Here is a 56,122-nt window from a genome sequence, read left to right as displayed (position 1 = left end):
TCTCGCCGAAGGTGTCGGGCGCGGCCGACTTCATGTTCTCGAGCACGGAGCGCGAGACGTCGAGGTTCTCGTGTTCCTGGGCGTAGTAGCCCAGGCGCAGCCCGTGACCCGGCTCCACCTGCCCTGTGTCGGGGGCGTCGACGCCCGCGAGCATGCGGAGCAGGGTCGTCTTGCCGGCGCCGTTGAGCCCGAGGACGACCACGCGGGAGCCGCGGTCGATGGCGAGGTCGACGTCGGTGAAGACCTCCTGCGAACCGTAGGACCGCGACAGCCCGCTGGCCCGCAGCGGCGTCCTCCCGCAGGGGGCGGGGTCGGGGAAGCGGAGCTTGGCCACCTTGTCCTGGGTGCGCTCCCCCTCGACCCCGGCCAGCATCCGCTCGGCGCGGCGCATCATGTTCTGTGCCGCGACGGCCTTGGTGGCCTTGGCCCGCATCTTCTCGGCCTGCTCCATGAGGGCCGAGGCCTTCTTCTGCGCGTTGGCGAGCTCGCGCTTCCGGCGCCGCTCGTCGGTCTCGCGCTGCTGGAGGTAGGGCTTCCAGCCCACGTTGTAGATGTCGACCTCGGCACGGTTGGCGTCGAGGTGGAAGACGCGGTTGACCACGGCGTCGAGCAGCTCGACGTCGTGGCTGATGACCACGAGGCCACCCTTGTAGCCCTTGAGGTAGTCGCGCAGCCATGCGATCGAGTCGGCGTCGAGGTGGTTGGTCGGCTCGTCGAGGAGCAGCGTCTCGGCTCCGGAGAACAGGATCCGCGAGAGCTCGACGCGGCGGCGCTGGCCTCCGGAGAGGGTCGACAGCGGCTGTCCGAGCACCCGCTCGTCGAGCCCGAGGGCGGAGGCGATCGACGCGGCCTCGGACTCCGCGGCATACCCACCCCGCGCGGTGAACTCGCCCTCGAGGCGGGAGTAGCGGCGCATCGCCTTCTCACGGGTCTCGTCGTCGGCATCGGCCATCGCCTTCTCGGCGGCGCGCATGTCGGTGATGATGCGGTCGAGCCCGCGCGCGGAGAGCACCCGGTCGCGCGCCAGCACGTGCAGGTCGCCCGTACGCGGGTCCTGCGGCAGGTACCCCACCTGCCCGGAGGTGGTGACGCTCCCTGCGGCCGGCTGGCCCTGGCCGGCCAGGACCTTGGTGAGAGTGGTCTTCCCGGCTCCGTTGCGGCCGACGAGGCCGACACGGTCCCCGGCGGCGATGCGGAAGGTGGCATTGTCGAGCAGCAGGCGCGAACCCGCGCGCAGCTCGATCCCGCTGGCGGCGATCACTACGTAACTCCAGACATCGGTTCGGGTGCCACACTGCCCGCGCAAGGGCGGCAGGCGCTCGCATCAGTTGCGGTTGCGCCGCTGAGGGGCTGAGATCACTAGTCTACGAGAGTGATCAGGGCGAGCCCGTCACGCCCAGTCCCCGCGGAGGTCCGATGAGCTTCAACGACAACGCCCAGCTCGACACCTCGCAGGTGTCGTCCGGCGGGGGCGGCGGTCGAGGCGGCATGGTGGTCGGTGGGGGTCTCGGCGGCCTCATCCTGGTGATCATCCTCATGATCTTCGGCATCAACCCCGGCGACCTGCCCGGCACCGGCACCGACCCGGGTGGCAGCGGACAGGTCGAGGCCGGCGGCGAGCAGAGCGGCGACGCCTTCGCCGAGTGCAAGACCGGCGCCGACGCCAACCGCAACGTGGAGTGCCGCATCATCGGCACGGTGAACTCGGTGCAGGCCTACTGGGCCGCGGAGCTCCCCCGCTACGGCAAGGACTACCCGCCGGCGAAGACCGTGCTCTACAAGGGCGCCACCCAGTCGGGCTGCGGCACCGCCTCCAACCAGGTCGGGCCCTTCTACTGCCCGCTCGACCAGCAGATCTACATCGACGCCGACTTCTTCTCCATCCTCGAGTCCCAGTTCGGCGCCGACGACGGCTCCCTCGCCCAGATGTACGTCGTCGCCCACGAGTACGGCCACCACCTGCAGAACGTCCTCGGCCTGCTGGACCGGGCGCAGCAGGACCCCCAGGGCGCCGAGAGCGGCGCCGTGCGCGTCGAGCTGATGGCCGACTGCCTCGCCGGGGTCTGGGCCAACCACGCCGCCACCACGAAGGACAAGAACGGCGTGACCTACCTCAAGCCGCTCACCGACGCGGACATCAAGTCGGCCCTCTCGGCAGCCGCAGCCGTCGGCGACGACCGGATCCAGGAGAAGACCCAGGGCCGGGTGAACCCCGAGTCCTGGACGCACGGCTCGGCCGAGGCCCGCCAGAAGTGGTTCCTCACCGGCTACCGGAAGGGCAACCTGAACTCCTGCGACACCTTCGCCGTCGACTCGGTCTACTGAGCCTGAGCGGCGTCCGGCTCGTCGAGGTCGACCCACACGGCGCGACCCCGCCGCAGCGCGTCCTGCAGCACCGCGAGCTTCGGGTCCGGCAGGTCGTACAGCTCCCGGCGGGGCAGCTCGTCCAGGTGCGCGAGGCGGGGGTCCGCCAGCACGTAACGCACCAGAGCCCGGTCTCCCCCGACGACCATCCCCTCGAGCCCGGAGCCCGAGGGCAGGAGGCGTAGCACGTGCTCGGCCACCGCTCGCACCAACTCGTCGGCCTGGTTGCCCCGACGGCGGGCGAACCGCTGCTGCGACCAGCCGCCGGCGGCCGTCCGCGACTGGACGTACCGCGTCCCGCACTTGTGCGCGGTGAGCCGGCCCTCCACGGCCAGCCCCACGGCATACCCGCCTCTGCGCACGAGCACGAGGCCGAGCGGGTCGTGCGGGAACGACGTGCAGACGGCCACCGCGCCGTCCCCGCCCTCGGCACGCACGACGGCGCCCTCCTCGCTGAGGAGGGCGCCGTCGTGACGCTCGGCAAAACCGTCCAGCCAGCGGCTGACCCGCTCGGGGCCGACCTCGAGCCGTCTGGTCACGGGCGTGGCCTCAGGGCTCAGAGGTTGAAGCCCAGGGCGCGGAGCTGCTCGCGGCCGTCGTCGGTGATCTTGTCCGGGCCCCACGGCGGCATCCAGACCCAGTTGACGCGGTAGGACGCGACGAGGCCCTCCAGGGCCTGCTGCGTCTGGTCCTCGATGACGTCGGTCAGCGGGCAGGCCGCGCTGGTGAGCGTCATGTCGATGACGGCGTGGTTCTGGGCGTCGACGGTGATGCCGTAGACGAGGCCGAGGTCGACGACGTTGATCCCGAGCTCGGGGTCGACGACATCGCGCATGGCCTCCTCGACGTCGGCGACGTTCGCGGGCAGCTGCTGCGTGTCGGTCATGCTGTCTCTCCTCTGGTCTCGGATGAGAGGTCTGTGGCTGTGGTGGTGTCGATGCCCGAGCGGTTCAACGCGTCGGTGAAGGCCATCCATCCCAGCAGGGCGCACTTCACGCGGGCCGGGTACTTCGCGACGCCGGCGAAGGCCACGCCGTCGCCGATGACCTCCTCGTCGCCGGGGTCGGTGCCCCTCGACGTGAGCATGGCGCGCATCGCCTCGTGGGTGCCCAGGGCCTGCTCGACGGTGTGGCCGATGACCTCGTCGGTGAGCACCGAGGTCGACGCCGTGGAGATGGAGCAGCCGAGGGTGTCGTAGGAGACGTCCTCGACGACGGCCTCGCGGCCCGAGCCCGACAGGTGCACGCGGAGGGTCACCTCGTCGCCGCAGGTGGGGTTCACGTGGTGCACCTCGGCGTCGTAGGGCTCGCGCAGGCCGGCGTGGTGCGGCCGCTTGCTGTGCTCGAGGATGAGCTCCTGGTAGAGGTCCATCAGCTGGCCACCCCGAAGACCTCGGGCACGCGGTCGAGCGCCGTCAGCAGCGCCTCGACCTCGTCGAGGGTGTTGTATGCCGCGAAGCTGGCGCGCGCTGTCGCCGTCGCCCTGAAGCGGCGGTGCAGCGGCCACGCGCAGTGGTGCCCGACGCGGACCGCCACGCCCTGGTCGTCGAGCACCTGCCCCACGTCGTGGGCGTGCACGCCCTCGACGACGAACGAGACGGCCCCGACCCGGTCGGTGGTGTTGGCGGGCCCGACGAGCCGCACCCAGGGACGCTGCGCGAGTCCCACGAGGAGCGCCTCGGTGAGCGCGTGGTCGTGGGCGGCCACGCGGTCCATCCCCAGGCCCTGGAGGTACTCGACGGCAGCCCCCAGGCCCACGGCCTGCATCGCGTTCGGCGACCCGGCCTCGAAGCGCTGCGGCGGGGCGGCATACGTGCTGCCCTCCATCCGCACCGTCTCGATCATCGAGCCACCGGTGATGAACGGCGGCATCTGCTCGAGCACCTCGTAACGCCCCCAGAGGACGCCGACGCCGGTGGGGCCGAACATCTTGTGCCCCGAGAACGCGGCGAGGTCGACCCCGAGCTCGCGCACGTCCATCGGCAGGTGGGGGACGCCCTGGCAGGCGTCCAGCACGCTCAGGGCACCCACGGCGCGTGCAGCGTCAGCGAGCTCACGCACCGGGTTGACGGTGCCCAGCACGTTGGAGACGTGCGCGAACGCGAACACCTTGGTGCGCTCGGTGAGCAGGCTGCCGAGGTGGGCGAGGTCCAGCCGCCCCTCGTCGGTCAGCGGGACCCAGCGCAGGGTCGCTCCGGTGCGGCGGCAGAGCTCCTGCCACGGCACGAGGTTGGCGTGGTGCTCCATCTCGGTGATGAGCACCTCGTCGCCCTCGCGCAGGTCGAGGCGCGGGTCCTTCACCTGTCCGGCAACGGAGTTGGAGAACGCGTAGGCCGCGAGGTTGAGCGACTCGGTGGCGTTCTTGGTGAACACCACCTCCTCGGCGCGGCCGCCCACGAACCCGGCAACCGTGGCGCGCGCGCCCTCGTAGCGGTCGGTCGCCTCCTCCGAGAGCTGGTGCGCCCCACGGTGCACGGCCGCGTTGGCCTCCTCGGCCCAGGCGCGCTCCGCGTCGAGGGCCCGCACCACCCGGTGCGACGTGGCGCCGGAGTCGAGGTAGACCAGCGGCTTCCCGTCGCGGACGGTGCGCGACAGGATCGGGAAGTCGGCCCGGATGCGGGCCGACTCCCCTGCACTGAAGGGCGCTGCGCTCACGTGGATGCTCTCGCTGCTCTCGGTGGTGGGCTCGCCGGCCGGGTCAGGCGTTGGCCGGCAGGAAACGGTCGTAGCCCTCGGCCTCGAGGCGGTCGGCAAGCTCCGAGCCACCCTCCTCGACGATCTTGCCGTCGACGAAGACGTGCACGAAGTCGGGCTTGATGTAGCGCAGGATCCGCGTGTAGTGGGTGATCAGCAGGACGCCGACCTCGGTGTTCTCCTTGGCGCGGTTGACGCCCTCGGAGACCACCCGCAGCGCGTCCACGTCGAGGCCGGAGTCGGTCTCGTCGAGGACGGCGATCTTCGGCTTCAGCAGCTCCATCTGCAGGATCTCGTGGCGCTTCTTCTCACCGCCGGAGAAGCCTTCGTTGACGTTGCGCTCGGCGAACGCGGGGTCCATGCGCAGGTTGCCCATGGCCTCCTTGACGTCCTTGACCCAGGTGCGCAGCTTCGGGGCCTGGCCATCGACGGCCGTCTTGGCGGTGCGCAGGAAGTTCGACACGGTCACGCCGGGCACCTCGACCGGGTACTGCATGGCGAGGAAGAGGCCCGCACGGGCACGCTCGTCGACGCTCATCGCGAGGACGTCCTCGCCGTCGAGGGTGACGGTGCCGCCGGTGATCGTGTACTTCGGGTGGCCCGCGATGGAGTAGGCCAGGGTCGACTTGCCGGAGCCGTTGGGACCCATGATCGCGTGGGTCTCGCCCGACTTCACGGTGAGGTCGACGCCGCGCAGGATCTCCTTGACGCCGTTCTCGGTGTCGACGGTGACGGTCAGGCCGCGGATTTCCAGGGTGGACATAGGTTCAGCTCTCCGTGTTCTTCGGGCTGGGAACGGCGACGTAGACGTCGTCACCGTCGATCTTGACGGGGTAGACAGCGACAGGGACGGTGGCAGGCGGGCCGGAGGGCTCACCGGTGACGAGGTCGAAGCGCGAGCCGTGCAGCCAGCACTCGAGGGTGCAGCCCTCGAGCTCGCCCTCGGACAGCGAGACGTTCGCGTGGGTGCAGGTGTCGTTGACGGCGTGCACGTGACCGTCCTCGTCCCGGGCGATCGCGATGACCGTCCCGTTGACGTCGGCGGCGGCCACACCCACCTCGGGCAGCTCGTCGAGCCGGCAGACGCGCACGAAGTCGGCGTCGGTGATCTCCTGCACGGCGGTGTGCTCGGCCGTCATGCGGCGCCCTCGCTGCGCTCGGCGGACTCGATGCCGGCCAGCTCGGCGTCGATGGCGGCCATGAGGTGCTCCTGCACCTGGGGAACGCCGATGCGGCCGATGATGCTGGCGAAGAAGCCGCGCACCACGAGCCGACGGGCCGTCGCCTCGTCGATGCCACGCGACTGCAGGTAGAACAGCTGCTCGTCGTCGAAGCGGCCGGTCGCCGAGGCGTGGCCGGCGCCGACGATCTCGCCGGTCTCGATCTCGAGGTTGGGCACCGAGTCGGCGCGGGCGCCGTCGGTGAGGATGAGGTTGCGGTTCAGCTCGTAGGTGTCGGTGCCCTCGGCCGCCGCGCGGATCAGCACGTCGCCGACCCAGACGGTGTGGGCGGTCTCGCCCTGGAGGGCGCCCTTGTACTCGACGTTGGAGGTGCAGTGCGGCACCTCGTGGTCGACGAACAGCCGGTGCTCCTGGTGCTGTCCGGCGTCGGCGAAGTAGACGCCGAGGCCCTCGAACGAGCCGCCGGGACCGGAGTAGCGGGCGTTGGTCGACACGCGCACGATCTCGCCCCCGAGGGTGACCACCACGTGCTTGAGGTGGGCGTCGCGGCCGACGAGGGCGTCGTGCTGGGCGAGGTGGATCGCGTCGTCGGCCCACTCCTGGACGCTGACGACCGTCAGGTCGGCGCCGTCGCCCACCCGGATCTCCACACCGGCGTTGTGCTGCACGGAGCCGGAGTGCTGGAGCACGACGGTCGCGCGGCTGTGCCGGCCCGCCTCGATGACGGTGTGGCCGTTGCCGCGGCCTGCGCCGGTGCCGGTGAGCCGCACGAAGACCGGCGTCTCGAGCTCGGCCTCCTTGGCGATGCCCACGTAGAGCGCACGCTCGGTGCCCGCCCAGGCCGTGACCGCGGCACGGTCGGCCGGGCGGTAGGCGGTGCCGACACGCTCGTCGTCCATCGGCAGGCTGAGCAGCTCGACGCCCTCGGGCGCCTCGGACTCCACCGTGACGGCGCGCTCGGCGCTGCCCTCCTCGGCGAAGAGGCCGGAGAGCCGGTCCACGGGGGTGAAGCGCCAGTCCTCCTCACGGCCGCCCGGCACGGCGAAGTCCGCGACGGCATACGAGGTCTTGCGCTCGGCGCGGGACTGGTCCGGGACCAGCGTCTCGGCCGAGTGCGTGTGCGCTCCCTCGGTGGGGCGGGGCTTGTCTGCCAGAAGGCTCATCAGCCGACGGCTCCTTCCATCTGCAGCTCGATCAGGCGGTTCAGCTCGAGGGCGTACTCCATGGGCAGCTCGCGCGCGATGGGCTCGACGAAGCCGCGCACGATCATGGCCATGGCCTCTTCCTCGGTGAGGCCGCGGGACATCAGGTAGAACAGCTGGTCCTCGGACACCTTGGAGACGGTGGCCTCGTGGCCCATCTTCACGTCGTCCTCGCGGATGTCGACGTAGGGGTAGGTGTCGGAGCGGCTGATGTTGTCGACCAGCAGCGCGTCACAGACGACCGAGCTCTTCGAGCCGTGCGCGCCCTCCATGATCTGGACCAGGCCGCGGTAGGAGGTGCGGCCGCCGCCACGGGCCACCGACTTCGACACGATGGTCGAGGAGGTGTTGGGCGCGGCGTGGACCATCTTGGAGCCGGCGTCCTGGTGCTGGCCCTCGCCGGCGAAGGCGATCGACAGCGTCTCTCCCTTGGCGTGCTCGCCGAGCAGGAAGACGGCCGGGTACTTCATGGTGACCTTGGAGCCGATGTTGCCGTCGATCCACTCCATGGTGGCGCCCTCGGCGGCGGTGGCCCGCTTGGTGACGAGGTTGTACACGTTGTTCGACCAGTTCTGGATGGTCGTGTAGCGCACGCGGGCGTTCTTCTTCACGACGATCTCGACGACCGCGGAGTGCAGCGAGTCGGACTTGTAGATCGGCGCGGTGCAGCCCTCGACGTAGTGCACGTAGGAGCCCTCGTCGGCGATGATCAGGGTCCGCTCGAACTGGCCCATGTTCTCGGTGTTGATCCGGAAGTAGGCCTGCAGCGGGATGTCGACGTGGACGCCCGGCGGCACGTAGATGAAGGAGCCACCCGACCACACGGCGGTGTTCAGCGCGGCGAACTTGTTGTCACCGGCCGGGATGACGCTGGCGAAGTACTCGCGGAACAGGTCCTCGTGCTCGCGCAGGCCGGTGTCGGTGTCGACGAAGATGACGCCCTTCTCCTCCAGGTCCTCGCGGATCTGGTGGTAGACGACCTCCGACTCGTACTGGGCGGCGACTCCGGCGATGAGGCGCTGCTTCTCCGCCTCCGGGATGCCGAGCCTGTCGTAGGTGTTCTTGATGTCCTCGGGCAGCTCGTCCCAGGTGGTCGCCTGCTTCTCGGTCGACTTCACGAAGTACTTGATGTTCTGGAAGTCGATGCCCGACAGGTCCGAGCCCCAGTTGGGCATGGGCTTCTTGTCGAACAGGCGCAGCGACTTCAGGCGCAGCTTGAGCATCCATTCGGGCTCGTTCTTGCGCGCCGAGATGTCGCGGACGACCTCCTCGTTGAGGCCACGCCGAGCGGAGGCCCCAGCGGTGTCGCTGTCAGCCCAGCCGTACTCGTAGCGCCCGAGGTCCTTCAGACCCGGGTTCAGCTCTTCGATGGTGCTCATCGCGTGGACCCTTTCGTGGTTTCTGCGGTGGGGGTGGTCGTGCTCATGGCGCTCGGCCCCGGGGCGACATCGCCCCTGGGCGGGACAGTGGGGGTGGGAACGAAGGTGGTGCACACGTGGTCGCCGTGCGCCAGCGTCGCGAGCCGCTGCACGTGCACGCCGAGCAGCCGCGAGAACGCATCTGTTTCAGCGTCACAGAGCTGGGGAAATTCCCGCGCGACGTGCTGCACGGGGCAGTGCCCCTGGCACAGCTGTATGCCGGTGAGCGGGCCCGCGCTGCCGGCCGCCGCCCCCACGGGGCGCGCGGAGGCCGCGAAGCCGTCCCGGGTGAGGGCCTTCACCAGGGCCGCCGTACGGGCCTGCCGGTCCTCGCCCGCCTCGGCGAGCTCCGCGGCATACCGGGCCTCGAGCTCGGCGACCCGCTGCTGGGCGAAGCGCGTCACGGCGCCCTCCCCCGCGGCGTCCGCGAGGAAGCGCAGGGCGTCGGTGGCGAGGTGGTCGTAGTCGGACTCGAGGGCCTGGTGGCCGGCCTCCGCGATGACGTAGGCGCGCGCGGGGCGCCCGCGGCCACGGTGGCCGGTGATCGCTTCCCGGCTGCTGATCAGGCCGAGCTCGACGAGGTTGTCGAGGTGGCGGCGCACCGCCGCAGCGGTCAGGCCGAGCTGGTCTGCGAGGGACGCCGCGGTGATGGGTCCACGCTCGCTGATCGCCTGGAGCACGCGGTCGCGCGTGCGCGACTCGAGGACCTGCGGCTGGGCCGCACCGTCCTGGCGTTCGTGTCCGGCGATAAACACAACAGTGATGTTACGTAATTGCCGGGAGAGGGGAAAGGAAGGTCTGCCTAACCTCTGCCGAACCCCGAGGAGTCAGTCGAGCAGGCCTCGCTGGCGGGCCACGGCCACGGCCTCCCCGCGGCCGGTGGCACCGAGCTTGGCCATGATGTTGGAGACGTGCACGCTGGCCGTCTTGGCGCTGATGAACAGCTGGGTGCCGATCTGCTTGTTGCTCCGGCCGAGGGCGACCAGCGAGAGGATCTCGTGCTCACGCGGCGTCAGGTGCTCCGCCGGGCGTGCCGCCGCGTCGCGCAGCGGGGCGCGGTGGCCGGTGAGGGGTCGCAGCTCGGCGAGCAGCGGACGGGCCCCGAGCCTGCTGGCCGTCTCGGTGGCTGCCGCAGCCTCGGCCTCGCCGCGCGGGTCCCCGCCCGCGGAGAGCACCGCCGCGAGCCGGGCCCGGGACCGCGCGCTCTCGAACGCGTGGCCGTAGCCCTCGAACTGCCGCACCGCCTCCGACCAGGCCCCCTCGAGGTCAGCCTGACCGGGGTCCGCGCCGGTGAGCCACCGCAGCCGCAGCAGCTCGGCCTGCGCCCTGGCGGCCCAGGCGCGCGCCTCGGGGCCGCCGTTGCCCGAGGCGTCGGACTCCTGCCAGACCTCGCGGGCCACGGCCGCCAGCTCCTCCCCACGCACCAGCAGCTCCTGGCGGGCCGCGCCGGCGGTGGTGGCGGCATGGCTGGCCAGCTGCCCCAGCAGCAGGGCGCTGAGGCGCACCCGGGCCTGGAACCGCGGGCGCCAGAGCCGGTTCAGCAGGGTGACGACCTCGTCGTGGGCTGCGACGGCGGCCGGCAGGTCTCCGGCGTCGCCGTGCAGGTCGATCGCGGCACTGCCGCTCAGCAGCGCCACCAGTCCCTCGGTCTCCCACCAGCGGCGGGTGCCCGGCACCACGTCGAGGGCGGCCGTGTCACCGCGACCGGCGGCGACGTAGAGCAGTGCGGCGTCGAGCAGGGCCCGTGCCATCAACGGCGCGTCGCCCCCGTCGTGCGCCAGGATCTCCTCGGCCTGCGCCCAGTCGCCGAGCTCGTAGGCGGCGATGCCGCCGAGCAGCCGGCACTCGAGGGCGTACGGCGCCCACTCGCGCCCGCCGGCCCTGGCCCGGGAGGCCCCGCGGCGGTAGATCTCCAGCGCCTGAGACAGCCGTCCCGCCCGGTGGTGCAGCGACCCGAGGTGGTGCAGGGCGCGGCTCTCGGCCGGGGTCCCCTGCACCGCCGGGTCCTCGATGATCCGCTCCAGCGCGTGCTGCGACTCCTCCGGGTTGCCGGTCCGCTCGCGGACCTTGGCCAGCACGACCCGCACCTCGTCGGCCACGTCCCGCAGCTCGTACTGCTCGGCAAGGGCGATCGCGTCGTCGCCCGCCCGGGTCGCCTCGTCGTCGCGCCCGCGGTCGGCCAGGGCCTGGGCGTGGGCGCCGAGCAGGCGGGCGCGCTGCGGCCCCTGGTCCTCGGGCGGGAGCAGGCTGAGGGCCTCCTTGGTCACCGCAAGGGTGTCGACGGGGTTCTCCGTCAACCGGGCCGTGGTCGCCACCGCACCGAGGAGCTCGGCCCGACCGGCGGCGTCGGCGAGCTGCGGCCGGCGGGTCAGCCTGTCCTGGAGCAGGTCGAGCGCCTTGTAGGCGCGACCGGTGCTGGTGGCGGCCGCGGCGGCGCGCACGGTCAGGGAGTCGGCGGAGGGGTGGTCGTCGGCCAGCAGCGCCAGTGCCTGCTTGTAGTGGCGCCAGGCCTCCTCCGGCCCGCCCACGGCCATCGCCGCGTCGCCGGCGCGCGCACTGGCGTCGAGCGCCTCCTCGCGGTGTCCCGCGGCGAGGGCGTGGCGGGCCAGGTCCGCCCAGGTGCCGAGCGAGGGGTCCTGGGCGAACGCGGCGGCATACCGCTCGTGGGCCCGGACCCGCTCCCCCGGCAGCAGGTCGTCGTAGACCGTCTCCGCCAGCAGGGCGTGGCGGAAGGCGTACCCGCCGGTGTCGGTGGGGACGAGCACGTGGTGCTCGACGGCGTCGCGGATGGCGACGTCGAGCTCGGCGTCGGACAGGTCGACGACCTCGGACAGCAGTCGGTGCGAGACCTGCCGCCCCGCAGCGGCAGCCAGCCGCACCACCTGCTGGCCCGCGTCGCCGAGCTGTTCGAAGCGCACGAGCAGCAGGCGCGAGAGGTCCTCGGTCGAGCCCGGCCTGCCCAGCGCACTGGCCGCGGTGAGCTCCTCGGCGAAGAACGCGTTGCCCTCGGCCCGCTCGACCACCGCCTGCACCTCGCGCTCCCCCAGCTCGCTGCCGCCGAGCCCGCGGACGATCTCGCGCACGTGCCGGTCGGCCAGCGGGGCGAGGTCGAGCCGCTGCACCGAAGCCAGACGAGCCCAGTGGGCCAGCGTCGCGCGCAGCGGGTGGCGGCGGTGCAGGTCGTCGCTGCGGTAGGAGGCGACCAGCGACACCGGGCCGGCGAAGCCCCGCGTGAAGAGCAGGCTCAGAAGGTCGCGGGAGGACTGGTCGGCCCAGTGGACGTCCTCGACCACGACGAGCACCGGCCCCTGCTGGGCGAGGTCCTCGAGGGCGGCGTGCACCGCCTCGACGAGGTCGGCCCGGTCGAGGGCGCCGGCCTCGTCGACCCCACCTCCGCGGCGACGGCTGGGGAACAGCCGGGCGAGGTGCGGATGGGCCCCGATGACCGCGTCGACCTGGTCGGGGGCCGTGGCCTCGAGCCGGCCGAGCATCTCCGTGAACGGCAGGTAGGGCAGCGAGCTGCCCACCTCTCCGAGGCAGTGGCCGGTGAGCACCAGCCACCGCTGCTCGCGGGCGTGCGCCGTGAGCTCGGTCAGCAGCCGGGTCTTGCCGATGCCCGCGTCGCCGGAGAGGACGACCATGCCGGTCCGGCCCGCCGCCGAGTCGAGACCCAGCAGGCGCGTCAGGCGCTCGCAGTCGTCGTCGCGGCCCACGAAGAGGCCGCCAGCAGGGGCATCCAGTGGCACACCGCAGATTATGTCGGAGTGCTCTGACAATGCAGCCTGCTGGCGGCCGATTGGGACGAGCGTCGCGGTCATCGCCGGGCCGCGCAGCCGGTCAGGCGGGCCGCACCTGCGTCGCGTGACGGTGGTGCAGCCTGACGTGAAGCCGCTCGGCCCAGCGGTGGCCGTGGCGCCGGCTCGACCCGACCCGGCCCGAGCCGGCGGCGAAGAGCTGGCGACGGTAGTCGAGCTCGGCGTTGACGAACAGCGGGTCTCCATACATGGGGTGCTCCTTGTGCGGTGGCCCCGTCGTCGGGACCTGGTCGGTGGTTCGTGGTGATGCCTCGACTGTGCACGTCTGAGGTGGGTCGCCACATTGGGCTGCTGCCCTATCTCTGCGGGTCGGCCGCCTCAGATCGGCGCCTGAGGCGGTCTGAGGCCGGCTGGGGCCGCTTGAGGGCGGCCGTGGCGGTCTGGCCTCAGGCCGGGCGGAGGGTGCCGCTGGTGCGGCGGGGGCGGCTGGGGCGCCAGGTCGGCCACTGCAGCCGACGCTGCCGGCGCTGCGGCCGGAGCGAGGCACCCGAGAGGTTCTCGCGCTTCCAGCTGAGCTCGGCGGCCACGGTGAGGGGGTGGGCGATGAGGTTCATGGTTGCTCCTTCGGTGGTGCCTCAACACTGCGCGCCTGAGGTGGCCGGGCACATGGGGAAAGTGCCCACACCCTTGAACGGGGCCGGCACCTCAGGCGTGACCTGAGTCCCCTGCCCACCTCGGGCGCTCGCTCCCGGGGCGACCTCCGGCGCACGAGCCCTGCGACCTACACTCGCCGGGTGCCCGCAGCCGTCGTCGTGACCGACCTCCGCAAGCAGTTCGGGTCCGTGACCGCCCTCGACGGCGTCACCTGGCAGGCCGAGCCCGGACGGGTGACCGCCGTGCTCGGTCCCAACGGCGCGGGCAAGACGACCATGGTGGAGTGCTGCGAGGGCCTGCGCCGCCCGGACTCCGGCACCGTGCGCGTGCTGGGCGCCGACCCGTGGCACGCCTCGGCCGAGCACCGGGCCAGGGTCGGCGTGATGCTGCAGGACGGCGGCCTGCCCAACGCCGCACGCCCGCTGGCGCTGCTGCGCCACCTCGCCCACATGTATGCCGCGCCGCGACCGGTCGACGACCTCGCCGCCCAGCTGGGCATCGACCGCTTCTCCGGCACGTCGGTGCGCCGCCTCTCCGGGGGCCAGCGGCAGCGGGTCGCCCTCGCCGCCGCCCTGGTCGGCGCCCCCGACGTGGTCTTCCTCGACGAGCCCAGCGCGGGACTCGACCCGCACGCCCGCCTCGACGTCTGGGACCTCGTGCGGTCGGTCGCCGCCGAGGGCACGGCCGTCGTGCTCACGACCCACTCGTTCGAGGAGGCCGAGCGCATCGCCGACGAGATCGTGATCGTCGCCGACGGACGGGTCGTGGCCGAGGGCAGCCGTGAGGAGATCACGGCCGGGCGGTCCCTGGAGAACGTCTACTTCGAGCTGACCCGCAGGAGCCCGCGATGAGCCAGGGGACCCTAGGCCGCGCCGCGCCGGCGCCCCAGCGCATCGCCGCCCAGGCCCGCTTCGAGACCCTCACCATGCTGCGCAACGGCGAGCAGCTGCTCGTCGCCATCGTGCTGCCGGCCATGGTGCTCGCCGGACTCGTGGCCACCTCCTTCGTCCCGCTCGGAGCCGGGCGACGGGTCGACGTGGTGGTGCCGGGCGTGCTCGCGCTGTGCGTCATCTCCTCCGGGTTCACGGGCGTCGCCATCGCCACCGGCTTCGACCGCCGGTACGGCGTGCTGCGCCTGCTCGGCGCGAGTCCCCTGGGTCGGCTGGGCCTGCTCGCGGGCAAGGCGGCAGCCGTGCTGAGCGTGGTCGCCGTGCAGTTCACGGTCATCGGAGGGCTGGGCCTGGCCCTGGGCTGGGAGCCGCGCTGGTCCGGCATACCGGCTGCGCTGGTGTCGACGCTCCTGGGCACCTGGGCCTTCGTCGCGCTGGCCCTGCTCCTGGGCGGCACCGTGCGCGCCGAAGGCGTGCTGGCGCTGGCCAACCTCGTGTGGGTGCTGCTGCTGACGCTCGGCGGCGTGGTGGTCCCGACCACCCGGTTGCCCGAGGGGCTGGCACGGTTCGTCGAGGTGCTCCCGTCGGCGGCCCTGGGCGACAGCCTGCGTGCCGCCCTCCTCCACGGTCAGGTGCCCCTCGGTGACTGGCTGGTGCTGGTGGTCTGGGCGGCGGCTGCGACCGCGCTCGCCTCCCGGTTCTTCCGGTGGAGCGACTGAGCGCACCCGCTGCCGCAGACCGGTGGCACCGTGCCCGGGCGGCGGGTCCCGGGGCGAGCACAGGCGAGCCTGGGCCGCTGCGTACCCTCGTGTCGTGACCGCAGCACCCCCCGCCACAGCCCCGGCCACGCGCGGCGTCGCCAGCACGCCCTGGCTCTCGCGCATCCTCCTGGCCAACCTCGTCGTCGAGGTGCTCATCGTGGTCACCGGCGGCCTGGTGCGGCTCACGGGGAGCGGGCTCGGCTGCCCCACCTGGCCCGAGTGCGTGCCGGGGAGCTACGTGCCGGTCCGGGAGCAGGCGGAGGGCTTCCACCGCTACATCGAGTTCGGCAACCGCACCCTCACGGGGGCGGTCGGTCTCGCCGCGATCCTCGTCGTGTATGCCGTGTGGAGGTGGGCCGGTGCCCGGCGCGACCTCATGGTGCCCGCCTGGCTCGTGCTCGGCGGGGTCGTCACCCAGGCGGTGCTCGGCGGGGTCACCGTGCTCACCGGCCTGCACCCCGCCACGGTCGCAGCACACTTCCTCGTCTCGATGGTGCTGGTCGCCACCTCGGCCTTCATCGTGTTCCGGGCGCAGGAGCCGCCGGGGGCCCGCCCGCTCGCCGTGCACCCGCTCGTGGAGCGGCTCGCCTGGCTGGCCTGCGCGGTCGCCGGCGTCGTGCTCCTGCTCGGCACGGTCGTGACCGGCTCCGGACCGCACTCCGGCGACGCCGACGAGCCCGCCCGCTTCGGCTTCGACCCGCGCACGATCTCGTGGCTCCACGCCGACGCGGTGATGCTCTTCATCGGCCTCGTGGTCGCCGTCTGGGTCGCCGCCCGGCTCTCGGCCACCTCCCGCCGCGCCCCAGACGCCTGGCGCACGGTGCTGCTCGTCACGCTCGCCCAGGGCGTCGTCGGCTACGTGCAGTACCTCACCGACCTGCCCGAGGTGCTCGTCCTCACCCACATGCTCCTGGCGTCGCTGCTGGTCGTCGCCCTCACGGCGGGTGTGGTGCGACTGCGCGCCGGCCTGCCAGACTGAGCCGGTGCCGAAGGACTGGAGCCGCAGGACCCAGGTGAAGGTGGCCCTCGTGGCTGCCCTCCTCGGCGTGCTCGTGTGGGCGGACGCCCGCGTCCCGGAGTGCGCGTCCTACGGACAGACCCCGGGCGGTGTCGCCCTGCCCGGCGAGATGGCCGACCACGGCATCACCTGCACCGGCCGCTGAGCAGCCGCTGAGCAGTTGCCGCTGGGCGCTGGCGGCGCCGGTGGCCTTCGCCGAAGCGTCAGGTGATCGGCAGGTACAGCAGGGGGTCGACCGCGACGCCGAGGAAGAGGATGGCGACGTAGCTGATCGAGAAGTGGAACAGCCGCATCGGCCGCAGCACCTTGGGTCCCTCCCCCGCCTTCGCCGCCCGCAGCAGGCGGTGCGCCTCGGCGATGAACAGGCCCCCGGAGACCAGCGCCGTGACGAGGTAGATCCACCCCATCGGGGCGACCGGCACGAGCAGCAGCGACGTCGCGACCATGGCCCAGGAGTACGCGACGATCTGCTTGGCGACGACGGTGAAGCGCTCCACCACCGGCAGCATCGGCACGTGCGCCGCGGCGTAGTCGTCCTTGAACCGCATGGACAGCGGCCAGTAGTGCGGCGGCGTCCAGAAGAAGATGACCAGGAAGAGGATCACCGCCTCCCAGCCCACCGTGCCGGTGACCGCGGCCCACCCGATGAGGACGGGCATGCAGCCCGCGGCGCCGCCCCACACGATGTTCTGCGCGGTCCGGCGCTTGAGGATCATCGTGTAGCCCACGGCATACATCAGGATCGCGCCGAGCGAGAGCGCGGCCGAGATCAGGTTGACCTGCCACGCGAACCAGAGGGTCGAGACCACGGTGAGCACCGAGCCGAAGACCAGCCCGTTGCGGGGCGTGACCTCGCCGGTGACCATCGGCCGGTTGCTGGTGCGGTGCATCTCCGCGTCGATGTCGCGGTCGTAGACGCAGTTGAACGTGTTGGCCGCGCCGGCGCTCAACGAGCCGCCGACGAGGGTGGCCACGATGAGCCAGAGTGACGGGATGCCGCGCTCGGCCAGGAACATCACCGGCACCGTGGTGACCAGGAGCAGCTCGATGATGCGCGGCTTGGTCAGCGCGACGTAGGCGCCGACGGTGCGCCTCCACCCGTGCTTCACCCCTGCGGTCGGGGACGCGGAGATCCGGGCAGACGGATCGAGAGCGGTCACAGCGTCCTTTGCGGGTGGTGCGGTAGGTCAGGGAGCCCGGCCAGTCTAGCCCGCGACGCCCGGGGCCCCGCGGACGGCTCGTCCGCCGCCCACCCGGTTGACCGGTGGTTGGTCCTGCGTGCGACGCAGGTCACGCCCGCCACTAGGCTCAGGGGCTGTTGCCAGTGCCCCTCTTCGAAGGAGACCTGTACCCGTGACCACCACACGCACCGCCAAGTCTGCGGCAGTCAGGGGGCGCGACGCCTCCCTGCCCAAGCCCATCGCACGCAAGGCCGGGTGGTCCGACGTCGACGTCCGGGCCGTCGACACGGTGCGGGTCCTCGCCGCGGACGCAGTGCAGAAGGTCGGCAACGGCCACCCGGGCACGGCCATGAGCCTGGCCCCTGCGGCCTACCTGCTTTACCAGCAGGTGATGCGCCACGACCCCGCCGACCCGCACTGGCTCGGGCGCGACCGGTTCGTGCTCTCCTGCGGGCACTCGAGCCTCACCCAGTACATCCAGCTCTTCCTCGCCGGCTACGGCGTCGAGCTCGACGACCTGAAGGCGCTGCGCACCTGGGGCTCGATCACCCCGGGCCACCCCGAGGTGCACCACACCCCCGGCGTCGAGATCACCACCGGCCCACTCGGCTCCGGCCTCGCCTCGGCCGTCGGCATGGCCTTCGCCCAGCGCCGCCACCGCGGCCTGCTCGACCCCGACGCCAAGCCCGGTGAGAGCCCCTTCGACCACCACATCTGGGTGCTTGCCTCCGACGGCGACATCATGGAAGGCGTCTCCCACGAGGCCTGCTCGCTCGCCGGACACCAGGAGCTGGGCAACCTCACGGTCGTCTACGACGCCAACCAGATCTCCATCGAGGACGACACCGACATCTCGTTCTCCGAGGACGTGGGTAGGCGCTTCGAGGCCTACGGCTGGGACGTCGTCGACGTCGACTGGCGCAGGGACGGCAACGGCGAGACCTACGTCGAGGACGTCGACGCGCTCCACGCCGCGCTCGAGAGGTCCAAGCGCTCGAAGCGCCCGACGCTGGTCGTCCTGCACACGATCATCGCCTGGCCCGCGCCGACCAAGCAGGACACCGGCAAGTCGCACGGCTCCGCCCTCGGCGCCGACGAGATCGCCGCCACCAAGGAGCTGCTCGGGTTCAACCCGAAGAAGACCTTCGAGGTCGACCGCGCCGTGCTGACGCACACCCGCAAGGCAAAGGCGCGCGGCAAGGCCGAGCACAAGGCGTGGGACAAGACGTATGCCGCGTGGCGCAAGGCCAACGCCGAGCGGGCCGAGCTGCTCGACCGCCTGGTGGCTGGTGACCTGCCGGCCGGCCTCGACAAGGCCCTGCCGGTCTTCCCCGCCGACAACGAGAAGGGCCTGGCCACCCGTGCCGCCTCGGGCAAGGTGCTCGGCGCGATCGCCGACGTCATGCCCGAGCTGTGGGGCGGCTCGGCCGACCTCGCCGAGTCGAACAACACCACCATGGAGGGCGCAGAGTCCTTCATCCCGACCGGCAAGCAGACCCGCGAGTGGAGGGGCGGCCCCTACGGCCGCACGCTCCACTTCGGCGTCCGCGAGCACGGGATGGGCATGATCCTCAACGGCATCGCGCTCGAGGGCCTCACCCGTCCGTACGGCGGCACGTTCCTCGTGTTCTCCGACTACATGCGTCCCGCCGTCCGCCTCGCCGCGATCCAGCAGCTGCCCGTGACGTTCGTGTGGACCCACGACTCGATCGGCCTCGGCGAGGACGGCCCGACCCACCAGCCCATCGAGCACCTGGCTGCGCTCCGGGCGATCCCCGGCCTCGACGTCATCCGTCCCGCGGACGCCAACGAGACCGCCGCCGCCTGGTTGGCGCTGCTGGGGAAGCGCGACCGCCCCGCGGCCCTCGCGCTGACCCGCCAGGCCGTGCCGGTCTACGACCGCAAGGAGTACGCCAAGGCGCGCAACGTGGCCAAGGGCGGCTACATCATGGCCGAGGCGTCCACCGGGACCCCCGACGTGATCCTCATCGCCACCGGCTCGGAGGTGCAGCTGGCGGTCGAGGCGCGGAAGACGCTGGAGAAGCAGGGTGTTGGCACCCGTGTGGTCTCCATGCCGTGCCGCGAGTGGTTCGACGAGCAGAGCGCGGCCTACCGCGAGAAGGTCCTGCCCCGCGCCGTGCGCGCCCGCGTGAGCGTGGAGGCCGGTGTGCCGCAGGGCTGGCGCGAGCTGGTCGGTGACGCCGGTGAGGTCATCGGCATCGACCACTACGGCGCCTCGGCCGACTTCGCCACGCTGTTCAAGGAGTTCGGCTTCACCACCGCGGCGGTCGTCGCGGCCGCCAAGAGGTCCATCAAGACCGCGAAGGGAAACTGACGCATGACCGACAACCCAGCCCTGAGGGCCCTCGCCGACAACGGCGTCTCCGTCTGGCTCGACGACCTCTCCCGCCAGCGCATCCAGAGCGGCAACCTGCAGGAGCTCATCGACACCAAGGGCGTCGTCGGCGTGACGACCAACCCCTCGATCTTCCAGCTGGCGCTCGCCGAGGGTGACGCCTACGACGAGCAGGTGGCCAAGCTCGCCGCCGAGGGCAACACGGTCGACGACACCGTCTTCGTCCTGACGACCGAGGACGTCCGCAACGCCTGCGACATCATGCGTCCCGTCTACGACGCCACCGAGGGCGTCGACGGCCGGGTCTCCATCGAGGTCGACCCGCGGTTGGCCCACGACACGGCGGCGACCGTCGAGGCCGCCCGCACCCTGTGGGCGACGGTCGACCGGCCCAACGTCTTCATCAAGATCCCCGCCACCGTGGAGGGCCTGCCGGCGATCTCGCAGGTCCTCTCGGAGGGCATCAGCGTCAACGTGACGCTGATCTTCTCCCTCGACCGCTACCGCGGCGTCATGAACGCCTTCCTCACCGGCCTCGAGCAGGCCCGCGAGGCCGGTCGCGACCTGCACGAGATCGACTCGGTCGCCTCGTTCTTCGTCTCCCGCGTCGACACCGAGGTCGACAAGCGGCTCGAGGCCATCGGCAGCGAGGAGGCGCTCTCCCTGCGGGGCCGGGCCGGTGTCGCCAACGCGCAGCTGGCCTACCAGGCGTTCGAGGAGGTCTTCTCCACGCCGCGCTGGCAGAACCTCGCCGACGACGGCGCGCACGTGCAGCGTCCCCTGTGGGCCTCCACCGGCGTCAAGAACCCCGACTACTCCGACACGCTCTACGTGACCGAGCTGGTCGCGCCGAACACCGTCAACACCATGCCGGAGAAGACGCTGGACGCCGTGATCGACCACGGCGACATCCGGGGCGACACGGTCACCGGCTCCTACGCGCAGGCGGCCGAGATCCTCGACGCGCTCGAGCGGCTCGGCATCTCCTACGCCGACGTCACCGCCCAGCTCGAGAAGGAGGGCGTGGACAAGTTCGAGGCGTCGTGGGAGGAGCTGCTCAAGGGCGTGCGGTCCGAGCTCGACAGGCTGAGCGCGTGAGCGCCGTCGGCGTCGTCGCCTCCGGCCCCGCGGCCGATGCGATCGCCGCCCGGGTGCCGGAGCTCGTCGCCGAGCGCTTCGCGAGCCGTCTCTTCGCCCAGGACGCCACGCTGTGGGGACCCGAGGCCCAGGCCGAGGCGTCCGTCCGGCTCTCCTGGGTGGGCCTGCCCCGCTCGTCCCGCCCCCTCGTGGGCGAGGTGGCCGCCCTGCGCGAGCACTTCCGCGGCGAGGGCGTCGACCGCGTCGTGCTGTGCGGCATGGGCGGCTCGTCGCTCGCGCCCGAGGTCATCTGCGCCACGGCGGGGGTGCCGCTCGTGGTGCTCGACTCCTCGGACCCCGACATGGTCCGCTCGGCGCTGGTCGACCTCGAGCGCACCGTCGTCGTGGTCTCCAGCAAGTCCGGGTCCACGGTCGAGACCGACTCTCAGCGCCGTGCCTTCCAGGCGGCCTTCACCGAGGCCGGCATCGACCCCACCGCCCGCATCGTCGTGGTCACCGACCCCGGCAGCCCCCTGGACCGGGAGTCCCGCGACGCCGGCTACCGCGTGGTCAACGCCGACCCGAACGTGGGCGGGCGCTACTCCGCCCTGACCGCCTTCGGGCTGGTGCCCTCCGGTCTCGCCGGTGCCGATGTCGAGGCGATCCTCGACGACGCCGAGGCCGTCTCCGACGTGCTCGGCGCCGATGACGAGGGGAACCCGGCCCTGCGGCTCGGTGCGGCCATGGGCGGCACCAGCCCGCTGCGCGACAAGCTCGTGCTGGTCGACGACGGCTCCGGCATCGTCGGCCTGCCCGACTGGGCCGAGCAGCTCATCGCCGAGAGCACCGGCAAGCGGGGCACCGGCATCCTGCCCGTGGTGGTCGCCGAGGAGGAGGAGTACGAGGTCGAGTGGCCTCCGGACGACGTCACCGTCCTGCGCCTCAAGGGCGACGCCGAGGACGCCGACAGCCCGGACGAGCTCGTCCAGCCCGGCCGCTCCGACATCGAGGTCACGGGCTCGCTCGGCGCCCAGCTGCTGCTCTGGGAGGCCGCCACCGCCGTCGCGGGGAGGCTCCTCGGCATCAACCCCTTCGACCAGCCTGACGTCGAGAGCGCCAAGAAGGCCGCCCGCGGCCTGCTCGAGGACAGCGGCGGCCAGGTGCAGCCACCGGCGTTCACCGACGGCGCCGTGGAGGTCCGCGCCCTCGGCGGCGACTGGCTCGGTGACGCGACGACGGTCGAGCAGGCCGTGGACGCCCTGCTGCGACGTCTTCGTCCCGACGGCTACGTCGCCGTGATGGCCTACCTCGACAGGCTGGCCGACGCCTCGCTGGCGGACGTCCGCCCGCGGCTGGCAGCGCACGTCCGGCGGCCGGTCACCTTCGGGTGGGGACCCCGCTTCCTCCACTCGACAGGCCAGTTCCACAAGGGAGGTCCGGACATCGGCGTCTACCTCCAGGTCACGGCGGAGCCGCGCGAGGACCTCGAGGTCCCCGGCCGCGACTTCACCTTCGGCGAGTTCATCGCCGCCCAGGCAGCCGGTGACGCGCAGGTGCTGGCCGAGATCGGCCGCCCGGTGCTCCGCCTGCACCTGACCGACCACGACGCCGGCCTCCGACAGGTCGTCGCCGCACTCACACGCCACACGCTGACGTAAGGGCACTGCATGACTCCAGCCCGGGTGACCCAGGGCCACAACCCCCTCCGCGACCCCCGCGACAAGCGCCTCCCCCGCATCGCCGGCCCCTGCGGCCTGGTGCTGTTCGGCGTCACGGGCGACCTCGCGCGCAAGAAGCTGATGCCGGCGGTCTACGACCTGGCCAACCGCGGCCTGCTGCCGCCGGGCTTCTCGCTGGTCGGCTTCGCCCGACGCGACTGGGCCGACCAGGACTTCGGCAAGGTCGTCTACGAGGCGGTCAAGCAGCACGCACGCACGCCGTTCCGCGAGGACGTCTGGCGCAACCTCTCCGAGGGGTTCCGTTTCGTGCCGGGTGTGTTCGACGACCCGGCGGCGTTCGACCTGCTGGCCGAGACCGTCCACTCGCTCGAGGCCGAACGCGGCACCGGCGGCAACCAGGCGTTCTACCTCTCCATCCCGCCCGCGTTCTTCTCCACGGTCTGCGAGCAGCTCGAGCGCTGCGGGCTGACCAAGTCCAGCGACGGGAGCTGGCGGCGGGTCGTGATCGAGAAGCCGTTCGGCCACGACCTGAAGAGCGCCCGCGAGCTCAACGACATCGTCGAGGGCGTCTTCCCGCCGGACTCGGTGTTCCGCATCGACCACTACCTCGGCAAGGAGACGGTGCAGAACCTGCTGGCGCTGCGCTTCGCCAACCAGCTGTTCGAGCCGGTCTGGAACGCCAACTACGTCGACCACGTGCAGATCACGATGGCCGAGGACATCGGCATCGCGGGTCGGGCCGGCTACTACGACGGCATCGGCGCCGCCCGCGACGTCATCCAGAACCACCTCCTGCAGCTGCTCGCGCTCACCGCCATGGAGGAGCCGGTGTCGTTCGACGCCGAGCACCTGCGCGCCGAGAAGGAGAAGGTGCTCTCGGCGGTGCGCCTGCCCGAGGACCTGTCCAAGGCCACGGCCCGCGGCCAGTACGCGGCCGGCTGGCAGGGCGGGGAGCAGGTCATCGGCTACCTCGACGAGGACGGCATCAAGGCCGACTCCACGACCGAGACGTATGCCGCGCTGAAGCTCGAGATCGACAGCCGCCGGTGGGCGGGGGTCCCCTTCTACCTGCGCACCGGCAAGCGGCTCGGCAAGCGGGTCACCGAGATCGCCGTGGTGTTCAAGCGGGCGCCGCACCTGCCCTTCGCCCAGACCGCGACGGAGGAGCTCGGCCAGAACGCCATCGTCATCCGCGTGCAGCCCGACGAGGGCATCACCATGCGGTTTGGCGCCAAGGTGCCCGGGGCGCAGATGGAGGTGCGCGACGTCTCCATGGACTTCGGCTACGGCCGGGCCTTCACCGAGTCCAGCCCCGAGGCCTACGAGCGGCTCATCCTCGACGTGCTTCTCGGTGACCCGCCGCTGTTCCCGCGGCACGAGGAGGTCGAGCTGTCCTGGAAGATCCTCGACCCGGTCGAGCGCTTCTGGGCCAGGCAGGGACGCCCCGACCCCTACCCCGCCGGCGGCTGGGGCCCCGAGTGCGCCGACGAGATGATGCGCCGCGACGGCCGTGTCTGGAGGATGCCGTGATCGTCGACCTGCCCAGCACCACGACCAAGGAGATCAGCAAGAAACTGGTGCGGCTGCGCCAGGACGTCGGCGCGATGGCCCTGAGCCGGGTGCTGACGCTCGTGCTGGTCGTCGACGAGCGGCACGCCGAGGAGGCCATCCAGGTCGCCAACGACGCGAGCCACCAGCACCCGTGCCGCATCATCGCCGTGGTGACCGGGAACAAGCGGGGCGCCTCACGCCTCGACGCCCAGATCCGGGTCGGCGGCGACGCGGGGGCGAGCGAGGTCGTGGTCCTGCGCCTCTACGGCCCGCTGACGCGCCACGGACGCAGCGTGGTGATCCCGCTCCTGCTGCCCGACTCCCCCGTGGTCGCGTGGTGGCCCACCGCGGCCCCTCGACGGATCTCGGAGGACTCCATCGGGGCGATGGCCCAGCGCCGCATCACCGACGCCGCCGAGGCCAAGAACCCCCGGGCCGAGATGAAGCACCGGGCCGAGACCTACGCGCCGGGTGACACCGACCTGGCCTGGACCCGGATCACGCTGTGGCGCGGCCTGCTCGCCGCCGCCCTCGACCAGCCACCCTACGAGCCGGTGCTCTCCGCCACGGTGACCGGCGGCTCGGACTCCCCGTCGGCCGACCTGCTCGCGGCATGGCTCGCGCAGTACCTCAAGTGCCCGGTCCGGCGCACCCGGTCCCGAGCGGGCACCGGCATCGTCAGCGTCCGGCTCGAGCGCCGCGCCGGCAACATCGACCTCGTGCGGCCCGAGGGCGACACGGCGACGTTGATCCAGCCCGGGCAGCCGGACCGCACCATCTCGCTGCCGCACCGCAGCGACGCCGAGTGCTTGGCCGACGAGCTGCGCAGGCTCGACCCGGACGAGGTCTACCAGGAGGTCATGACCCGGGGCATGCCCCGGCTGGCCGCCCCCTCCAAGGGCAAGACCGCCAGCGAGGCGGTGGCCGACGGCGAGGCACCCTCGGTGGTCGAGGCCGAGCGCACCCTGCGCCGGCTGCGCCGCGGGGCCCGCATCGAGAGCCGCAGCGCCATGGTGGAGGCGGCGCCCGAGCCGGAGGCGAGCGCTGACACCGCCACCGTCAAGAAGGCTGCGGCCCGCAAGCTGGCCAGGGTGAAGGCGGGCAGCGACCCCGACGGCGCACACGGCGACGAGTCCGGTGCCGGCGCCGATCCCGGCAGCGGCACAGACAGCACGGCGGGGGCGGCGTCGTGAGCCGCCCGCCCCTGGTCGTCGTCCACCGCGACAAGCAGGTGCTCGCCGATGCGGCGGCTGCCCGGCTGGTGACGGCCATCGTCGACGCCCAGGCATCGCGCGGCGAGGCCGACATCGTGCTCACCGGCGGCTCGATGGGCTCGGCGATCCTCGCCTCGCTCGGGGCGAGCCCAGCGTGCGACGCGATCGACTGGTCCCGCGTGAACCTCTGGTGGGGTGACGAGCGCTACCTGCCCGCCGGCGACCCCGAGCGCAACGAGACCCAGGCGCGCGCTGCGCTGCTCGACGAGGTCGGGCTCGAGCCCGCGCGGGTCCATGCGATGCCCGCGTCCGACGGCCCCGAGGGGGCTCGCGTCGAGGACGCGGCGCGACGGTATGCCGCCGAGCTGGCCTCCGAGGCGGAGCTCGGTGAGGACGTGCCCCGCTTCGACGTGGTCATGCTGGGTGTGGGGCCGGACGCGCACGTCGCCTCGCTCTTCCCAGAACACCCGGCGCTGCACGACGAGGAGGCGACGGCTGTCGCGGTGCACGGCTCGCCGAAGCCTCCGCCCACGCGGATCTCGTTGACCTTCCGCGCCCTCTGCGCGGCGCGCGACGTGTGGTTCCTCGTCTCGGGTGACGACAAGGCGAAGGCGGTGGGCCTGGCGCTCTCCGGGGCGGGCCCGCGCCAGGCGCCGGCTGCTGGGGTGAGCGGCACCCGGTCCACCACGTGGCTCATCGACCGGGCCGCGGCCACCCATGTGCCACGGGCGCTGGTGCGGATCAGCTCCCCCTGACGTTCCCTCCGGCGCTCCCGTCCCCTCACGAAACGAAACCCACCGCGGTGGCCCCGTATCCGGGGCCGTGCGGTGGGTCTCGTCGGAGTGCGTCCCGGGTGCTACTGGATGAGCTTGCGCTCGCGCAGCGTGGCCAGGGCCTCCTCGAGGATGGCCTTGCCGTCGGCGTCGGACCGGCGCTCCTTCACGTAGGCCAGGTGGGTCTTGTAGGGCTCGACCCGCGGCGGGGCCGGCGGGTTCGCCTCGTCCTGGCCCGCGGGGAAGCCGCAGCGCGGGCAGTCCCACGTCTCAGGGATGCTCAGACCCGGCTCCTCGGCGAAGCTCGGGCGGGTCTGGTGGCCGTTGGCGCACCAGTACGAGACGAAGACGCGAGGAGCGGCGTCGCCGCGCTCGGCCTCCCCCATGGGTCCGGCGCCGACTCGGCTGCCGCGGATTGCGTTGCCACCTGCCATGGTCAGTTGTGCCTTTCAGCGTTCAGTTCAGTCAGCGTCACGTCAGGCGGAGAAGCGCTCGATGAGCCCGAGGCCCACGATGCAGGCGAACCACACGACCGCCACGGCCACCGTGAAGCGGTCGAGGTTGCGCTCGGCCACGGAGGAGGAGCCCAGCGAGGTCGACATGCCGCCACCGAACATGTCCGACAGGCCGCCGCCCTTGCCCTTGTGCAGGAGGATCAGGAGGGTCAGGAACAGGCCCCCAATGACCAGCAGCACCTGCAGGCCAATCTTTACGGCTTCCACGCGTTTCCCTTGTCCGTCGACGTCTGTGTCTCGCCGCACCACGAAGTGCAGCACGGGTCAGAATACCTGCTCACTCCCGAGCGGCCGAACGTCGGGCACCGGCGCGCCGGGCGCCCGGGCAGCGACGTCAGCGCACCGGAGCCCGCACCCGCTCGGCTCAGGAGGTCTTCATGTGGTCGCGGTAGCGGCAGATCGAGGCGAACTCCTCCGCGACGATCGACGCACCGCCGACGAGGGCGCCGTCCACGTCCTCCTCGGCCATGATCGCCGCGACGTTGGCGGCCTTGACCGAACCGCCGTACAGCACCCGCACGCCGTCGGCCAGGTCGCCGGAGTACAGCTCGGCGAGCTTGGTGCGGATGGCCGCACACACCTCTTGGGCGTCCTGCGGCGTGGCGACCTCGCCGGTGCCGATCGCCCACACCGGCTCGTAGGCGACGACCATCGTCCTGGCCTGCTCGGCGGTGACGTCCTTCAGGCCGGCCTCGACCTGCGCCAGCACGTGGGCCACGTGCTCACCGGCCTGCCGCACCTCGAGCCCCTCGCCGACGCAGAAGATCGGGGTGAGCCCGTGCCGGTACGCCGCCTTGAGCTTGGCGTTCACGACCTCGTCGGTCTCGTGGTGGTACTCGCGCCGCTCGCTGTGGCCGACGACGACGTAGGTGCAGCCGAGCTTGGCGAGGAACGCGCCAGACACCTCGCCGGTGTAGGCGCCGCTGTCGTGCATGCTCAGGTCCTGCGCCCCGTGCTTGAGCTGCAGCCGGTCACCGTCGATGAGCGTCTGCACGCTGCGCAGGTCCGTGAACGGCGGCAGCACGGCCACCTCGACGACAGCGAAGTCGTGCTTGCCGTCCCGCAGGGTCCAGTCCAGCTTCTGCACCAGGTGCGTGGCCTGCAGGTGGTCGAGGTTCATCTTCCAGTTGCCCGCCATCAGGGGCGTGCGTCCTGCCGGGGTGGCAGCCATGGGACTCCTTGTCGGTGTGGGTGCGGCAGCCGTGTGCGTGCCGCGCTCGCGCGGTCGGTGTGCCGGTGGGCCGGGCCGTGCGCGGCCCGGCCCACCGGTGCTGGTCCAGTTGCGGCGGCTCAGTCCTCGTCGAGGACTGTCAGTCCGGGCAGCTCCTTGCCCTCGAGGTACTCGAGGCTGGCGCCGCCACCGGTCGAGATGTGGCCGAACTGGTCGTCGTCGAAGCCGAGCTGGCGCACCGCGGCAGCCGAGTCGCCGCCGCCCACCACGGTGAGGGCTCCCTTCCGGGTCAGCTCGACGAGGGCCTCCGCCACGGCCGCCGTGCCCTCGGCATACGGCTCCATCTCGAACGCGCCCATCGGGCCGTTCCAGAACACCGTCCTGCAGTGCTTGAGCTTCTCGGCGAACAGGAACCCGGACTCCGGTCCGATGTCCAGGCCCATCCGGTCGGCGGGGATGGCGCCGGCGGGCACCACCTGCGGGTCGGCGTCGGCCGAGAACTCGGTGGCCGCGACGATGTCGACCGGCAGGACGATCTCGACGCCCCGCTCGTGGGCCTGGTCGAGGTAGCCCTTGACCACCTCGACCTGGTCGGCCTCGAGCAGGCTCTTGCCCACCTCGTAGCCCTGGGCCTTGAGGAAGGTGAACACCATGCCGCCACCGATCAGGAGGCGGTCAGCGGTCTGCAGCAGGTTGTCGATGACACCGAGCTTGTCGGACACCTTCGCGCCACCCAGCACCACGGCATACGGACGCTCCGGGTCCTTGGTGAGGCGCTGCAACACCCCCACCTCGGTCTCCACCAGACCACCCACGGCGTGCGGCAGGCGCCGCGCGACGTCGTAGACGGAGGCCTGCTTGCGGTGGACGACGCCGAAGCCGTCGGAGACGAAGACGTCTGCGAGAGAGGCGAGCTCGTCGGCGAAGGCGCCGCGCTCGGCCTCGTCCTTGGACGTCTCCCCCGCGTTGAAGCGCAGGTTCTCCAGCAGCACGACGTCGCCGTCACCGGCCGCCTCGACGGCCGCCTTGGCAGAGTCGCCCACGGTGTCCTCGGCGAACCGGACCTCGCGACCGAGCACCTCGCCGAGCCGCTTCGCCACCGGGGCGAGCGAGTACTTCGGCTCGGGGGCACCATTCGGGCGGCCGAGGTGCGCGCACACGATGACGCGTGCGCCCGCCTCGCAGAGGGTCTGGATGGTCGGCGCCGACGCGCGGATGCGGCCGTCGTCGGTGATGGTCTGGCCGTCGAGCGGCACGTTGAGGTCGGACCGGACGAGCACCCGCCTGCCGCGGAGGTCGCCCAGGTCAGCGATCGTCTTCACGCTCGCCGCGTCCCGCTTCAGAGGGACTGGCCGACGAGCAGCGTCAGGTCGATGAGGCGGTTGGAGTAGCCCCACTCGTTGTCGTACCAGCCGACGACCTTGACCTGGTTGCCGATGACCTTGGTGAGGCCGGCGTCGAAGATGCACGAGGCCGGGTCGGTCTCGATGTCCTTGGAGACGATCGGGTCCTCGGTGTAGACGAGGATGCCCTTCAGCGGGCCCTCGGCGGCGGCCTTCACCGCGGCGTTGACCTCCTCGACGGTGGTCTCGCGACCGGCCTCGAAGGTGAGGTCGGTGGCGGATCCGGTCGGGGTCGGCACGCGCAGGGCGTAGCCGTCGAGCTTGCCCTTGAGCTCCGGCATGACCAGGCCGATCGCCTTGGCGGCACCGGTGGAGGTCGGCACGATGTTGAGGGCTGCGGCGCGGGCGCGGCGCAGGTCCTTGTGCGGGCCGTCGTGCAGGTTCTGGTCGCCCGTGTAGGCGTGGATGGTGGTCATCAGGCCCTTGACGATGCCGAACTCGTCGTGAAGGACCTTGGCCATCGGCGCCAGGCAGTTCGTCGTGCACGACGCGTTGGAGATGATCGTGTGCTTCTCCGCGTCGTAGGCGTTGTCGTTGACGCCCATGACGACGGTGACGTCCTCGTTCTTCGCGGGCGCGGAGATGATGACCTTCTTGGCGCCGTTGTCGACGTGCACCTTGGCCTTGGTGGCGTCGGTGAAGAAGCCGGTCGACTCGATGACGACGTCGGCGCCCAGGTCGCCCCACTTGAGGTTGCTGGGGTCCCGCTCGGCGAAGGCCTTGAACGACTTGCCGTTCACGGAGATCTCGGTCTCGGTGGAGGTCACGTCGCCGTCGAGGCGGCCGAGGATCGAGTCGTACTTGAGCAGGTGCGCCAGGGTCGCGTTGTCGGTGAGGTCGTTCACCGCCACGATCTCGATGTCGGCACCCGACGCCTGCACGGCCCGGAAGAAGTTGCGGCCGATGCGGCCAAAGCCATTGATCCCTACGCGAACAGTCACTGTTCCTCAGCCTTCCGAATGGACGGTGTGCCGCGATGTCGTACGGCAGCGGGTCAGCTCCGACCCTATTGGATGCCGCAGGGCCGGGGACACCGGGTCCGCGGTACGAGCGGGTAGTCGGGACCTTCGGCACCAGAGGTCAGGACAGGCGTCCCACCCGACCCTGCCGCACCTTTGTCGGGTCACCCGATAGGGGCAGGGAAACGCGGAGGTCAGGCGTCCAGCATGTCGGCCGTGAGGTTGGCATCCGTACCCGGGATGCCGAGGTCCTGCGCCCGCTTGTCGGCCATCGCCAGGAGCCGGCGGATACGGCCCGCGACGGCGTCCTTGGTCATCGGGGGCTGGGCCAGCTGCCCGAGCTCCTCGAGGCTGGCCTGCTTGTGCTCCAGGCGCAGCGACCCGGCCTCGCGCAGGTGGTCGGGCACCTCGTCGCCGAGGATCTCGAGCGCCCGCTGCACCCGCGCGCCCGCGGCCACCGCGGCCCGGGCGGAACGGCGCAGGTTGGCGTCGTCGAAGTTGGCGAGCCGGTTCGCCGTCGCCCGCACCTCGCGGCGCATCCGGCGCTCCTCCCACGCGAGGACCGCGTCGTGCGCCCCGAGCCGCGTCAGCATCGCGCCGATGGCATCGCCGTCGCGGATGACGACCCGGTCGACACCGCGCACCTCACGGGCCTTGGCCTGGATGCCGAGCCGGCGGGCGGCACCGACGAGGGCCAGGGCCGCCTCGGGCCCGGGGCAGGTCACCTCGAGCGCCGAGGAGCGGCCGGGCTCGGTCAGCGAGCCGTGCGCCAGGAAGGCCCCCCGCCAGGCGGCCTCGGCGTCGCACGCCGCCGCGCTCACGACCTTGGGCGGCAGGCCCCGCACCGGTCGTCCGCGCACGTCGATGAGCCCGGTCTGGCGGGCCAGTGCCTCGCCGTCCTGCACCACCCGCACGACGTAGCGGCTGGTCTTGCGCAGGCCACCGGCAGCCATCACGAGCACCTCGGTGGAGTGCCCGTAGAGGTCGGTGACGTCGCGGCGCAGCCGGCGCGCGGCGTTCGCCGTGTCGAGCTCGGCCTCGACGACGATCCTGCCGCCCACGATGTGCAGGCCGCCCGCGAAACGCAGGGTGGATGCGACCTCCGCCTTGCGGCAGCACGGCTTGGTCACCTCGAGCCTGCTCAGCTCGTCCTTCACCTTCGCGGTCATCGCCATGGCGTCATCCTGTCACCCTTGTCCACTACGTCCGTTCCCCCGCATCCGCTGCCGTGCTCCCCGTGACCGACCCGCTCAGGCACCGAGGATGTCACGGTACGCCGCCGCCAGGCGGAGCGAGTCGTGGTGCCCCGGGTGGCGCCGCTTGGCCACCGGCGCCACGACGACGTCGGCCCCGAGCCGGGCGGCCGCCCTGCGCAGGGCGGCTTCGTCGTCGACCGCTCCCGGGTCCGCGAGCACCACGTCGAGGCGCAGCCTCGGGGCGTGGTCGGCCAGCGTCTCGAGGTGGTTGGCCGCGGAGAAGCCGGCTGTCTCCCCCGAGTGCTCCACGTTGAGCGTGAGCAGCCGGCGGGCACTGGTGTCGTGCAGTGCCGCGCGCAGCGCGGGCACCATCAGGTGCGGCATCACCGACGTGAACCACGAGCCGGGGCCCAGGATGACCCAGTCGGCGTCGCGCACGGCTTGCACCGTCGCGGGCGGCGCCGGCGGGTCGGCGGGCTCCAGCGCGATGCTGCGCACCCTTCCCGCGGTGCCGGCGACGGCGACCTGTCCCCGCACGGTCGTGACCTCGTCGGGGAGCGCCGCCTCGTGGCCCTGCACCACTGCGGTGATCTCGAGTGGCACCGCCGCCATCGGGAGCACCCGCCCGCGTGCGTTGAGGAGCCGGCCGACCAGGTCCAGCCCCGCCACGGGGTCGCGGTTGACCTCCCAGAGGGCGACGATCAGCAGGTTCCCGAGGGCGTGGCCCCCGACCGGGCCGTCGCCGCGGAAGCGGTGCTGCAGCACGTCGCGCCAGGTGTGGCCCCACTCCGAGTCCTCGCACAGGGCGCTCAGGGCCATCCGCAGGTCGCCCGGCGGGAGCACGTCGAACTCCTCGCGCAGCCGCCCGCTCGACCCGCCGTTGTCCGCCACCGTGACCACGGCGGTGATGTCGTCGCTCACCAGCTTCAGCGCCGACAACGACGCTGATAGCCCGTGCCCGCCGCCGAGCGCCACGACCGCCGGGCCGCTCACTCCTGCCCCAGGTCGCGGTGCACCACGAACGTCGCGACGTCCGGGGAACCCAGCGCCACGGCCAGCGCCTCGGACATCGCGACCGAGCGGTGCTTGCCGCCCGTGCAGCCGATGCCGATGGTGACGTAGCGGCGCCCCTCGCGGATGTAGCCGGCCGTCACCGGTCGCATGAGCTCCACCACGCGGTCGATGAACTCGGCGGCGCCGTCCTGGGCCATGACGAACTCCGCGACCGGGGTGTCCTTGCCGCTGAAGTTGCGCAGCTCCGGGATCCAGAAGGGGTTCGGCAGGAAGCGCATGTCGAAGACGAAGTCGGCGTCGAGCGGCAGTCCGTACTTGAAACCGAACGACATGAGGGCGATCCGCACCTTGGGCCCGCCGGGCTCCGCGAAGACCTGGGTCATCTTCTTGGCCAGCTGGTGCACGTTGAGGCCCGAGGTGTCGACGACCACCTGGGCGTCGGCCCGCAGGTCCTGCAGCAGGTCTCGCTCGCGCACGATGCCGTCGAGCAGCCGGCCCTCGCCCTGGAGCGGGTGTGGCCGTCGCACGCTCTCGAAGCGCCGGACCAGGGCCTCGTCGCTCGCGTCGAGGAAGACGAGGTTGGGCTGCCACCCGCGCTCGCGCAGCTCGGCCAGCGACTCCTGCAGGTGGGTGAAGAACCCCCGCGCGCGCACGTCCACGACCGCCGCGATGCGCGTGATGGGGGTGGTGCGCTCCGACGTCGACGCCAGCTCGGTCAGCGGCACGAGCAGGTGCGGCGGCAGGTTGTCCACGACGTACCAGCCGGAGTCCTCGAGCACGTTGGCCGCAGTGCTGCGCCCGGCCCCGCTCATCCCCGTGACGATGACGAGCTCGAGGGGTGTCGGGCTGGGCTGCGCGGGCTCGGCCTCTGCCTCAGGCACTCGGCTGCTCCTCGTCGTCGTCCATGACCTCGCCGGTCATGAGGTTCACCGCGGGCGCGGCGGGGGATGTTTGGGACAACTGTGCCGCAATGGTGCCCGCCAGCGCAGGTCCGATGCCGGAAACGGCCTGGAGATCCTCCGCGCTGGCGGCCCGGATCTTCTTCACCGAGCCGAAGTGCCGCAGCAGCGCCTTGCGCTTGGCCTCACCCAGGCCCGGTATGCCGTCGAGCGCGCTCGTGGTCATGGCCTTGGACCGGCGCTGGCGGTGGAACGCGATGGCGAAGCGGTGCGCCTCGTCGCGCACCCGCTGGAGCAGGTAGAGCCCCTCGCTCGTGCGCGGCAGGATGACCGGGAAGTCCTGGCCGGGAACCCAGACCTCCTCCAGCCGCTTGGCCAGTCCCACGACCGCGACGTCGTCGACACCGAGGGCGTCGAGGGCCGCGCGGGCCGCGTTCACCTGCGGCAGGCCACCGTCGACGACCACGAGGTTGGGTGGGTAGGCGAAGCGCCGCGGTCGCCCGGTGTCCGGGTCGACCCGCTCCCCCACCCCGCCGGAGGGCTCGCCGTTGTCGCGGTCCGGGCCGAGCTCGATGTCCGACGCCTGGTCGCGGTCCTCGAGGTAACGCTGGAACCGGCGGGTCAGCACCTCGTGCATGGCCGCGGTGTCGTCGACCGTCCCGCCTTCCGTGGCGCCGCGGACGATGAACCGGCGGTACTCGGACTTGCGGGCCAGGCCGTCCTCGAAGACGACCATGGAGGCCACCACCTGGGTGCCCTGCACGTGGCTGACGTCGAAGCACTCGATGCGCAACGGCGCCTCGGGCAGGTCGAGCGTCTCCTGGAGCTCCTGGAGGGCCTGGCTGCGAGCGGTGAGGTCACCGGCCCGTGCGAGCTTGTGGCGCGCGAGCGACTGCTCGGCGTTGCGCCTGACCGTCTCCATCAGGGTGCGCTTGTCGCCCCGCTGCGGCACCCGCAGCTGCACCTGGGAGCCCCGCAGGCCCGTCAGCCACTCCACGACGGCCTCGAGGTCGGGCGGCAGCACCGGCACGAGCACCTCGCGGGGCACGCCCTCGCCCGACTCGCCGCCGTAGACCTGCTGCAGGAGGTGCTCGACGATCTCGGGCACCGACTCTGCGTCCTTCTCGGCCACCCAGCCTCGCTGGCCGCGGACCCGGCCGCCCCGCACGTGGAACACCTGCACCGCGGCCTCGAGCTCGTCGTCGGCGAGGGCGAAGACGTCGGCGTCGGTGCCGTCGCCGAGCACGACCGCCGACTTCTCGAGGGCCTTGTTGAGAGCCCCGATGTCGTCGCGCAGCCGCGCGGCCTGCTCGAACTCCAGTGCCGCCGAGGCCTCCTGCATCCGGCGCTCGAGCCGCTTGACGAACTTGGTGGTGTTCCCCGCCATGAAGTCGCAGAAGTCCTCGGCGATGGCGCGGTGCTCCTCGGGGGTGACCCGACCGACGCACGGCGCCGAGCACTTGTCGATGTACCCCAGCAGGCAGGGCCGGCCCACCTGGCCGGCCCGCTTGAACACCCCGGACGAGCAGGTGCGCATCGGGAAGACGCGCAGCATCAGGTCGAGCGTCTCCCGGATCGCCCAGGCGTGGGCGTACGGGCCGAAGTAGCGGGTGCCCTTGCGCTTTGCCCCGCGCAGGACCTGGGCGCGCGGGAACGGCTCGCCCAGGGTGACGGCGAGGTAGGGGTAGGACTTGTCGTCGCGGTACTTGACGTTGAACCGCGGGTCGAACTCCTTGATCCAGGAGTACTCGAGCTGCAGCGCCTCGACCTCGGTCGAGACCACCGTCCACTCGACGCTCGCGGCCGTGGTGACCATCGTCGCGGTGCGCGGGTGCAGCGCGCTGAGGTCCTGGAAGTACGACGACAGGCGCGGCCGCAGGGACTTGGCCTTGCCGACGTAGATGACGCGGCCGTCGCGGTCCCGGAACCGGTAGACACCCGGGTCGACCGGGATCTCGCCCGGGGCGGGGCGGTAGGTCGACGGGTCAGCCACGCCCCCACTCTAGGAGGCCGCGCCGACGCCCCCGGCACGGCCTCCCTGCCCCCGACGGGTCAGGAGACGGTGATGCCGTCCCCGGTCACCGACACGGTCTTGCGGGGCAGGGCCTTCGCGGCCGGACCCTGCTTGACCTCTCCCGTCGCGATGTCGAACTTGCTGCCGTGGCAGCCACAGTTGATGGTGCCGTCCGAGACGTTGGCGACGGTGCAGCCCTTGTGCGTGCAGACCGCGGTGAACGCCTTGAAGTCCCCTTCGGTCGGCTGGGTGATGACGACCTTCTGGTCGGACAGCACCTTCCCGCCGCCGACCGGGATCGTGGCCTTGGAGATGGCGTCCTTGATGGCGCTGGACGCGGCCGCCCCGGCGCTCGAGGCGGCATCGCTGGCGATGTCCTCCGCGGCGCCGCAGGCGGTCAGCGCCACGGCGCTGCCCGCGACGCCCGCGGACAGCAGCACGGCCCGGCGGCTGCAGCAGGCGGCGACCCCCGCCTCGGTCTGGTTGTCGGAGCTCATGGCCTCGGTCATGGCAGCGCGGACCTTTCGTCGGGGTGCGCCCTCATCAGTGGGCGCCGGTGGCCGCGAGTATGCCGTGTGCACCCTGAACAGGACCTGTGACGGTGCCGCGGAGGGCCTGTGGGTGCCCGGAATAAGCAGGCCGGAGGTTCTCTGGCGGCGTCGTGACGACGGTTCGGGTAACGACACGGTCACCAATATTCGCCGGGTTCTTACGTCCGCCGCTCCTGAGTGTCTAGTGTTCAAGTCACCCCCCGCGGGGTGCCCAGTGTGTGCTGCGTGTGCGCACCCAAGTGACTCAGGAGGAGTCTTGCGTTCCCTGATAAAGATTGGCGCGCCCGTCGTGGCCGCCGCATTCGCGCTGAGTGCCTGTGGTGGAACCACGACCTCCAGCGACAACGCTGCTGGTGGCGACAAGGCGTGTGACCTCAAGATCGGCTTCTTCGGCGCCCTCACCGGCGACGCAGCCAACCTCGGTATCAACATCAAGAACGGCGCCGACCTCGCGGTCAAGCAGTACAACGAGAAGAACGCGGACTGCAAGGTTCAGCTCGTGACCTTCGACAGCCAGGGCGACCCCTCGGTCGCGCCCGGCCTGGCGCAGAAGGCCGTCACCGACAAGAAGCTCGTCGGCGTCGTCGGCCCGGCCTTCTCCGGTGAGTCCAAGGCTGCCAACCCGATCTTCGACAAGGCGGGCCTGAACATCATCACCGCCTCTGCGACCAACCCGGCGCTGTCCGAGAACGGCTGGAAGACCTTCCACCGCATCCTCGGCAACGACGCCACCCAGGGCCCGGCCGCCGCGAAGTACATCAAGGACATCCTGAAGGCCGAGAAGGCGTTCGTCATCGACGACTCCTCGGAGTACGGCAAGGGCTTGGCCGACATCGTCCGCAAGGACCTCGGTGGCCAGGTGGCCGGCAACGACGCCGTGCAGCAGAAGCAGACCGACTTCTCCGGCACCGTCACCAAGGTGACCGCGTCGAAGGCGCCCGCCGTCTTCTTCGGCGGCTACTACGCCGAGGCCGCGCTGCTGGTCAAGCAGCTGCGTTCCGCCGGCTACAAGGGCACCTTCGTGGCCGCTGACGGCGTCAAGGACGACGGTTTCATCAAGGCTGCCGGCAGCGCGGCCGACGGTGCCATCGTCACCTGCCCGTGCCTGCCCCCGGACGAGGCCGCCGAGTTCTCGTCGGCCTTCGAGAAGGCCTACGGCTCCCCGCCCGCGACCTACTCCGCCGAGGCCTACGACGCCGCGAACGTCTTCCTCGCCGCGATCGCCGCGGGCAAGACCTCCTCTGAGGACATGAACGCCTTCATCAAGGCGTACGACGAGAAGGGCGTGACCAAGCAGGTCAAGTTCGACGACAAGGGCGAGCCTGCCGAGGTCTCCGTCTGGGCCTACAAGGTCGAGGGCGGCAAGATCGTTCCGGACCAGGAAGTCAAGTAGTCGACGGGTAGCGGCCAGGACCCTCACGAGCAGGGTCCTGGCCGCTACCGTGTTCCCGTTCGGGTGACGCCACCCTCACGGCGTCCCCCGCTCCCCCAACGGAGGTCACATGGATCTGCTGGTCAACCAGTTCTGGGCGCTGACGATCACCGGTCTGGCCATCGGTGCGGTGTACGCCCTGGTCGCCCTCGGCTACACCCTCGTCTACGGCGTGCTGCGCCTCATCAACTTCGCCCACTCCGAGGTCTTCATGTGGGGCAGCTTTGCTGCCGTGTGGGTCCTCATGGCCGTGGGCGCCACGAACGCCTCCGGACTGGGTGTCGTGGGCCTGCTCGTGCTCGGCTTCGCCGCCGCCATGGCGGTCTCGGGCCTCATCGCGGTCGGGCTCGAGTTCTTCGCCTACCGGCCCCTGCGCAAGCGCAACTCCCCACCCCTGATCGCCCTCATCTCCGCGATCGGGGCCTCGTTCGTGCTCTCGGAGGCCATGGGCCTTCGCGACAAGCCGTTCTCGGCGCTGGGCATCGAGGGCCTGCAGGAGTACGTCGGTCGCCCTCGCGAGAACCTGCCCCTGCCGCGGGTCGTCGACACCGACCCCGTCTTCCCGGTCTTCAACTACAACGTGACGAACGTCGACATCCTCGTGATGGTCTCCGCGCTCATCATGATGGTGGTGCTCGACCAGTTCATGCGGCGCTCGCGCCTCGGCCGCGGCATCCGCGCCGTGGCGCAGGACCCCGAGTCGGCCGCCCTGATGGGTGTCAACCGTGACCGCGTCATCCGCATCACGTTCCTCATCGGCGGCATCATGGCCGGCGGCGCCGCCATGCTGTACCTCCTCAAGATCGGGGTGACCCGCTACAACGCCGGCTTCATCCTCGGTGTGAAGGCGTTCACCGCCGCCGTGCTCGGCGGCATCGGCAACCTGCGTGGCGCCCTGCTCGGCGGCTTCATCCTCGGTGTCGCCGAGAACTACGGGTCCGCGATCTTCGGCACCGAGTGGAAGGACGTCGTCGCCTTCGTCCTCCTCGTCGTCATCCTGCTGTTCCGGCCCACCGGCCTGCTCGGTGAGTCCCTCGGGAAGGCCCGCGCATGAACGCCGTCCGCAACTTCTTCCACTCGACCCGCGTCCGGCTCGGCAAGCTGCCCAAGTGGGCCCAGATCGTCCTCTGGCTGCTCCTGGTCCTGCTGGTCTACCTGCTGCCGATCATCAACCCGCCGCTCATCACCACGACCGACTCCGACTTCGCCTCGGTGCTCTTCTCGTGCGCGATGTACTCGCTCGTGGCCATCGGCCTCAACATCGTCATCGGCTACGCCGGCCTGCTCGACCTCGGCTACGTCGGCTTCTTCGCCGTCGGTGCGTTCACGGTCGGCGTGCTGACGTCGGCCCACGGCACGGTGTCGCTGCTGCTCGCCTTCCCCGTCGCGATGGCGGTCACACTGGTCTCGGGCGTCCTGCTCGGCGCCCCCACCCTCCGCGTGCGCGGTGACTACCTGGCCATCGTGACCCTCGGCTTCGGCGAGATCATCCGCCTCGTGCTGCTCAACACCGAGTGGCTCGGTGGCGCGTCCGGCATCGCCAACATCCCCTCGCCGCCGAGCTGGGCGATCTTCGAGATCCCGCACATCACGTGGGAGGGCCTGACGGCCTACGTCGATCTCGAGACCACGACCACGTTCCTCGAGTTCAGCGTCGTCGACGCCGTGCCGTTCTACTGGCTCGCGCTCACCCTCGTGCTCGTCGTGCTCTTCCTCGACTGGCTCATGCAGAACTCCCGGGTGGGCCGTGCGTGGGAGGCCACCCGCGAGGACGAGGACGCCGCCGAGCTCATGGGTGTGCCGACGTTCCGGTTCAAGCTGCTGGCGTTCGCCACCGGCGCGGCCATCGGCGGTCTGTCGGGCGCCCTCTTCGCCACCCGGCAGGGCTTCATCAATCCTGACAACTTCTCGATCATCTACTCGGTGCTCTTCGTCGCCATGGTCGTCGTCGGCGGCCAGGGCAACCGCTGGGGCGTCGTCGCGGCGGCCGTGCTGCTCATCTGGCTGCCCGAGAAGTTCCGCTTCCTCGCAGACGGCCGCTACCTGCTGTTCGGCCTCGCGCTGATGGCGCTGGCCATCTTCCGCCCGCAGGGCCTGCTGCCTCCCAAGCGCAGCGTCCGGGCGAAGCAGGCCGAGGAAGAGGAAGCCGAGATCCTGGAGGAGGGACACGCCCATGCCTGAGACCACGCCCGAGAACCCGGTCCCCCGTCACGACGGCCCCCTCGGCGCCACCCGGCCCGAGGACGTCAGCGAGACCCCCGACACCTCGGTCGACATCAGCGTCGAGGAGGTGGCGCACCTGCCCAAGGGCAAGATGCTCGAGGTCGACGACGTCACCCTCCGCTTCGGTGGCGTCACGGCCCTAGACGGCGTCTCGTTCCACATCAACACCGGTGAGATCCTCGGCCTGATCGGCCCCAACGGTGCCGGCAAGACCACCTGCTTCAACGTCATGACCGGCGTCTACCAGCCCACGTCGGGCGGGGTGCGCTTCATGGGCGAGCCGCTGGGCAGACGCAAGAAGTTCCAGATCACCAAGCTGGGCATCGCGCGCACGTTCCAGAACATCCGCCTGTTCCACAACATGACGGCCCTGGAGAACGTGCTCGTCGGTGCCGACGCGCACCACTCCACCGGCATCGGGTCAGCGCTGCTGCGGCTGCCGAAGCACCGGGCCGAGGAGGCCGAGGGCATGGACCGTGCCCACGAGCTGCTCAAGTTCATGGGCCTGGAGCGCCGCGCCGACGAGCTGGCCCGCAACCTGCCCTACGGCGACCAGCGGCGACTCGAGATCGCCCGTGCGCTCGCCACGAACCCCAAGCTGCTGTGCCTCGACGAGCCCGCGGCCGGATTCAACCCGGCGGAGAAGGCCCGGCTCATGGAGCTGATCCAGACCATCCGCGAGCAGGGCTACACCGTGCTGCTCATCGAGCACGACATGAAGCTCGTCATGGGCGTCACCGACCGGATCGTCGTGCTGGAGTTCGGCAAGAAGATCGCTGAGGGCCTGCCCGCCGAGATCCGTGACAACCCCGCCGTCATCGCGGCCTACCTGGGAGTTGATGAGAGTGCTTCTTGAGGTTGACGACCTCTGCGTCAACTACGGACGCATCGAGGCCATCCGCAACATCTCGTTCACCGTCGACGAGGGCGAGATCGTCACGCTGATCGGCGCCAACGGCGCCGGCAAGACGACCACGATGAAGACCGTGTCGGGCCTGCGCCCGGTGCGGCTGGGGTCGATCCGCTTCCAGGGCAAGGACATCACGAACATGCCCGCCCACGAGCGGCCCGTGCTCGGGATCGCCCAGTCCCCCGAGGGCCGCGGCTGCTTCGTCGGCATGACGGTCACCGAGAACCTCGACATGGGGGCCTACGCCCGCAAGGACCGCAAGACACCGAAGATCAAGGAGGACCGCGACCGCGTCTTCGGGCTCTTCCCGCGCCTGGCGGAGCGCCGCTCCCAGGTGGCCGGCACCATGTCCGGCGGCGAGCAGCAGATGCTGGCGATCGGGAGGGCCCTCATGGCCAACCCGAAGCTGCTGCTGCTCGACGAGCCGTCGATGGGCCTGGCGCCCAAGCTCATCCAGCAGATCTTCGACATCATCACGGAGATCAACGAGCAGGGCACCACCGTGCTGCTCGTCGAGCAGAACGCCGCCCAGGCGCTCAAGCGGGCCCACCGCGCCTACATCCTCGAGACGGGCGAGATCGTCCGCGAGGGCACCGGCGCCGAGCTGGCCGCCGACCCTGCCGTGAAGGCGGCCTACCTCGGCGGCGACGCCTGACGGAACCGTCCCCCGTATGCCGCGGGCACGGCATACAACGCGAAGGCCCCCGAGGTGCGTCCTCGGGGGCCTTCGCGCAGGGTCGGTCTGCCCGCTGGGTCAGGCCTTGCGCGTCGACCGCTTGGCGGTGGCCTTCTTCGCCGTGCCGGTGGACTTCGCCGTGGCCGCCTTCCTGGCCGTGGCCGCCTTCCTGGCCGTGCCCGTGGTGGCCTTCGCCTTCGCGGTGGGTGTGCTGGTGGCGCGGGCCGCCGCGGTCTTCCTGGCCGCCGACCCGGTGCCGGTGGGGCGGTCAGGGGTGCGGGCGCTCCTGGCGAGCACCGGGCCGAGGAACCGGCCCGTGTGGCTCTCGACGACGTCGGCGACCTCCTCGGGCGTGCCCTCGGCGATCACCCGGCCGCCGCCGCTGCCGCCCTCGGGACCCATGTCCACGATCCAGTCGGCGTTCTTGATCACGTCGAGGTTGTGCTCGATGACGATGACGGTGTTGCCCTTGTCGACCAGGCCCTGCAGGACGTGGAGCAGCTTGCGGATGTCCTCGAAGTGCAGGCCGGTGGTGGGCTCGTCGAGCACGTAGATGGTGCGCCCGGTGGAGCGCTTCTGAAGCTCGCTGGCGAGCTTGACGCGCTGTGCCTCACCACCGGAGAGCGTGGGGGCCGGCTGGCCGAGCCGCACGTAGCCGAGGCCGACGTCGTTGAGGGTCTTCATGTGGCGGGCGATGGCCGGCACCGCCGCGAAGAAGTCGGCAGCCTCCTCGATGGGCATGTCGAGCACGTCGGCGATCGTCTTGCCCTTGAAGTGCACCTCGAGCGTCTCGCGGTTGTAGCGCGCCCCGTGGCAGACCTCGCAGGGCACGTAGACGTCCGGCAGGAAGTTCATCTCGATCTTCAGGGTGCCGTCACCCGAGCAGGCCTCGCAGCGGCCACCCTTGACGTTGAACGAGAACCGCCCCGGCAGGTAGCCGCGGATCTTCGCCTCCGTCGTCTCGGCGAACAGCTTGCGGATGTTGTCGAACACGCCGGTGTAGGTCGCCGGGTTCGAGCGCGGGGTGCGGCCGATCGGGCTCTGGTCGACGTGCACGACCTTGTCGAGGTGCTCCAGCCCCTTCACCGTCTTGTGCCGGCCGGGCACCTGGCGGGCGCCGTTGAGCTTGTTGGCGAGCACGGTGTAGAGGATGTCGTTGACGAGCGTGGACTTGCCGGAGCCGGAGACGCCCGTCACGGCGACCAGGTTGCCGAGCGGGAAGCTGACGTCGACGCCGGTGAGGTTGTGCTCGCGGGCACCCACCACCGTGACCTCGCGGCCCTTCTCCTGCGGGCGTCGCTCCGGCGGCGTCGGGATCTCGAGCCGACCAGAGAGGTACTTGCCCGTCATCGAGTCCGGGTGCTCGAGCAGGCCCTTGACCGGACCCGAGTGCACCACCTGGCCGCCGTGCTCGCCGGCGCCCGGGCCGATGTCGACGACCCAGTCGGCGGTGGCGATGGTGTCCTCGTCGTGCTCGACGACGATCAGGGTGTTGCCGAGGTCGCGCAGGCGCGTGAGGGTCTCGATGAGCCGGTGGTTGTCGCGCTGGTGCAGCCCGATGCTGGGCTCGTCGAGCACGTAGAGGACGCCGACGAGCCCAGAGCCGATCTGGGTCGCGAGGCGGATGCGCTGGGCCTCGCCGCCGGAGAGGGTGCCGGCCGGCCGGTCGAGGGACAGGTAGTCGAGCCCGACGTCGAGCAGGAAGCCGAGGCGGGCGTGGATCTCCTTGATCACGCGCTCGGCGATCTGTCGCTCCCGCGGCGTGAAGTCGACCTCCGCCAGGAACTTGGCGCTGTCGGCGATCTGCAGCGCGCACACGTCGGCGATGCTGCGGCCACCCACGAGCACGGCGAGCGACTCGGGCTTCAGGCGGGTGCCGTTGCACTCCGGGCACGGGATCTCGCGCATGAAGCCCTCGTAGCGCTCCCGGCTCCACTCGGAGTCGGTCTCGGAGTGCCGACGCTTCACGAAGGGCACGACCCCCTCGAACCCGGTCGTGTACGACCGCTCCCGCCCGAAGCGGTTCTTGTACCGGACGTGCACCTTGTAGTTCTGCCCGTAGAGCAGGGCGTCCTTGGCGCGCTTGGGCAGCGAGTGCCACGGGGCGTCCATCGAGAACTTCAGGTCCTTGGCGAGGGCGCCGATGACCCGCTGGAAGTAGTCGGCCGAACCGCTGCCCTGCGCCCAGGGGGCGATGGCCCCCTGCGCGATGGAGAGGTCCTCGTCGGGCACGAGCAGCTCGGGGTCGACCTCGAGCTCCGTGCCCAGGCCGGTGCACTTGGGACACGCTCCGAACGGGGAGTTGAAGGAGAACGAGCGGGGCTCGACCTCGTCCATCGACAGCGAGTGGTCGTTGGGGCAGGCCATCTTCTCCGAGAAGCGCCGCTCCCGCTCGGGGTCGTCGGCGTCGCGGTCGACGAACTCGACGACCATCAGGCCGCCCGCGAGGCCCAGGGCCGTCTCGACCGAGTCGGTCAGGCGCCGCTTGGCGCCCGCGTCGCCGCCCTTGGCGACGAGGCGGTCGACGACGACGTCGATGGTGTGCTTGACCTGCTTCTCGAGCTTGGGCGGCTCGGTCAGGGACACGACCTCGCCGTCCACGCGGGCGCGCGAGAACCCCTTGCTCTGGAGCTCGGCGAACAGGTCGACGTACTCGCCCTTGCGGGCACGGACGACCGGGGCCAGCACCTGGAAGCGGGTGCGTTCCGGCAGCTCGAGCAGCCGGTCGACGATCTGCTGGGGGGTCTGCCGGGTGATCGGCTCCCCGCAGACGGGGCAGTGTGGCCGCCCGGCGCGGGCGAACAGGAGGCGGAGGTAGTCGTAGACCTCGGTGATCGTGCCCACGGTCGAGCGCGGGTTGCGGTTGGTCGACTTCTGGTCGATCGAGACCGCCGGCGACAGGCCCTCGATGAAGTCGACGTCCGGCTTGTCCATCTGCCCCAGGAACTGCCGGGCGTAGGCCGACAGCGACTCCACGTAGCGGCGCTGGCCCTCGGCGAAGATCGTGTCGAAGGCCAGCGAGGACTTCCCCGACCCGGAGAGCCCGGTGAAGACGACGAGGCTGTCACGGGGCAGCTCGACGGAGATGTCCTTGAGGTTGTGCTCACGCGCGCCCCGCACGACCAGGTGGTCGTGCTGCGGGCGCGGGGCGTCGGAGGGTCGGGAGGTGGGCACAGCAGTCACGCGGTTCATGCTATGTGCCCCCACCGACAGCCGCCGCATCACGGCCTGCGGGGCAGGACGTCGACGAGGTGAGGTGCCGCGGGCTCGGCCAGCAGATAGCGTCAGGCGCATGAGCCATGCCGACCCCCTCGAGGGGGACCTCGCCCTTGTCGACCAGGCCACCCGTGCCCTGCTGCGCACCGCCGCCCGGCTGCGTGACGCCGACCTCGCCGTGCCGTCGCTCTGCGACGGGTGGACCCGGGGCCACGTGCTGGCCCACGTGGCGCGCAACGCCGAGGCCATCGGGCGGCTCGCGGACTGGGCGGTGACCGGCGAGCGCCAGGAGATGTATCCCGGCGGCACGGGGCGACGAGACGCGGACATCGAGGCCGGCGCCGGCCGGGGCGCCGCCGAGCAGCTCCGCGACCTCGAGGACACGGCGCAGGCGTTGGCGCAGGTGCTCCCCCGGCTCGTCGACGGGATCGTCGCGCCCGAGGTCGAGATGCGCGGCGGCCACCTGGTGGCCTCACGCACGCTGCCGTTCCTGCGGCTGCGGGAGGTCGTGCTGCACCACGTCGACCTCGACGCGGGCTACACCCTCGCCGACGTCGACGGCGACGTGCTCGTGCGGCTCCTCGATGACGCGGTCGGCCGGCTGCGGCTGTCGCGCCGGGCGCCGTCCGTGACGCTTCGCACCGTCGAGGGCGAGTCCTGGGAGGTGGGCCACCCGGACGGAGAGGGCCCTGGGGCCACCGAGGTGACCGGCCCGCGGCACGGACTGCTCCTCTGGCTCGCCCGCCGCATCGGCTCGGGTGTCACCAGCAGCAGCGGAGGGCTGCCCGACCTGCCACGAGGCGCCTGAACGCCTCAGCCTGCGTTGGCGCGCTTGTGGAGCCCCGAGGTGCCCTGCACCCCGGCGCGCCGGGCGATGGCGACGGCCGCCAGCGCGGAGTGCACCTTCAGCTTGTGCAGGATGCTCTGCACGTGCGTGCGCACGGTGTTGGGCGAGACGTGCAGCAGCTCGCCGATCTCGTTGCGCGACATCCCCTCCACCAGGCACCCGAGCACGTCGAGCTCGCGCTGGGTCAGGCTGCGGATGCCCTCCGCCTCCGACACCGACGCCTGCGGCTGGCCGGAGAGCGAGACCAGGACGTTGGTCAGCAGGGCCGCCGGGATGTGGGTCTCGCCCCGGGCCACGCCCCTCAGGGCGCCGGTCAGCGACTCGATGTTCGCCGTCTTGTTGACCCAGCCGCGGATGCCCGACTGCACCGCCTCGAGAACCATCTCTCCGCCCTCGGCGCCGGTGACCACGACGATCCCGGTCTGTGGCCACCGCCGGAGGATCTCGCGCCCGAGGGCGAGGCCGTCCTCCTCGCCCAGGATGAGGTCGAGGGTCACCACGTCGCACGGGGTGGTGGACAGCACCTCGAGCGCCTGCTCGGTGTTCATCGCCTTGCCGACCACCACGACGTCGGGCTCGTCCGCGAGCCTGACGGCGAGCGCGTCCACGAACACCTGGTGGTCGTCGACGATGACGACCCGAATGGGCTTCTCCATGTTCATCACACTGCCGCCTACACGTCGTGCGCGGACCCCGCCTCGGTCCGATCTCCGTCTACGTCAATAAGATGAGCGGCACGTCAGCGCATGTGCGCCGGCCAGGTCCCCTCCGAGGCGTGCGCGGCCATGAGCGCGGCCGCTTGCAGGCGTGAGTGCACGCCCAGCTTGGTCAGCAGGTTCTGCACGTGGGTGCGGGCCGTGCTGCGCTGCACGCCCAGCGTCTCGGCCATCTGCTCGGTGGTCTGGCCCTCCATGATGCAGCGCATGACCTCCCACTCCCGGTCGGTCAGGAACTGCAGGGCCCAGAGCGGGTCGTCGCTCGGCTTCTGGGGCCGCAGCGCCTGCTGCAGGAGCGCGGGGTCGACCGCGACGTGTCCGTTGGCGGCCTGGCTGAGCTTGTCGACGATCTCGGCGATCGGCTTCTCCTTGCCGACGTAGCCCGACGCCCCCTCCGCGATGGCGCGCCCGACGACCGCGTGGTCCGACTCGGCCGAGAGCATGACCACCTTCGTCTCGGGACTGGCCTCCCGGATCCGCCGGATGGCGGTCAGCGAGGAGCCGTCCGGGAAGTTCACGTCGAGCAGCACCACGTCGGGTCGGTACTCGCCTGCAGCCTCGACGGCGTCGTCGGCGTTGGACACCAGCGCGACCACGTCATGCCCCCGCTCCCCCAGGGCCAGGCCCAGGGCTTCGAGCAGGAGTCGGTGGTCGTCGCAGACCACCAGCCTCATGACGCGACCGACTCGGTGTGGCTGTGCGGTGCGACCGAGTGCAGGCAGATGTCTGCCTCCGCGCCGCCCGTCGCGCCGGCGCGGAGGTCGAAGGTGCCGTCGCAGGCGGCGACCATGGCACGGGTGGTCGTCAGCCCCAGCGACGTCCGCGAGGCGATCTTGCCCAGACCCGGCCCGTCGTCCGTGATCGTGAGGTGGACGCACTCGGGCTCCCCCTCGACGGCGACGCGAACGTGCCCCCCGGTGCCCGCGGCCCTGATCGCGTTGTCGAGCACGCACGACACGGCACGTCCCAGGGCCACCGGTCGGGCCCAGGCCTGCACGGTGTCCTCGACGTCGAGGCTGATGGCGCACCCGGCGGTCGGCTGTGCCCGGTGCACGGCGAGCGCGGCCAGCTCGGCCACGTCCACGGGCTGCACCGTGTCGGTTGCGGCGTCCGTGAGCACGGTGTCGACGAGCTGGCTCAGCCAGCGCGCCTGGTCGGTGATGACCTCCATCTTCCGGTCGACGTCGCCGTTGCCGGAGTCGGACAGAAGGAGGATGGCGGCCAGTGGCTGGCGCAGGTCGTGACAAAGCGCGCGGATCGTGTCGATGTCCCTGGACGACGCGGCGCGAGACAAGCCTTCTACGAGAGCGGTCATGTGCGTTCCTCACCCAATTTCACGACCGGTGCGCCAGCACCCCCTGCTGGCACTCCCCTGTCGTGACCGCTCCAACGTAGGTCCGTCGAAATACAGCGGACAATAGTTATTCGGGACTAAGCCGCTGCCCGTAGCCCGGTCTGGTCACTCCGTCCATTGCAGGATGGGACCCATGACGTACACCGGAGATGTGAAGCCCGGCGGCCCTGCCGCCGTACGAGAGCTGGCACAGGCGACCATCCGCAAGCTCGCCGTCTCGGAGATGGCCAACAACGTCTACCTCCTCACCTCTCGGCGCACCGGTGCCCAGCTCCTGGTCGACGCCGCCGCCGACCCGAATGCCTGCCTGGCCCTGGTGCGCGAGGCAGGCGGCCGTCTCGACCTCGTGGTGACCACCCACTCCCACTGGGACCACCACCGCGCCCTCGCGCAGGTCGTCGCGGCGACAGGAGCACCCACCGCGGCCGGGGTGGACGACGCCGACGCGCTGCCCGTGCACCCGGACCGGCTGCTGCGCCACGGTGACCGGATCGAGGTCGGCGACCTGCTCCTCGACGTCGTCCATCTGCGCGGCCACACGCCGGGCTCGGTCGCGCTGGCCTACCGCGACCCGGAGGGACGCACCCACCTGTTCACCGGTGACTCGCTCTTCCCGGGTGGGGTGGGCAACACCGCGAACCCCGGGCAGAGCTTCGACGCCCTCATCGAGGACGTCACCGCCCGCGTGTTCGACGTCTACGACGACGACACCTGGGTCTACCCGGGCCATGGCGGCGACACGACGCTGGGCGCCGAGCGGCCGCACCTGCAGGAGTGGCGCGACCGGCGCTGGTAGCCACTCACTACGGTGGGCGGGTGCCTCCCGCCGCTGCCGTCCCCGCCCCCGTGCTGGTCCTGGCCGCCGTCGTGTCCGTCCAGTTCGGCGGGGCCCTGGCGGCGACGCTGGTCCCGCAGGTCGGGGCCCCGGGCTCGGTCACCCTGCGGCTGCTCTTCGCCGCGCTGGTGCTGGGCGCGGTGGCCCGCCCGCGCCTGCGCGGGCACACCCGCCGGGCCTGGCTGACGGTCGCGCTCTTCGGCCTGGCGATGGGCCTGATGAACCTCGCCTTCTACGCCTCGCTCGTGCGGCTGCCCATCGGAGTCGCCGTCACCATCGAGTTCCTCGGCCCGCTCACCCTGGCGACGGTGCTCTCACGCCGCACCGTCGACGTCCTGGCGGTCGTCGCCGCCGGGGCTGGGGTGACCCTGATCTCGGAGGCCCTGACCGTCCCCCTCGCCGACCTGGACTGGCTCGGGCTGGGACTCGCGGCCACGGCGGGCGCCTGCTGGGCGGCATACATCATCCTCAGCCGCCGCACGGGGGCGCAGTTCGAGAGCCTGGACGGCCTCGCCCTCGCCATGGGGGTCGCCCTGCTCGTCGTGGCGCCCTTCGGGCTCGGCACCGTGCCCCTGTGGACCGCGGAGGTGGTGGCCAAGGGACTGGGCATCGCGCTGCTGTCGTCAGTGCTGCCCTACTCCCTGGAGCTGCTCGCGCTTCGGCGGCTCAGCCCGCGCGTGTTCGGCATCCTGCTCAGCCTCGAGCCCGCGGCCGCGGCGCTGGCCGGCTGGCTCGTGCTGGGGCAGCGGCTGACCCCGACCCAGCTCACCGGCATGGCGCTGGTCGTGCTGGCCAGCGCGGTCGTGCTGGGCGCGAGCCGCCCCAAGGAGCCGGCCGCCATCGCCTCAGCCGGCTGAGGACTCCAGGCGGTTGTCGCGACGGGTCTTGAGCAGGCTCGCGACCGTGGTGACGCCGAGGATGAGCACGATGGCGCCCAGGGAGACCGAGATCGGCACCTCGGGCACCGGTACGTGCTGGCCCCCGTTGATGAACGGCAGCTCGTTCTCGTGCAGCGCGTGCAGGAGCAGCTTGACGCCGATGAAGGCGAGCAGCACGGCCAGGCCCAGGCTGAGGTAGACGAGGCGCTTGAGGAGTCCACCGATGAGGAAGTACAGCTGGCGCAGCCCCATGAGCGCGAACAGGTTGGCCGTCAGCACGAGGTACGGCTCTTTGGTGAGCCCGTAGATCGCGGGGATCGAGTCGAGGGCGAACAGCAGGTCGGTGGTGCCGAGGGCGAGGATGACGAAGAACATCGGGGTCGCCAGCCGCTTGGCGTCGACCCGGGTGAAGAGCTTGGTGCCGTGGTAGTCCTGCGTCGCCGGGAACCGGTGCTCCATGTAGCGCATGAAGCGGTTCTCCTCGTACTCGTCGTCGTCGCTCTCCCCCTCCCTGGCGAGCTTGATGGCGGTGTAGATGAGGAAGGCCCCGAAGAGGTAGAAGACCCAGGAGAAGTTGTTGATCGCCGCGGCGCCGAGGGCGATGAAGATGCCGCGCAGCACGATGGCGATGACGATGCCGATCATCAGGGCCGACTGCTGGTACTTCTCCGGCACCGCGAACTTGGCCATGATCAGCAGGAAGATGAACAGGTTGTCGACCGACAGCGAGTACTCCGTCAGCCAACCCGCGTAGTACTGGCCGGCATAGGTCGAGCCGGCGAAGTACCAGATCCCGAGACCGAAGAGGATGGCGGCGCCGACGTAGACGCCGAGGGCCGTGCCGACCTCCCGGGTGCTCGGGACGTGTGGCCTGCGCGCGATGACGAAGATGTCGACGGCGAAGACCGCCATGGCAAGCCCGATGGTGACGAGCCAGACCCAGGTGGGGACGTTCACTGATTGGTTCCTTCCGGTCACGTGCGTGACCGGAGGTCTCTCCCGCCCACTGCTGGCGGACCGGCTCCCCGGGCCCACCCCTGGTATGCCGTGGGCAGCTGGTGTGCCGTGGGCAACGGTGGGCCGTGATGACGAGGATGCCGCGTGGGGATACTCCCCCCCGATCGGTCCCCGTGAGTGTCCCAGACAGGCACAGGGCGCTCAAATCCGGTCCCCCTCGTGGTCGTCCCTGGGCGTGCGCCGGAGGGCGCCCGCGGGTAGGAAGGAGGTGCCGAACACGTTCGCTCGTCCAGCAGTAGGGAGCACGCGATGCCTGCCGAGAAGTCACACGGACCCAGCGTCAAGGACCCCGAGCTCTACGAGGAGCTCCGGAAGGACGGTGCCTCCAAGGAGAAGGCCGCTCGGATCGCGAACGCCGCCAGCCGGTCGTCCCGCTCCGAGGTGGGCCGCAAGGGCGGGAAGAGCGGCGACTACGAGGACTGGAAGGTGACCGACCTGCGCAGGCGCGCCGGGGAGATCGGCATCGAGGGCCGCTCCCGCATGAGGAAGGACGAGCTCATCAGGGCCCTGCGCAACCACTAGTCCGCTCAGCAGGGGGTGCTCAGCCTCAGCACGGGTGTGCTCAGCGCGTGGCCTGGCTCATCTGCCGCAGCTCCTTCTTGAGGTCCTGGATCTCGTCGCGCAGCCGGGCCGCCAGCTCGAAGTGGAGGTCGGCAGCGGCCTGGTGCATCTGGGTCGACAGCTCCTGGATGAGGTTCGCGAGGTCGTTGGCCGGCAGGTCCTTGAGCCGGTCGGAGGCCACCCCGGCGTCGGCCTGCACCGTGCCCCGCCCGCCGCGGCCGCCGGTCTTGCCGGACTTGCCGCGTGACTGTGACCGCCCGGAACCCATGAGGGCCTCGGTGTCGGCGTCCTCGCGCTGGAGCATGTCGGTGATGTCGGCGATCTTCTTGCGCAGCGGCTGCGGGTCGACGCCGGCGGCCTTGTTGTAGGCCATCTGCTTCTCGCGACGTCGCTGCGTCTCCTCGATCGCCTCCTGCATCGAGGGCGTGATCTTGTCGGCGTACATGTGCACCTGGCCCGACACGTTGCGGGCGGCTCGGCCGATGGTCTGGATGAGCGACCGTGCCGAGCGCAGGAACCCCTCCTTGTCGGCGTCGAGGATGCTGACCAGCGACACCTCGGGCAGGTCGAGGCCCTCGCGGAGCAGGTTGATGCCGACCAGCACGTCGAACTCCCCGAGCCGAAGCTCCCGGAGCAGCTCGACGCGGCGCAGGGTGTCGATGTCGGAGTGGAGGTAGCGGACGCGCACCCCCTTGTCGAGGAGGTAGTCGGTGAGGTCCTCGGCCATCTTCTTGGTCAGCGTGGTGACGAGCACGCGCTCGTTCTTCTGCGTCCGCTCGTTGATCTCGTGCAGCAGGTCGTCGATCTGGCCCTTGGTGGGCTTGAGCACGACCTCGGGGTCGACCAGCCCAGTGGGGCGGATGATCTGCTCGACGATGCCGTCGGCCTTGGCCAGCTCGTACGGGCCGGGGGTCGCCGAGAGGTAGACGGTCTGGCCGATGCGCTCGAGGAACTCCTCCCACTTCAGCGGCCGGTTGTCCATGGCCGACGGCAGCCGGAAGCCGTGGTCGACGAGGGTGCGCTTGCGTGACATGTCGCCCTCGTACATCGCGCCGATCTGCGGCACCGTGACATGGGACTCGTCGATGACGAGCAGGAAGTCCTCGGGGAAGTAGTCGAGCAGGCAGTTCGGCGCCGAGCCGCGGGACCGGCCGTCGATGTGCAGCGAGTAGTTCTCGATGCCCGAGCACGACCCGACCTGGCGCATCATCTCGATGTCATAGGTGGTGCGCATGCGCAGCCGCTGGGCCTCGAGCAGCTTGCCCTGCTTCTCGAACGCCGCGAGCTGGTCGGCCAGCTCGAGCTCGATGCCGCGGATGGCCCGCTCCATGCGCTCCGGGCCGGCGACGTAGTGCGTCGCCGGGAACACGTACATCTCCTGCTCCTCGTGGACGATCTCGCCGGAGACGGGGTTGAGCGTGTAGATCCGCTCGACCTCGTCTCCGAAGAACTCGATGCGCACCGCGAGCTCCTCGTAGACGGGGATGATCTCCACGGTGTCGCCGCGGACCCTGAAGGTCCCCCGGGTGAAGGCGAGGTCGTTGCGGGTGTACTGCATCTGGACGAACCGCCTGAGCAGCTCGTCGCGCTCGATCTCCGTGCCGACGCGCAGGCGCACCATCCGGTCCACGTACTCCTGCGGCGTGCCCAGGCCGTAGATGCAGGACACCGAGGCGACGACGACGACGTCGCGCCGGGTGAGCAGCGAGTTGGTGGCGCTGTGCCGCAGCCGCTCGACCTCGTCGTTGATGGACGAGTCCTTCTCGATGTAGGTGTCCGTCTGCGGGACGTACGCCTCGGGCTGGTAGTAGTCGTAGTAGGAGACGAAGTACTCGACCGCGTTGTTGGGCAGCAGCTCGCGGAACTCGTTGGCGAGCTGGGCGGCGAGCGTCTTGTTCGGGGCCATGACCAGGGTCGGGCGCTGCACCTGCTCGATGAGCCAGGCCGTGGTGGCCGACTTGCCGGTGCCGGTGGCGCCGAGCAGCACGACGTCCTGCTCCCCCGCGTTGATCCGCCGCGCGAGCTCGGCGATGGCCGCAGGCTGGTCACCGGCAGGCTGGAACTCGGACTCGACCCGGAAGGGTGCCACCGTGCGCTGCAGGTCAGTCGTCGGACGCATGGCACCACCGTAAGCCCCACCGCCGACAGCGCTCGCCACGGCAGGCAGCCCACAAGCGGCTCGGGCAGCCGAGCGCAGCTCGTTGAAGGCACCGCCCCCGGGTGGGACCGTGGAGTCGTGTTCCGGATGGTCGGACTCCTGGGTGGGCTCTCCCTCGCCACGGACCTCGGGACGGGAGCCCCGCTCGAGGAGTCCCTCCGACGCAGCGTGCTGGCGGCGCGTCTCGCCAAGGTCGCCGGCCTGCCCGACGACGACGTGCGGGCCACCCTCTACACCGCCCTGCTGCAACACCTGGGCTGCACGGCCTACGCCCACGAGGGGGCGAAGAACTTCGGCGACGACGTGGTCACGACCCGGGTCACCCTCCTGACCGAACCCGGTTCAACAACCGACCTGGTGCGGACCTGGGTGCCCCGACTGGCCGAGGCGACCGGACAGCGCCGCAGCTCACTCCTCCTGCGCACCCTGGAGCACGCGCGCTCCATGGACGCCGTGGCTCCCACCGCGACGTGCGACGTGATCCGGCAGGCGGCACGACGCCTCGGGCTGCCCGCGCAGGTCCAGCTGGGCCTCGCCCAGGTGCTCACCGCCTGGAACGGCACCGGCTTCCCGAGGCTGCGCGGCGAGGAGATCTGCCTCCCTGCTCGTCTGGTGGCCGTCGCGTCGGCCGCGGTGATGTATGCCGGCGCGGACGGGACCGGGGTGGAAGCCGCTGTGGCGGAGGTGGACCGCCGCGCCGGCCGCGTCCTCGACCCGGACCTCGCCGCCGCCTTCCACGCCCGGGCGAACGACCTCATGCACGGCTTGGACGGGGACGCGTACCACCTCGTACTGGACGGCGAACCCGACCCTGTGCTGCTCGTGGACGACCGGACCCTCGAGCAGACCGCCCGCACCTTCGGCGACCTCGCCGACCTGAAGAGCCCACGGTTCCACGGACACTCCGGTGCGGTGGCCGCCCTCGCCTGCGGGGCGGCTCGCTCGATGGGCCTCGCCGACGAGGACACGACAATGCGCCTGGCGGGTCACCTGCACGACGTTGGTCGGGTCGCCGTCTCGAGCCGGATCTGGGACAAGCAGACTGCGCTGTCCACCGCCGAGCAGGACCAGGCGGCCCTGCACGCGTACCACTCCGAGCGCGTCCTCGGCCGAATCCCGGAGCTCGCGGCCGTCGCCCTCCTGGCGGGCCAGCACCACGAGCGCAGTGACGGCAGCGGGTACCACCGCGGGCTCACCGCACCCCAGCTGTCCCTCGCCTCGCGCGTCCTCGCCGCCGCCGACGCGTACCAGTCACTGCGGGAGGACGAGCCGGGACGGCCTGCACTCCCACCGAGGGTCGCGGCCGAGGGGCTCGGCGCCGAGGCCCGGGCCGGCCGGCTGGACCCTGATGCGGTGGCGGCGGTGCTCAGGGTCGCGGGCCACCCCCAGGCGACACGACCGCCGCGCCCCGGGGCGCTCACCGGTCGCCAGGTGGAGGTCCTGCGCCTCCTCGCGGCGGGCCTGTCGAACCCGCAGATCGGCCACCGCCTCGGCATCTCGCGCCGGACGGCCGAGCACCACGTGCAGGACATCTACCAGCACATCGGGTGCTCGACCCGGGCCGGCGCCGCCCTCTTCGCGATGGAGCACGGGCTGTTCCGCCCGGATGGGTAGACCTGCCCATGTGCGGGCGGCCCGGCGAACCCAGCCTGTGGGCATGACACGGACGAACCTCACCCACACCGGCCGCACCGACACCCTGGCAACGCCGAGCAGCTCGGCCCGGCCCCGGCTGCTCACCCGGCAGTTCCTGCTGCTCGGCGCGGCCGAGCTGGCGTACTTCACCGCGGAAGGCGTCGCCGTCTACACCCTCCCCGTGTTCGCCACCGGGCCGGTGGGCTCCGGCGAAGCGGGCGCGGGCCTGGCCTTCGGTGCGTTCGCCCTGAGCGCGCTGCTCCTGCGTCCCGTGGCAGGTCGCCTCGCCGACACCCGCGGCAGGCGACCGCTCCTCGTCGGTGGGGCGCTGCTCTGCGCGCTGGGGATGGCCCTGACCGCACCCGTCGCGCACCTCACGACCCTGGTCGCGGCGCGGCTGCTCCTCGGCGTGGCCGAGGCCGCCTTCTTCGTCGCAGCCTTCGCGGCCCTCGCCGACATCGCGCCAGCGAGCCGCCTGGGCGAGGCCCTGAGCTACAACTCGCTGGGCCTCTACCTGGGCCTCGCGGTCGGTCCCCCGCTCGGTGAGGTGGTCGTCGAGCAACGCGGTTTCGCCGCTGCCTGGGGCACGGCCGCACTGCTGGCGCTGGCCTCCGCCGCGACGGCCCTTCTCCTGGGCGAGACGTCCCGGTCGACGGGGGATGAACCCCCACCCGCGGGCCTCGTCCACTGGCGGTCGGTGCCGGTGGCCCTGGGCTTCCTCGCCGCCGTCGTCGCGATGGGCGGCTACCTGGCCTTCGCTGCGCTGCGAGCCGAGGACGTCGGCGTGGCGAACCCGAGCCTCCCGCTGTTCCTCTACGGCAGCGTCGTCGTCGTGTGCCGAGTGGTGTTCGCGCGCGTTCCCGACCGGGTGCCACCGCTGCCCCTGGGCGCCGCCGCCCTCTCCACCATCGCCGTGGGCCTCGTCGTGATGGCCGGGAGCGCCTCTCCATCAGGCCTTCTCGTCGGCACCGTGCTGTTGGCCATCGGCGTGGCCTTCAGCACACCAGCGTTCTTCGCCGCCGTCTTCGCACGGACCCGGGCCAGTGAGCGCGGTGCCGCCGCGGGCATCGCCAGCATGGCGATCGACCTCGGGCTGGGCCTCGGCCCGATCATGCTCGGACTCGTCGCCGGGGCGACTGGCCTGGGCTGGGCCTTCGTGACTGCCGCTGCCGTGGCCGTGGCGGGCGCGGGGTGGACGGTGGCCCTGCACCGCTCCCGCCGCTGAAGGACGCTCACCGAGCGAGCCATCACCAGTCCCCGCGCCCCGGGCGGTCAGGCCAGGACGGCGGAGACCGCTGCCGCGACCCCAAGGACGGCTCCCATCAGGGTCACGACCAGCACCCTGAGCATGACCGGGAAGGGCGAGTAGCCCCGGCTGTCGTCGCGGAGCTGGTCGAACCGCAGCCGCACCCCCAGCACCAGCAAGGCCGCCGTCATGGTCGCCAGCGCACCGGCCACCACCAGCCACCAGCTCTCCAGTCGCACGGCCACGACCACGAGCGGCAGCACCAGCACCATCGCGGTCAGGGAGGTGCGCTGCCAGGCCAGGGCGGTCCGCTCCGGCTGCAGCGCCTGGCGATCCGGGATCCGGCTCACTGCCGGGAGGCCTCGATGACGCCGAGCACGAGGGCGAGGCTCGCGAGCACCACGACGCCGGTGGCCAGCATGGGCAGCGAGCGCGGGGCCGGCAGCGGCTGGCGCAGGCGCAGCGCCCGCTCGACCTTGGCCCAGCTGCGCAGGGCCCGGACCGCCAGCGCCGCCCCACCCAGGCACGAGCCCGCACCGACCAGGGGTGCCCAGCTCGGCATCTCGGCGAGCGAGGCCACCGAGATCAGCGCCACGCCACCGGCCACCAGCGCCAGAGCCGTGCGCATCCAGGCCAGCGCCGTGCGCTCGTTGGCCATCGAGAAGCGGGGGTCGGGCTCGTCGCCGATCCCGTACACGCTCTCGGGCCGGCGGTGGTGCGGCTCGCCCGTCGGCTCGGGGCCCCTTCGCTCGTCAGCCACGCGCGGGCTCCCATCCCGTCTCCCGCGCCCACTCCTCGGCACGCTCGTGGACGCTGTCGAACCACGGCTCCTTGGCCTCGGCGTAGGCGCTGACCCCCACACCGGTGGCCGCGAGCCGCAGCTTCTCGGCGGCATACTCGCCGCAGGCGACGCGGTCGGACCGCAGCCA

55 protein-coding genes (2 of these 55 running past the window's edge) are annotated in these 56,122 nt (G+C 71.4%); 22 read left to right on the top strand and 33 right to left on the bottom strand.

Annotation, left to right across the window (positions count from 1 at the left end):
* Positions 1-1,261, bottom strand: the 5' portion of a protein-coding gene (locus tag P0Y31_RS06200) for an ABC-F family ATP-binding cassette domain-containing protein (protein WP_275867424.1). It extends 341 nt beyond the left edge of the window; 1,261 of the gene's 1,602 nt are visible here — the first part of the coding sequence; its start codon is at positions 1,259-1,261; its stop codon lies off the left edge, out of view.
* Positions 1,262-1,416: 155 nt separating this feature from the next.
* On the opposite strand from P0Y31_RS06200, the gene P0Y31_RS06195 reads away from it, so the two are divergent.
* The gene (locus P0Y31_RS06195) at positions 1,417-2,325 is read left to right on the top strand and encodes a neutral zinc metallopeptidase (RefSeq protein WP_275867422.1); all 909 of its coding nucleotides are present in this window, start codon (positions 1,417-1,419) and stop codon (positions 2,323-2,325) included.
* On the opposite strand, the gene P0Y31_RS06190 is transcribed toward P0Y31_RS06195, so the two are convergent.
* The 12 genes from P0Y31_RS06190 to P0Y31_RS06135 all read right to left on the bottom strand — a co-directional run bounded on the left by P0Y31_RS06190 (position 2,319) and on the right by P0Y31_RS06135 (position 13,227).
* Positions 2,319-2,903, bottom strand: coding sequence for an acVLRF1 family peptidyl-tRNA hydrolase (locus tag P0Y31_RS06190; protein ID WP_275867420.1), 585 nt, complete (start codon positions 2,901-2,903; stop codon positions 2,319-2,321). The genes P0Y31_RS06195 and P0Y31_RS06190 overlap by 7 nt on opposite strands.
* A gap of 17 nt (positions 2,904-2,920) precedes the next feature.
* Positions 2,921-3,250 (bottom strand): metal-sulfur cluster assembly factor, encoded by a 330-nt coding sequence (locus P0Y31_RS06185; protein WP_275807835.1) that lies wholly within the window; start codon positions 3,248-3,250, stop codon positions 2,921-2,923.
* Positions 3,247-3,735, bottom strand: coding sequence for a Fe-S cluster assembly sulfur transfer protein SufU (sufU, locus tag P0Y31_RS06180; protein ID WP_275867418.1), 489 nt, complete (start codon positions 3,733-3,735; stop codon positions 3,247-3,249). The genes P0Y31_RS06185 and sufU overlap by 4 nt, the downstream gene beginning before the upstream one ends.
* The gene (locus tag P0Y31_RS06175) at positions 3,735-5,018 is read right to left on the bottom strand and encodes a cysteine desulfurase (protein ID WP_275867416.1); all 1,284 of its coding nucleotides are present in this window, start codon (positions 5,016-5,018) and stop codon (positions 3,735-3,737) included. Before P0Y31_RS06175 ends, sufU begins: the two co-directional genes overlap by 1 nt.
* A gap of 43 nt (positions 5,019-5,061) precedes the next feature.
* Positions 5,062-5,820, bottom strand: a complete 759-nt coding sequence (gene sufC / locus P0Y31_RS06170; RefSeq protein ID WP_275867414.1) for a Fe-S cluster assembly ATPase SufC — start codon at positions 5,818-5,820, stop codon at positions 5,062-5,064.
* Positions 5,821-5,824: 4 nt separating this feature from the next.
* On the bottom strand, positions 5,825-6,196 hold the full coding sequence (locus tag P0Y31_RS06165; protein ID WP_275867412.1) for a non-heme iron oxygenase ferredoxin subunit: 372 nt from the start codon (positions 6,194-6,196) through the stop codon (positions 5,825-5,827).
* Positions 6,193-7,401, bottom strand: coding sequence for a Fe-S cluster assembly protein SufD (gene sufD, locus P0Y31_RS06160; protein ID WP_275867410.1), 1,209 nt, complete (start codon positions 7,399-7,401; stop codon positions 6,193-6,195). Before sufD ends, P0Y31_RS06165 begins: the two co-directional genes overlap by 4 nt.
* Positions 7,401-8,819, bottom strand: a complete 1,419-nt coding sequence (sufB, locus tag P0Y31_RS06155; protein ID WP_275867407.1) for a Fe-S cluster assembly protein SufB — start codon at positions 8,817-8,819, stop codon at positions 7,401-7,403. The genes sufD and sufB overlap by 1 nt, the downstream gene beginning before the upstream one ends.
* The gene (locus P0Y31_RS06150; protein WP_275868881.1) at positions 8,816-9,607 is read right to left on the bottom strand and encodes a helix-turn-helix domain-containing protein; all 792 of its coding nucleotides are present in this window, start codon (positions 9,605-9,607) and stop codon (positions 8,816-8,818) included. Before P0Y31_RS06150 ends, sufB begins: the two co-directional genes overlap by 4 nt.
* A 78-nt stretch (positions 9,608-9,685) precedes the next feature.
* A complete protein-coding gene (locus P0Y31_RS06145; RefSeq protein WP_275867405.1) occupies positions 9,686-12,604 on the bottom strand; it encodes a LuxR family transcriptional regulator in 2,919 nt (972 codons plus the stop codon).
* 91 nt (positions 12,605-12,695) lie between these two features.
* Positions 12,696-12,863 carry a hypothetical protein gene (locus P0Y31_RS06140; RefSeq protein ID WP_275867402.1) on the bottom strand — a complete coding sequence of 56 codons (168 nt, stop codon included), beginning with the start codon at positions 12,861-12,863 and terminating at the stop codon, positions 12,696-12,698.
* A gap of 196 nt (positions 12,864-13,059) precedes the next feature.
* Positions 13,060-13,227 carry a hypothetical protein gene (locus tag P0Y31_RS06135; RefSeq protein ID WP_275807861.1) on the bottom strand — a complete coding sequence of 56 codons (168 nt, stop codon included), beginning with the start codon at positions 13,225-13,227 and terminating at the stop codon, positions 13,060-13,062.
* A 180-nt stretch (positions 13,228-13,407) separates the two neighbouring features.
* Between P0Y31_RS06135 and P0Y31_RS06130 the strand changes: the two genes are divergently transcribed.
* From P0Y31_RS06130 to P0Y31_RS06115, 4 genes are all read left to right on the top strand, one after another.
* Positions 13,408-14,118 (top strand): ABC transporter ATP-binding protein, encoded by a 711-nt coding sequence (locus P0Y31_RS06130; protein ID WP_275867400.1) that lies wholly within the window; start codon positions 13,408-13,410, stop codon positions 14,116-14,118.
* Entirely contained in the window at positions 14,115-14,876 is a 762-nt protein-coding gene (locus P0Y31_RS06125; RefSeq protein WP_275867397.1) for an ABC transporter permease, read from the top strand. Before P0Y31_RS06130 ends, P0Y31_RS06125 begins: the two co-directional genes overlap by 4 nt.
* 94 nt (positions 14,877-14,970) lie before the next feature.
* A complete protein-coding gene (locus P0Y31_RS06120; protein WP_275867395.1) occupies positions 14,971-15,897 on the top strand; it encodes a COX15/CtaA family protein in 927 nt (308 codons plus the stop codon).
* A gap of 4 nt (positions 15,898-15,901) precedes the next feature.
* Entirely contained in the window at positions 15,902-16,081 is a 180-nt protein-coding gene (locus P0Y31_RS06115) for a hypothetical protein (protein ID WP_275807873.1), read from the top strand.
* Positions 16,082-16,139: 58 nt separating this feature from the next.
* On the opposite strand, the gene P0Y31_RS06110 is transcribed toward P0Y31_RS06115, so the two are convergent.
* On the bottom strand, positions 16,140-17,069 hold the full coding sequence (locus P0Y31_RS06110) for a heme o synthase (RefSeq protein WP_275868878.1): 930 nt from the start codon (positions 17,067-17,069) through the stop codon (positions 16,140-16,142).
* A 220-nt stretch (positions 17,070-17,289) separates the two neighbouring features.
* On the opposite strand from P0Y31_RS06110, the gene tkt reads away from it, so the two are divergent.
* Genes tkt through pgl form a run of 6 tightly spaced genes read left to right on the top strand, consistent with a single transcriptional unit; the run spans position 17,290 to position 25,749 of the window.
* Complete coding sequence (tkt, locus tag P0Y31_RS06105; RefSeq protein WP_275867392.1) at positions 17,290-19,452, top strand: transketolase; 2,163 nt, start codon at positions 17,290-17,292, stop codon at positions 19,450-19,452.
* 3 nt (positions 19,453-19,455) lie between these two features.
* Complete coding sequence (gene tal, locus P0Y31_RS06100) at positions 19,456-20,571, top strand: transaldolase (protein WP_275867389.1); 1,116 nt, start codon at positions 19,456-19,458, stop codon at positions 20,569-20,571.
* Positions 20,568-22,208, top strand: coding sequence for a glucose-6-phosphate isomerase (locus P0Y31_RS06095; protein WP_275867386.1), 1,641 nt, complete (start codon positions 20,568-20,570; stop codon positions 22,206-22,208). The genes tal and P0Y31_RS06095 overlap by 4 nt, the downstream gene beginning before the upstream one ends.
* 9 nt (positions 22,209-22,217) lie before the next feature.
* Entirely contained in the window at positions 22,218-23,759 is a 1,542-nt protein-coding gene (zwf, locus tag P0Y31_RS06090; protein ID WP_275867383.1) for a glucose-6-phosphate dehydrogenase, read from the top strand.
* Positions 23,756-24,973 (top strand): glucose-6-phosphate dehydrogenase assembly protein OpcA, encoded by a 1,218-nt coding sequence (gene opcA, locus P0Y31_RS06085; RefSeq protein ID WP_275867380.1) that lies wholly within the window; start codon positions 23,756-23,758, stop codon positions 24,971-24,973. The genes zwf and opcA overlap by 4 nt, the downstream gene beginning before the upstream one ends.
* The gene (gene pgl, locus P0Y31_RS06080; protein ID WP_275867377.1) at positions 24,970-25,749 is read left to right on the top strand and encodes a 6-phosphogluconolactonase; all 780 of its coding nucleotides are present in this window, start codon (positions 24,970-24,972) and stop codon (positions 25,747-25,749) included. The genes opcA and pgl overlap by 4 nt, the downstream gene beginning before the upstream one ends.
* Positions 25,750-25,850: 101 nt before the next feature.
* Here the strand turns inward: pgl and P0Y31_RS06075 are convergent, their stop codons facing one another.
* From P0Y31_RS06075 to P0Y31_RS06030, 10 genes are all read right to left on the bottom strand, one after another.
* Positions 25,851-26,201 (bottom strand): RNA polymerase-binding protein RbpA, encoded by a 351-nt coding sequence (locus P0Y31_RS06075; RefSeq protein ID WP_275807892.1) that lies wholly within the window; start codon positions 26,199-26,201, stop codon positions 25,851-25,853.
* A 42-nt stretch (positions 26,202-26,243) separates the two neighbouring features.
* Positions 26,244-26,489: a preprotein translocase subunit SecG gene (gene secG / locus P0Y31_RS06070; protein WP_275807895.1), complete on the bottom strand. Its 246-nt coding sequence runs from the start codon at positions 26,487-26,489 to the stop codon at positions 26,244-26,246.
* A gap of 157 nt (positions 26,490-26,646) precedes the next feature.
* Positions 26,647-27,453 carry a triose-phosphate isomerase gene (gene tpiA, locus P0Y31_RS06065; RefSeq protein ID WP_275867375.1) on the bottom strand — a complete coding sequence of 269 codons (807 nt, stop codon included), beginning with the start codon at positions 27,451-27,453 and terminating at the stop codon, positions 26,647-26,649.
* 119 nt (positions 27,454-27,572) lie between these two features.
* Positions 27,573-28,775 (bottom strand): phosphoglycerate kinase, encoded by a 1,203-nt coding sequence (locus P0Y31_RS06060; protein ID WP_275867372.1) that lies wholly within the window; start codon positions 28,773-28,775, stop codon positions 27,573-27,575.
* Between the two features lie 17 nt (positions 28,776-28,792).
* A complete protein-coding gene (gene gap, locus P0Y31_RS06055) occupies positions 28,793-29,797 on the bottom strand; it encodes a type I glyceraldehyde-3-phosphate dehydrogenase (RefSeq protein ID WP_275867370.1) in 1,005 nt (334 codons plus the stop codon).
* Between the two features lie 212 nt (positions 29,798-30,009).
* The gene (gene whiA / locus P0Y31_RS06050; RefSeq protein ID WP_275867367.1) at positions 30,010-30,990 is read right to left on the bottom strand and encodes a DNA-binding protein WhiA; all 981 of its coding nucleotides are present in this window, start codon (positions 30,988-30,990) and stop codon (positions 30,010-30,012) included.
* Between the two features lie 75 nt (positions 30,991-31,065).
* Positions 31,066-32,004 carry a uridine diphosphate-N-acetylglucosamine-binding protein YvcK gene (gene yvcK / locus P0Y31_RS06045; protein ID WP_275867364.1) on the bottom strand — a complete coding sequence of 313 codons (939 nt, stop codon included), beginning with the start codon at positions 32,002-32,004 and terminating at the stop codon, positions 31,066-31,068.
* Complete coding sequence (gene rapZ, locus P0Y31_RS06040) at positions 32,001-32,837, bottom strand: RNase adapter RapZ (protein WP_275868875.1); 837 nt, start codon at positions 32,835-32,837, stop codon at positions 32,001-32,003. Before rapZ ends, yvcK begins: the two co-directional genes overlap by 4 nt.
* A gap of 61 nt (positions 32,838-32,898) precedes the next feature.
* Positions 32,899-34,917, bottom strand: coding sequence for an excinuclease ABC subunit UvrC (gene uvrC / locus P0Y31_RS06035; RefSeq protein ID WP_275867362.1), 2,019 nt, complete (start codon positions 34,915-34,917; stop codon positions 32,899-32,901).
* Positions 34,918-34,976: 59 nt separating this feature from the next.
* A complete protein-coding gene (locus P0Y31_RS06030) occupies positions 34,977-35,435 on the bottom strand; it encodes a Rieske (2Fe-2S) protein (protein ID WP_275867359.1) in 459 nt (152 codons plus the stop codon).
* A 343-nt stretch (positions 35,436-35,778) separates the two neighbouring features.
* Between P0Y31_RS06030 and P0Y31_RS06025 the strand changes: the two genes are divergently transcribed.
* The 5 genes from P0Y31_RS06025 to P0Y31_RS06005 all read left to right on the top strand — a co-directional run bounded on the left by P0Y31_RS06025 (position 35,779) and on the right by P0Y31_RS06005 (position 40,709).
* Positions 35,779-36,882, top strand: a complete 1,104-nt coding sequence (locus P0Y31_RS06025) for a branched-chain amino acid ABC transporter substrate-binding protein (protein ID WP_275867356.1) — start codon at positions 35,779-35,781, stop codon at positions 36,880-36,882.
* A 109-nt stretch (positions 36,883-36,991) separates the two neighbouring features.
* Complete coding sequence (locus P0Y31_RS06020; protein ID WP_275867354.1) at positions 36,992-37,975, top strand: branched-chain amino acid ABC transporter permease; 984 nt, start codon at positions 36,992-36,994, stop codon at positions 37,973-37,975.
* Positions 37,972-39,102, top strand: a complete 1,131-nt coding sequence (locus P0Y31_RS06015) for a branched-chain amino acid ABC transporter permease (protein ID WP_275867352.1) — start codon at positions 37,972-37,974, stop codon at positions 39,100-39,102. The genes P0Y31_RS06020 and P0Y31_RS06015 overlap by 4 nt, the downstream gene beginning before the upstream one ends.
* 133 nt (positions 39,103-39,235) lie before the next feature.
* Positions 39,236-40,000: an ABC transporter ATP-binding protein gene (locus tag P0Y31_RS06010; RefSeq protein WP_275868873.1), complete on the top strand. Its 765-nt coding sequence runs from the start codon at positions 39,236-39,238 to the stop codon at positions 39,998-40,000.
* Positions 39,984-40,709 (top strand): ABC transporter ATP-binding protein, encoded by a 726-nt coding sequence (locus tag P0Y31_RS06005; protein ID WP_275867350.1) that lies wholly within the window; start codon positions 39,984-39,986, stop codon positions 40,707-40,709. Before P0Y31_RS06010 ends, P0Y31_RS06005 begins: the two co-directional genes overlap by 17 nt.
* A 99-nt stretch (positions 40,710-40,808) precedes the next feature.
* Here P0Y31_RS06005 and uvrA read toward each other — a convergent pair whose 3' ends face one another.
* Entirely contained in the window at positions 40,809-43,922 is a 3,114-nt protein-coding gene (gene uvrA, locus P0Y31_RS06000; protein ID WP_275867348.1) for an excinuclease ABC subunit UvrA, read from the bottom strand.
* A 100-nt stretch (positions 43,923-44,022) separates the two neighbouring features.
* Between uvrA and P0Y31_RS05995 the strand changes: the two genes are divergently transcribed.
* Positions 44,023-44,754 carry a maleylpyruvate isomerase family mycothiol-dependent enzyme gene (locus P0Y31_RS05995; protein ID WP_275867346.1) on the top strand — a complete coding sequence of 244 codons (732 nt, stop codon included), beginning with the start codon at positions 44,023-44,025 and terminating at the stop codon, positions 44,752-44,754.
* Positions 44,755-44,759: 5 nt separating this feature from the next.
* On the opposite strand, the gene P0Y31_RS05990 is transcribed toward P0Y31_RS05995, so the two are convergent.
* The 3 genes from P0Y31_RS05990 to P0Y31_RS05980 all read right to left on the bottom strand — a co-directional run bounded on the left by P0Y31_RS05990 (position 44,760) and on the right by P0Y31_RS05980 (position 46,824).
* Positions 44,760-45,449 (bottom strand): response regulator transcription factor, encoded by a 690-nt coding sequence (locus tag P0Y31_RS05990; protein WP_275807939.1) that lies wholly within the window; start codon positions 45,447-45,449, stop codon positions 44,760-44,762.
* Positions 45,450-45,532: 83 nt separating this feature from the next.
* A complete protein-coding gene (locus P0Y31_RS05985) occupies positions 45,533-46,183 on the bottom strand; it encodes a response regulator transcription factor (protein ID WP_275867344.1) in 651 nt (216 codons plus the stop codon).
* A complete protein-coding gene (locus P0Y31_RS05980; RefSeq protein ID WP_275867343.1) occupies positions 46,180-46,824 on the bottom strand; it encodes an ATP-binding protein in 645 nt (214 codons plus the stop codon). Before P0Y31_RS05980 ends, P0Y31_RS05985 begins: the two co-directional genes overlap by 4 nt.
* Before the next feature lie 172 nt (positions 46,825-46,996).
* Here P0Y31_RS05980 and P0Y31_RS05975 point away from each other — a divergent pair, with 172 nt between their 5' ends.
* Both P0Y31_RS05975 and P0Y31_RS05970 read left to right on the top strand, forming a co-directional pair.
* Complete coding sequence (locus P0Y31_RS05975; protein WP_275867341.1) at positions 46,997-47,659, top strand: MBL fold metallo-hydrolase; 663 nt, start codon at positions 46,997-46,999, stop codon at positions 47,657-47,659.
* 20 nt (positions 47,660-47,679) lie between these two features.
* The gene (locus tag P0Y31_RS05970; protein WP_275867340.1) at positions 47,680-48,555 is read left to right on the top strand and encodes an EamA family transporter; all 876 of its coding nucleotides are present in this window, start codon (positions 47,680-47,682) and stop codon (positions 48,553-48,555) included.
* Here P0Y31_RS05970 and P0Y31_RS05965 read toward each other — a convergent pair.
* Positions 48,544-49,533: a TerC family protein gene (locus P0Y31_RS05965; RefSeq protein WP_275807954.1), complete on the bottom strand. Its 990-nt coding sequence runs from the start codon at positions 49,531-49,533 to the stop codon at positions 48,544-48,546. The two genes, P0Y31_RS05970 and P0Y31_RS05965, sit on opposite strands and share 12 nt — an antisense overlap.
* Positions 49,534-49,842: 309 nt before the next feature.
* On the opposite strand from P0Y31_RS05965, the gene P0Y31_RS05960 reads away from it, so the two are divergent.
* Entirely contained in the window at positions 49,843-50,115 is a 273-nt protein-coding gene (locus tag P0Y31_RS05960; protein WP_275867338.1) for a Rho termination factor N-terminal domain-containing protein, read from the top strand.
* 40 nt (positions 50,116-50,155) lie between these two features.
* On the opposite strand, the gene uvrB is transcribed toward P0Y31_RS05960, so the two are convergent.
* Entirely contained in the window at positions 50,156-52,273 is a 2,118-nt protein-coding gene (uvrB, locus tag P0Y31_RS05955; protein WP_275867336.1) for an excinuclease ABC subunit UvrB, read from the bottom strand.
* A 126-nt stretch (positions 52,274-52,399) separates the two neighbouring features.
* Here uvrB and P0Y31_RS05950 point away from each other — a divergent pair, with 126 nt between their 5' ends.
* Positions 52,400-53,926, top strand: a complete 1,527-nt coding sequence (locus P0Y31_RS05950; RefSeq protein WP_275868869.1) for an HD domain-containing phosphohydrolase — start codon at positions 52,400-52,402, stop codon at positions 53,924-53,926.
* Between the two features lie 43 nt (positions 53,927-53,969).
* On the top strand, positions 53,970-55,172 hold the full coding sequence (locus tag P0Y31_RS05945; RefSeq protein WP_275867334.1) for an MFS transporter: 1,203 nt from the start codon (positions 53,970-53,972) through the stop codon (positions 55,170-55,172).
* A gap of 47 nt (positions 55,173-55,219) precedes the next feature.
* On the opposite strand, the gene P0Y31_RS05940 is transcribed toward P0Y31_RS05945, so the two are convergent.
* The 3 genes in view from P0Y31_RS05940 to coaE are tightly spaced (each overlapping or abutting the next) and all read right to left on the bottom strand, a layout consistent with a single transcriptional unit that may run on beyond the window.
* Positions 55,220-55,543, bottom strand: coding sequence for a DUF202 domain-containing protein (locus P0Y31_RS05940; RefSeq protein ID WP_275867332.1), 324 nt, complete (start codon positions 55,541-55,543; stop codon positions 55,220-55,222).
* Positions 55,540-55,953 carry a DUF202 domain-containing protein gene (locus P0Y31_RS05935; protein ID WP_275867331.1) on the bottom strand — a complete coding sequence of 138 codons (414 nt, stop codon included), beginning with the start codon at positions 55,951-55,953 and terminating at the stop codon, positions 55,540-55,542. Before P0Y31_RS05935 ends, P0Y31_RS05940 begins: the two co-directional genes overlap by 4 nt.
* Positions 55,946-56,122, bottom strand: partial view of a dephospho-CoA kinase gene (gene coaE / locus P0Y31_RS05930; protein WP_275867329.1) — the 3' end only. The gene runs 1,017 nt beyond the window's last position; the window shows 177 of its 1,194 coding nt (coding positions 1,018-1,194); its start codon lies off the right edge, out of view; its stop codon occupies positions 55,946-55,948. Before coaE ends, P0Y31_RS05935 begins: the two co-directional genes overlap by 8 nt.

Source organism: Knoellia sp. 3-2P3, assembly GCF_029223115.1.
Taxonomy (GTDB): domain Bacteria; phylum Actinomycetota; class Actinomycetes; order Actinomycetales; family Dermatophilaceae; genus Pedococcus_A.
This window is presented reverse-complemented; position numbering and strand designations above follow the sequence as displayed.

Bases quoted from the DNA above. Each gene is read 5' to 3' on its own strand.
- P0Y31_RS06195 (WP_275867422.1), top strand. From the start codon at position 1,417: ATGAGCTTCAACGACAACGCCCAGCTCGACACCTCGCAGGTGTCGTCC.
- P0Y31_RS06185 (WP_275807835.1), bottom strand. From the start codon at position 3,250: ATGACCGACACGCAGCAGCTGCCCGCGAACGTCGCCGACGTCGAGGAG.
- sufU (WP_275867418.1), bottom strand. From the start codon at position 3,735: ATGGACCTCTACCAGGAGCTCATCCTCGAGCACAGCAAGCGGCCGCAC.
- sufC (WP_275867414.1), bottom strand. From the start codon at position 5,820: ATGTCCACCCTGGAAATCCGCGGCCTGACCGTCACCGTCGACACCGAG.
- P0Y31_RS06165 (WP_275867412.1), bottom strand. From the start codon at position 6,196: ATGACGGCCGAGCACACCGCCGTGCAGGAGATCACCGACGCCGACTTC.
- sufD (WP_275867410.1), bottom strand. From the start codon at position 7,401: ATGAGCCTTCTGGCAGACAAGCCCCGCCCCACCGAGGGAGCGCACACG.
- sufB (WP_275867407.1), bottom strand. From the start codon at position 8,819: ATGAGCACCATCGAAGAGCTGAACCCGGGTCTGAAGGACCTCGGGCGC.
- P0Y31_RS06140 (WP_275867402.1), bottom strand. From the start codon at position 12,863: ATGTATGGAGACCCGCTGTTCGTCAACGCCGAGCTCGACTACCGTCGC.
- P0Y31_RS06135 (WP_275807861.1), bottom strand. From the start codon at position 13,227: ATGAACCTCATCGCCCACCCCCTCACCGTGGCCGCCGAGCTCAGCTGG.
- P0Y31_RS06125 (WP_275867397.1), top strand. From the start codon at position 14,115: ATGAGCCAGGGGACCCTAGGCCGCGCCGCGCCGGCGCCCCAGCGCATC.
- tal (WP_275867389.1), top strand. From the start codon at position 19,456: ATGACCGACAACCCAGCCCTGAGGGCCCTCGCCGACAACGGCGTCTCC.
- zwf (WP_275867383.1), top strand. From the start codon at position 22,218: ATGACTCCAGCCCGGGTGACCCAGGGCCACAACCCCCTCCGCGACCCC.
- P0Y31_RS06075 (WP_275807892.1), bottom strand. From the start codon at position 26,201: ATGGCAGGTGGCAACGCAATCCGCGGCAGCCGAGTCGGCGCCGGACCC.
- tpiA (WP_275867375.1), bottom strand. From the start codon at position 27,453: ATGGCTGCCACCCCGGCAGGACGCACGCCCCTGATGGCGGGCAACTGG.
- whiA (WP_275867367.1), bottom strand. From the start codon at position 30,990: ATGGCGATGACCGCGAAGGTGAAGGACGAGCTGAGCAGGCTCGAGGTG.
- rapZ (WP_275868875.1), bottom strand. From the start codon at position 32,837: ATGAGCGGGGCCGGGCGCAGCACTGCGGCCAACGTGCTCGAGGACTCC.
- P0Y31_RS06030 (WP_275867359.1), bottom strand. From the start codon at position 35,435: ATGAGCTCCGACAACCAGACCGAGGCGGGGGTCGCCGCCTGCTGCAGC.
- P0Y31_RS06020 (WP_275867354.1), top strand. From the start codon at position 36,992: ATGGATCTGCTGGTCAACCAGTTCTGGGCGCTGACGATCACCGGTCTG.
- P0Y31_RS06015 (WP_275867352.1), top strand. From the start codon at position 37,972: ATGAACGCCGTCCGCAACTTCTTCCACTCGACCCGCGTCCGGCTCGGC.
- P0Y31_RS06010 (WP_275868873.1), top strand. From the start codon at position 39,236: ATGCTCGAGGTCGACGACGTCACCCTCCGCTTCGGTGGCGTCACGGCC.
- P0Y31_RS06005 (WP_275867350.1), top strand. From the start codon at position 39,984: ATGAGAGTGCTTCTTGAGGTTGACGACCTCTGCGTCAACTACGGACGC.
- uvrA (WP_275867348.1), bottom strand. From the start codon at position 43,922: ATGAACCGCGTGACTGCTGTGCCCACCTCCCGACCCTCCGACGCCCCG.
- P0Y31_RS05995 (WP_275867346.1), top strand. From the start codon at position 44,023: ATGAGCCATGCCGACCCCCTCGAGGGGGACCTCGCCCTTGTCGACCAG.
- P0Y31_RS05990 (WP_275807939.1), bottom strand. From the start codon at position 45,449: ATGGAGAAGCCCATTCGGGTCGTCATCGTCGACGACCACCAGGTGTTC.
- P0Y31_RS05985 (WP_275867344.1), bottom strand. From the start codon at position 46,183: ATGAGGCTGGTGGTCTGCGACGACCACCGACTCCTGCTCGAAGCCCTG.
- P0Y31_RS05980 (WP_275867343.1), bottom strand. From the start codon at position 46,824: ATGACCGCTCTCGTAGAAGGCTTGTCTCGCGCCGCGTCGTCCAGGGAC.
- P0Y31_RS05975 (WP_275867341.1), top strand. From the start codon at position 46,997: ATGACGTACACCGGAGATGTGAAGCCCGGCGGCCCTGCCGCCGTACGA.
- P0Y31_RS05960 (WP_275867338.1), top strand. From the start codon at position 49,843: ATGCCTGCCGAGAAGTCACACGGACCCAGCGTCAAGGACCCCGAGCTC.
- uvrB (WP_275867336.1), bottom strand. From the start codon at position 52,273: ATGCGTCCGACGACTGACCTGCAGCGCACGGTGGCACCCTTCCGGGTC.
- P0Y31_RS05950 (WP_275868869.1), top strand. From the start codon at position 52,400: ATGGTCGGACTCCTGGGTGGGCTCTCCCTCGCCACGGACCTCGGGACG.
- P0Y31_RS05945 (WP_275867334.1), top strand. From the start codon at position 53,970: ATGACACGGACGAACCTCACCCACACCGGCCGCACCGACACCCTGGCA.